General features: G+C 62.4%; 51 protein-coding genes (1 of these 51 only partly in view). 31 read left to right on the top strand and 20 right to left on the bottom strand.

Features of this window, described 5'->3' with window-relative positions; translation table 11 throughout:
* Positions 1-168: 168 nt before the first annotated feature.
* Positions 169-1389, bottom strand: a complete 1221-nt coding sequence (locus tag APH25_RS16410; protein ID WP_060482634.1) for a CaiB/BaiF CoA-transferase family protein — start codon at positions 1387-1389, stop codon at positions 169-171.
* 22 nt (positions 1390-1411) lie between these two features.
* Positions 1412-2593 carry an acyl-CoA dehydrogenase gene (locus APH25_RS16405; RefSeq protein WP_060482633.1) on the bottom strand — a complete coding sequence of 394 codons (1182 nt, stop codon included), beginning with the start codon at positions 2591-2593 and terminating at the stop codon, positions 1412-1414.
* A 158-nt stretch (positions 2594-2751) separates the two neighbouring features.
* On the opposite strand from APH25_RS16405, the gene APH25_RS16400 reads away from it, so the two are divergent.
* The 5 genes from APH25_RS16400 to APH25_RS16380 all read left to right on the top strand — a co-directional run bounded on the left by APH25_RS16400 (position 2752) and on the right by APH25_RS16380 (position 8638).
* Positions 2752-3660, top strand: coding sequence for a LysR substrate-binding domain-containing protein (locus APH25_RS16400; RefSeq protein WP_060482632.1), 909 nt, complete (start codon positions 2752-2754; stop codon positions 3658-3660).
* 415 nt (positions 3661-4075) lie between these two features.
* Entirely contained in the window at positions 4076-5197 is a 1122-nt protein-coding gene (locus tag APH25_RS16395) for a Re/Si-specific NAD(P)(+) transhydrogenase subunit alpha (protein ID WP_060482631.1), read from the top strand.
* Positions 5198-5208: 11 nt separating this feature from the next.
* A complete protein-coding gene (locus APH25_RS16390; protein WP_028633089.1) occupies positions 5209-5529 on the top strand; it encodes an NAD(P) transhydrogenase subunit alpha in 321 nt (106 codons plus the stop codon).
* Entirely contained in the window at positions 5526-6962 is a 1437-nt protein-coding gene (locus APH25_RS16385; RefSeq protein WP_028633090.1) for an NAD(P)(+) transhydrogenase (Re/Si-specific) subunit beta, read from the top strand. Before APH25_RS16390 ends, APH25_RS16385 begins: the two co-directional genes overlap by 4 nt.
* Before the next feature lie 182 nt (positions 6963-7144).
* Positions 7145-8638: an acetyl-CoA hydrolase/transferase family protein gene (locus tag APH25_RS16380; protein ID WP_028633091.1), complete on the top strand. Its 1494-nt coding sequence runs from the start codon at positions 7145-7147 to the stop codon at positions 8636-8638.
* Between the two features lie 185 nt (positions 8639-8823).
* On the opposite strand, the gene APH25_RS25495 is transcribed toward APH25_RS16380, so the two are convergent.
* Entirely contained in the window at positions 8824-8979 is a 156-nt protein-coding gene (locus APH25_RS25495; RefSeq protein ID WP_156333207.1) for a hypothetical protein, read from the bottom strand.
* Here APH25_RS25495 and APH25_RS16375 point away from each other — a divergent pair.
* From APH25_RS16375 to APH25_RS16355, 5 genes are all read left to right on the top strand, one after another.
* Complete coding sequence (locus tag APH25_RS16375) at positions 8978-9193, top strand: DUF1127 domain-containing protein (RefSeq protein WP_028633092.1); 216 nt, start codon at positions 8978-8980, stop codon at positions 9191-9193. The two genes, APH25_RS25495 and APH25_RS16375, sit on opposite strands and share 2 nt — an antisense overlap.
* A 291-nt stretch (positions 9194-9484) precedes the next feature.
* Entirely contained in the window at positions 9485-9802 is a 318-nt protein-coding gene (locus tag APH25_RS16370; protein WP_028633093.1) for a DUF2388 domain-containing protein, read from the top strand.
* Between the two features lie 29 nt (positions 9803-9831).
* Positions 9832-10125, top strand: a complete 294-nt coding sequence (locus tag APH25_RS16365) for a DUF2388 domain-containing protein (protein WP_060482630.1) — start codon at positions 9832-9834, stop codon at positions 10123-10125.
* 35 nt (positions 10126-10160) lie between these two features.
* Positions 10161-10481: a DUF2388 domain-containing protein gene (locus APH25_RS16360; RefSeq protein WP_060482629.1), complete on the top strand. Its 321-nt coding sequence runs from the start codon at positions 10161-10163 to the stop codon at positions 10479-10481.
* Positions 10478-12433, top strand: coding sequence for a DUF4105 domain-containing protein (locus tag APH25_RS16355; RefSeq protein WP_156333205.1), 1956 nt, complete (start codon positions 10478-10480; stop codon positions 12431-12433). Before APH25_RS16360 ends, APH25_RS16355 begins: the two co-directional genes overlap by 4 nt.
* Before the next feature lie 19 nt (positions 12434-12452).
* On the opposite strand, the gene APH25_RS16350 is transcribed toward APH25_RS16355, so the two are convergent.
* The gene (locus APH25_RS16350; RefSeq protein ID WP_060482628.1) at positions 12453-12854 is read right to left on the bottom strand and encodes a GFA family protein; all 402 of its coding nucleotides are present in this window, start codon (positions 12852-12854) and stop codon (positions 12453-12455) included.
* 260 nt (positions 12855-13114) lie between these two features.
* Here APH25_RS16350 and APH25_RS16345 point away from each other — a divergent pair, with 260 nt between their 5' ends.
* From APH25_RS16345 to APH25_RS16305, 9 genes are all read left to right on the top strand, one after another.
* Entirely contained in the window at positions 13115-14422 is a 1308-nt protein-coding gene (locus APH25_RS16345) for a CitMHS family transporter (protein WP_028633098.1), read from the top strand.
* Between the two features lie 62 nt (positions 14423-14484).
* Positions 14485-15255 carry a TerC family protein gene (locus tag APH25_RS16340; RefSeq protein WP_028633099.1) on the top strand — a complete coding sequence of 257 codons (771 nt, stop codon included), beginning with the start codon at positions 14485-14487 and terminating at the stop codon, positions 15253-15255.
* Between the two features lie 215 nt (positions 15256-15470).
* Entirely contained in the window at positions 15471-17129 is a 1659-nt protein-coding gene (locus APH25_RS16335; protein WP_060482627.1) for a Na/Pi cotransporter family protein, read from the top strand.
* 30 nt (positions 17130-17159) lie between these two features.
* A complete protein-coding gene (locus APH25_RS16330; RefSeq protein WP_060482626.1) occupies positions 17160-18566 on the top strand; it encodes a pitrilysin family protein in 1407 nt (468 codons plus the stop codon).
* 92 nt (positions 18567-18658) lie between these two features.
* Positions 18659-19681, top strand: coding sequence for a DUF5924 family protein (locus tag APH25_RS16325; protein ID WP_060482625.1), 1023 nt, complete (start codon positions 18659-18661; stop codon positions 19679-19681).
* 71 nt (positions 19682-19752) lie between these two features.
* Positions 19753-20886, top strand: coding sequence for an ABC transporter permease (locus tag APH25_RS16320; protein ID WP_060482624.1), 1134 nt, complete (start codon positions 19753-19755; stop codon positions 20884-20886).
* Positions 20883-21674 (top strand): ABC transporter ATP-binding protein, encoded by a 792-nt coding sequence (locus APH25_RS16315; RefSeq protein WP_060482623.1) that lies wholly within the window; start codon positions 20883-20885, stop codon positions 21672-21674. Before APH25_RS16320 ends, APH25_RS16315 begins: the two co-directional genes overlap by 4 nt.
* Before the next feature lie 3 nt (positions 21675-21677).
* Complete coding sequence (locus tag APH25_RS16310) at positions 21678-22616, top strand: MlaD family protein (protein ID WP_060482622.1); 939 nt, start codon at positions 21678-21680, stop codon at positions 22614-22616.
* On the top strand, positions 22613-23239 hold the full coding sequence (locus APH25_RS16305; RefSeq protein ID WP_060482621.1) for an ABC-type transport auxiliary lipoprotein family protein: 627 nt from the start codon (positions 22613-22615) through the stop codon (positions 23237-23239). The genes APH25_RS16310 and APH25_RS16305 overlap by 4 nt, the downstream gene beginning before the upstream one ends.
* Here the strand turns inward: APH25_RS16305 and APH25_RS16300 are convergent.
* The 6 genes from APH25_RS16300 to APH25_RS16275 all read right to left on the bottom strand — a co-directional run bounded on the left by APH25_RS16300 (position 23221) and on the right by APH25_RS16275 (position 28636).
* A complete protein-coding gene (locus APH25_RS16300) occupies positions 23221-24450 on the bottom strand; it encodes a nucleoside recognition domain-containing protein (RefSeq protein ID WP_060482620.1) in 1230 nt (409 codons plus the stop codon). The two genes, APH25_RS16305 and APH25_RS16300, sit on opposite strands and share 19 nt — an antisense overlap.
* Before the next feature lie 168 nt (positions 24451-24618).
* On the bottom strand, positions 24619-25947 hold the full coding sequence (gene gltP / locus APH25_RS16295) for a glutamate/aspartate:proton symporter GltP (protein ID WP_060482619.1): 1329 nt from the start codon (positions 25945-25947) through the stop codon (positions 24619-24621).
* A 736-nt stretch (positions 25948-26683) separates the two neighbouring features.
* Positions 26684-27154 (bottom strand): inhibitor of vertebrate lysozyme family protein, encoded by a 471-nt coding sequence (locus APH25_RS16285; RefSeq protein ID WP_060482617.1) that lies wholly within the window; start codon positions 27152-27154, stop codon positions 26684-26686.
* The gene (locus APH25_RS25040; RefSeq protein WP_023532363.1) at positions 27154-27315 is read right to left on the bottom strand and encodes a DUF1328 domain-containing protein; all 162 of its coding nucleotides are present in this window, start codon (positions 27313-27315) and stop codon (positions 27154-27156) included. Before APH25_RS25040 ends, APH25_RS16285 begins: the two co-directional genes overlap by 1 nt.
* Positions 27316-27349: 34 nt before the next feature.
* The gene (locus APH25_RS16280) at positions 27350-27640 is read right to left on the bottom strand and encodes a hypothetical protein (RefSeq protein WP_028633111.1); all 291 of its coding nucleotides are present in this window, start codon (positions 27638-27640) and stop codon (positions 27350-27352) included.
* Between the two features lie 174 nt (positions 27641-27814).
* Positions 27815-28636 carry a BON domain-containing protein gene (locus tag APH25_RS16275; protein ID WP_060482616.1) on the bottom strand — a complete coding sequence of 274 codons (822 nt, stop codon included), beginning with the start codon at positions 28634-28636 and terminating at the stop codon, positions 27815-27817.
* Between the two features lie 211 nt (positions 28637-28847).
* Here APH25_RS16275 and algB point away from each other — a divergent pair, with 211 nt between their 5' ends.
* On the top strand, positions 28848-30194 hold the full coding sequence (gene algB, locus APH25_RS16270; protein WP_028633113.1) for a sigma-54-dependent response regulator transcription factor AlgB: 1347 nt from the start codon (positions 28848-28850) through the stop codon (positions 30192-30194).
* A gap of 11 nt (positions 30195-30205) precedes the next feature.
* Positions 30206-31972: a KinB sensor domain-containing domain gene (locus APH25_RS16265; protein ID WP_060482644.1), complete on the top strand. Its 1767-nt coding sequence runs from the start codon at positions 30206-30208 to the stop codon at positions 31970-31972.
* Positions 31973-31981: 9 nt separating this feature from the next.
* On the opposite strand, the gene APH25_RS16260 is transcribed toward APH25_RS16265, so the two are convergent.
* The 7 genes from APH25_RS16260 to APH25_RS16230 form a co-directional block, all read right to left on the bottom strand.
* Positions 31982-33586 carry an EAL domain-containing protein gene (locus tag APH25_RS16260; RefSeq protein ID WP_060482615.1) on the bottom strand — a complete coding sequence of 535 codons (1605 nt, stop codon included), beginning with the start codon at positions 33584-33586 and terminating at the stop codon, positions 31982-31984.
* Between the two features lie 104 nt (positions 33587-33690).
* Complete coding sequence (locus APH25_RS16255; protein ID WP_060482614.1) at positions 33691-34479, bottom strand: N-acetylmuramoyl-L-alanine amidase; 789 nt, start codon at positions 34477-34479, stop codon at positions 33691-33693.
* 77 nt (positions 34480-34556) lie between these two features.
* Positions 34557-36485, bottom strand: coding sequence for a GGDEF domain-containing protein (locus APH25_RS16250; RefSeq protein WP_060482613.1), 1929 nt, complete (start codon positions 36483-36485; stop codon positions 34557-34559).
* Between the two features lie 95 nt (positions 36486-36580).
* Positions 36581-37435: an endonuclease/exonuclease/phosphatase family protein gene (locus APH25_RS16245; RefSeq protein WP_060482612.1), complete on the bottom strand. Its 855-nt coding sequence runs from the start codon at positions 37433-37435 to the stop codon at positions 36581-36583.
* A gap of 11 nt (positions 37436-37446) precedes the next feature.
* Positions 37447-38079, bottom strand: coding sequence for a thiol:disulfide interchange protein DsbA (gene dsbA / locus APH25_RS16240; protein ID WP_060482611.1), 633 nt, complete (start codon positions 38077-38079; stop codon positions 37447-37449).
* A 151-nt stretch (positions 38080-38230) separates the two neighbouring features.
* A complete protein-coding gene (locus tag APH25_RS16235) occupies positions 38231-38848 on the bottom strand; it encodes a cytochrome c (RefSeq protein WP_028633120.1) in 618 nt (205 codons plus the stop codon).
* Positions 38849-38879: 31 nt separating this feature from the next.
* On the bottom strand, positions 38880-39182 hold the full coding sequence (locus tag APH25_RS16230; protein WP_060482610.1) for a cytochrome c5 family protein: 303 nt from the start codon (positions 39180-39182) through the stop codon (positions 38880-38882).
* Positions 39183-39383: 201 nt separating this feature from the next.
* Here APH25_RS16230 and yihA point away from each other — a divergent pair, with 201 nt between their 5' ends.
* On the top strand, positions 39384-40016 hold the full coding sequence (gene yihA / locus APH25_RS16225; protein ID WP_028633122.1) for a ribosome biogenesis GTP-binding protein YihA/YsxC: 633 nt from the start codon (positions 39384-39386) through the stop codon (positions 40014-40016).
* Positions 40017-40315: 299 nt separating this feature from the next.
* On the opposite strand, the gene polA is transcribed toward yihA, so the two are convergent.
* On the bottom strand, positions 40316-43063 hold the full coding sequence (polA, locus tag APH25_RS16220; RefSeq protein WP_060482609.1) for a DNA polymerase I: 2748 nt from the start codon (positions 43061-43063) through the stop codon (positions 40316-40318).
* Between the two features lie 75 nt (positions 43064-43138).
* Between polA and APH25_RS16215 the strand changes: the two genes are divergently transcribed.
* Together APH25_RS16215 and APH25_RS16210 are read left to right on the top strand one after the other, a co-directional pair.
* Positions 43139-43426 carry a DUF2782 domain-containing protein gene (locus APH25_RS16215; protein ID WP_028633124.1) on the top strand — a complete coding sequence of 96 codons (288 nt, stop codon included), beginning with the start codon at positions 43139-43141 and terminating at the stop codon, positions 43424-43426.
* A gap of 69 nt (positions 43427-43495) precedes the next feature.
* Positions 43496-44446: a homoserine kinase gene (locus APH25_RS16210; RefSeq protein WP_028633125.1), complete on the top strand. Its 951-nt coding sequence runs from the start codon at positions 43496-43498 to the stop codon at positions 44444-44446.
* A 54-nt stretch (positions 44447-44500) separates the two neighbouring features.
* On the opposite strand, the gene APH25_RS16205 is transcribed toward APH25_RS16210, so the two are convergent.
* Entirely contained in the window at positions 44501-45406 is a 906-nt protein-coding gene (locus tag APH25_RS16205; protein WP_060482608.1) for a zinc ABC transporter substrate-binding protein, read from the bottom strand.
* Between the two features lie 66 nt (positions 45407-45472).
* Between APH25_RS16205 and zur the strand changes: the two genes are divergently transcribed.
* From zur to APH25_RS16185, 4 genes are all read left to right on the top strand, one after another.
* Positions 45473-45958, top strand: a complete 486-nt coding sequence (gene zur / locus APH25_RS16200; RefSeq protein WP_028633127.1) for a zinc uptake transcriptional repressor Zur — start codon at positions 45473-45475, stop codon at positions 45956-45958.
* Positions 45955-46728 (top strand): zinc ABC transporter ATP-binding protein ZnuC, encoded by a 774-nt coding sequence (gene znuC, locus APH25_RS16195; protein ID WP_028633128.1) that lies wholly within the window; start codon positions 45955-45957, stop codon positions 46726-46728. Before zur ends, znuC begins: the two co-directional genes overlap by 4 nt.
* A complete protein-coding gene (gene znuB, locus APH25_RS16190) occupies positions 46721-47503 on the top strand; it encodes a zinc ABC transporter permease subunit ZnuB (RefSeq protein ID WP_028633129.1) in 783 nt (260 codons plus the stop codon). Before znuC ends, znuB begins: the two co-directional genes overlap by 8 nt.
* Positions 47504-47629: 126 nt before the next feature.
* Positions 47630-48337: a PA5502 family lipoprotein gene (locus tag APH25_RS16185; protein ID WP_060482607.1), complete on the top strand. Its 708-nt coding sequence runs from the start codon at positions 47630-47632 to the stop codon at positions 48335-48337.
* Between the two features lie 57 nt (positions 48338-48394).
* On the opposite strand, the gene katE is transcribed toward APH25_RS16185, so the two are convergent.
* Complete coding sequence (katE, locus tag APH25_RS16180) at positions 48395-50530, bottom strand: catalase HPII (RefSeq protein ID WP_060482606.1); 2136 nt, start codon at positions 50528-50530, stop codon at positions 48395-48397.
* Between the two features lie 224 nt (positions 50531-50754).
* Here katE and APH25_RS16175 point away from each other — a divergent pair, with 224 nt between their 5' ends.
* The 3 genes in view from APH25_RS16175 to APH25_RS16165 are tightly spaced (at most 55 nt apart) and all read left to right on the top strand, a layout consistent with a single transcriptional unit that may run on beyond the window.
* On the top strand, positions 50755-51762 hold the full coding sequence (locus tag APH25_RS16175; RefSeq protein WP_028633132.1) for a methionine ABC transporter ATP-binding protein: 1008 nt from the start codon (positions 50755-50757) through the stop codon (positions 51760-51762).
* Positions 51762-52433: a methionine ABC transporter permease gene (locus APH25_RS16170; RefSeq protein WP_028633133.1), complete on the top strand. Its 672-nt coding sequence runs from the start codon at positions 51762-51764 to the stop codon at positions 52431-52433. Before APH25_RS16175 ends, APH25_RS16170 begins: the two co-directional genes overlap by 1 nt.
* A 55-nt stretch (positions 52434-52488) precedes the next feature.
* Positions 52489-53153, top strand: the 5' portion of a protein-coding gene (locus tag APH25_RS16165; RefSeq protein WP_060482605.1) for a MetQ/NlpA family ABC transporter substrate-binding protein. The gene runs 106 nt beyond the window's last position; 665 of the gene's 771 nt are visible here — the first part of the coding sequence; the start codon lies at positions 52489-52491; its stop codon lies off the right edge, out of view.

Raw genomic sequence — 53153 nt, 5'->3', positions numbered from 1 at the left:
TTTGATCAGGTGATCGTAGCGCCTCCAGAAACCGGTTAATCGCTTAACTCATTGAATTTCAAGGAGTTTTGCGTTCCGTTGTCGCTGGAAGTGGGGCGCATTATAAGGGGATTCGAGAGGGCGTCAACCGTTTATTTCAATAAGTTGAAATAGGGCATGTACCGGCCATCATATGACCCCTGTATCTCTCAGCCGCTTCAATTGAGCCGCGTCCAGTTCCAGCACGTCAGTCAATACCGCGTCGGTATGCTCACCCAGCAACGGCGGCGCACGCCGATACTCAACCGGGGTTTGCGACAGCCGTATGGGGCTTGCCACTTGCGGTACGCTGCCCCCCAGTGGATGCGGCATGCTGACGGCCAGGCCTCGAGCCAGTACCTGCGGGTCCTGGAACACCTGGGCCAGGTCGTTGATCGGCCCGCATGGCACACCCGCAGCCTCCAGCTGGCTCACCCACTGGGCCGTGGTCTTGAACACGGTGGCCTGCCTGATCAACGGGATCAGTTGCGCCCTGTTGGCCACGCGAAGCTTGTTGGTGGCGAACCGCGCATCGTCCGCCCACTCCGGCTGCCCGGCCACCTCAGCGAACTTGCGGAACTGGCTGTCGTTACCCACCGTCAGGATGAAGTCACCATCTGCAGTGGGGAAATCCTGGTACGGCACTATATTAGGGTGCGCATTGCCCAAACGCCGCGGTGGGTTACCCGTGGTCAGGTAGTTCATGGCCTGGTTCGCCAAGCAGGCTACCTGCACGTCCAGCAGTGCCATATCTATGTGCTGGCCGATACCTGTCTGCTCCCGGTGCGACAAGGCGGCAAGCATGGCAACGGTCGAGTACAGCCCGGTAAGGATATCGGTAAGCGCTACGCCCACCTTCACCGGCCCTTCACCGGCTTCCCCCTCCGGGCGACCCGTGAGGCTCATGAGGCCACCCAGGCCCTGAATCATGAAGTCATAACCAGCACGCTTGGCATAAGGGCCTGTCTGGCCAAACCCGGTAATCGAGCAATAGATAAGCCTGGGGTTGACCGCCTTCAGGCCCTCATAGTCCAGCCCATAGGCCGCCAGGCCACCGACCTTGAAGTTCTCGATGACAATATCGCAGGTAGCCGCCAGCTCACGTACTAGGCGCTGGCCCTCTGGCTGGGTGAAGTCGATGGTTACCGACCGCTTGTTACGGTTAGCCGACAGGTAGTAGGCCGCCTCACGGGTATTCTCGCCCTCAGCGTTCTTGAAGAAAGGCGGCCCCCAGGCGCGGGTATCGTCCCCAGACCCGGGGCGCTCCACCTTGATCACGTCGGCCCCCAGGTCGGCGAGGATCTGCCCGGACCAAGGCCCGGCCAGCACGCGCGAAAGGTCCAGCACCCGCAGATGTGATAGCGCGCCCATGGGCCGATTCCTTATAAGCAGATCAATAGAAGGCCTGGATACCCGTCTGGGCACGCCCCAGAATCAACGCATGCACGTCGTGGGTACCCTCATAGGTGTTGACCACTTCCAGGTTCACCAGATGACGCGCTACACCAAACTCATCGGAAATGCCGTTACCCCCCAGCATGTCCCGCGCCATACGGGCGATGTCCAATGCCTTGCCACACGAATTACGCTTCATGATGGAAGTAATCTCTATCGCCGCCGTACCCTCATCCTTCATACGCCCCAAGCGCAGGCAGCCTTGAAGGGCCAGCGTGATTTCGGTCTGCATGTCGGCCAGCTTCTTCTGGATAAGCTGGTTGGCGGCGAGCGGGCGGCCGAACTGCTGACGGTCCAGGGTGTACTGACGTGCCGTGTGCCAGCAGGCCTCCGCAGCACCCAGCGCACCCCAGGAGATGCCATACCGGGCTGAGTTCAGGCACGTGAAGGGCCCTTTGAGGCCGCGCACTTCGGGGAAGATGTTGTCCTCGGGGACGAACACGTTGTCCATGACGATTTCGCCAGTGATCGACGCACGCAGCCCCACCTTGCCATGGATCGCTGGCGCGCTCAGGCCCTCCCAGCCCTTCTCTAGCACAAAGCCCCGGATGTCACCCGCATCGTCCTTGGCCCATACCACGAACACATCAGCGATAGGGCTGTTGGTAATCCACATCTTGCTGCCGGTAAGGCGATAACCGCCTTCTACCTTACGGGCACGGGTGATCATCGAACCTGGGTCGGAACCGTGATTGGGTTCGGTGAGGCCGAAGCAGCCAATCCACTCGCCACTGGCCAGCTTCGGCAGGTACTTCTGCTTCTGCCCCTCGGTACCAAACTCATTGATCGGCACCATGACCAGCGAGGACTGCACACTCATCATCGAGCGGTAGCCGGAGTCGATGCGCTCCACCTCACGGGCGATAAGGCCGTAGCACACATAATTCAGGCCACTGCCGCCGTACTGCTCGGGAATGGTCGCCCCCAGCAGCCCAACCTCACCCATCTCGCGGAAGATCGCCGGGTCAGTCTTCTCATGGCGGAAGGCCTCGAGCACCCGCGGCGCGAGCTTGTCCTGGGCAAACTGATAAGCGCTGTCACGCACCATGCGCTCTTCTTCAGTGAGCTGCTGGTCCAGCAGCAGTGGGTCGATCCAGTTGAAGCTTGCCTTGGGGGCCATGAGCGAATTCCTCGAATGCGGCAACAGTGCGGTATGCATTGATCCTAGGCCGCAACGCCTCGCACCACAAACGACGATTACGCACCAATCAGTGATATTTTCTCACTTCGTATACCTGTTGAAGCCCAGCTTCAACGCCCAACAAGTGAGGGATAAGCATGCGGCGCAAAATACCCAGTACCACAGCCCTGATCTGCTTCGAGGCATCGGCCCGCCACGAAAGCTTCACCAAGGCAGCCCAGGAGCTTTCCCTGACCCAGGGCGCAGTCTGTCGCCAGGTAGGCGGGCTGGAAGTGTTCCTTAATGTGGAACTGTTCAGGCGATCACGCCGAGGCGTAAAGCTGACTGAAGCAGGGCTTTCTTATAGCCGGCAGGTTGCAGCCCAGCTGGACGCGGTAGAGCGCGACACGCTGTCGGTAATGCGCCAGCAGGGCGCCAACGTCATCGAGCTGGCGGTAGTGCCCACCTTCGGCACGCAATGGCTATTACCCCGGCTGAAGGATTTCCAGCAACGCCACCCCGACGTCACCGTCAACCTCACCAACCGCACCCGGCCGTTTCTGTTCGCTGATACGCCCTTCGACGCTGCCGTGTATTTCGGCGATGGCGACTGGTCGGGTACCCAGGCCCACAGGCTGATGGGAGAGAACCCGGTACCCGTGTGCAGCCCTGCGCTGCTGCACGGGTTGCCGGCCCTGGAGGCACAGCGTATCGCCGAACTGCCACTGCTGCAGCAGAGCACACGCCCGTACGCCTGGCGCCAATGGTTCGCCAGCGCAGGGCTAAGCGTGGAGGGGGACATGACCGGGCCTCGCTACGAACTGTTTTCAATGCTCTCGCAGGCGGCCATCCACCAGATGGGCATCGCCTTGATCCCTCCGTTCCTGATCCAGCGGGAGTTGGAGGAGGGTAGGTTGGTGGTCGCTAACAGGCATGTTCTGAGCAGCCACAAGGCCTACTATCTGATGATTCCGGAGCGCAAGGTACAGTCGGCATCCCTGGTTGCCTTTCGTGACTGGCTCACCGAGCAGTCACACGCGTACATAAAGGCAGCTAGCGCTAATTGACCCCGTAGTCAGCTTTATTTAAAGCCTACAGATATAAATATATGTCGCACTTGATTAATTTTTCTGAGCCGCACCAAAATGGTCACTAGCCCCTTAATGGCACGTTTTGAAGCGTCATTTTGCGACATTCACCTTTCCAAACACGAATTAGGCAGAATTTATTCTGTTTTTTAGCCTAATCTGCCGAAAGCCCGAATTTTCAGGGCTGCGTGAGACGCACTGCGACATGCAGTCACAGGGTGACTTGTAGTTTTACAATGGTTTCGCTCCAGAATGGCTTGTAGGGCCTGAGGTTCGTCTGCAAAATGCTTCGCCCGCCCAGGATTCGGCGGGTTGGGGCTCGATAGCCGCCCCAGCACACCACCCGAAGTGTGCTGGCATTTACAAAGACAAAGGTCACCGCAGGAGAAATGTCGTGCACATAGGTGTTCCTCTCGAAACGCAGGCCGGTGAGGCAAGGGTCGCTGCGACCCCGGAAACCATCAAGAAACTCATTGGCCAAGGCCATCAGGTCACGGTGCAGCGGGGGGCAGGGCTCAATGCCAGCATTCCCGACAGTGCCTTCGAAGCGGTGGGTGCGGCCCTGGGCAGTGCAGCTGATGCCTACGGCGCGCAACTGGTGCTCAAGGTGGTCGCGCCAAACGACCAGGAGCTGGCGCTGGTCAAGCCTGGCACCTTGCTGGTGGGCATGCTCAACCCGTTCAACAGCGAGCTGATCGCCAGAATGGCCGAGCGCGGCGTTACTGCCTTCGCCCTTGAAGCAGCGCCACGTACCTCACGCGCTCAAAGCCTGGACGTACTGTCGTCCCAGGCCAACATCGCAGGCTATAAGGCCGTGCTGCTGGCAGCGCAGCATTACCCGCGCTTCATGCCGATGCTCATGACCGCAGCCGGCACCGTCAAGGCCGCGCGCGTGCTGATTCTGGGTGCCGGTGTTGCCGGCTTGCAGGCCATTGCTACAGCCAAGCGGCTGGGTGCCGTGATCGAAGCCTCCGACGTGCGCCCTGCGGTAAAGGAGCAGATTGAATCGCTGGGTGGCAAATTCATCGACGTGCCCTATGAGACCGACGAAGAGCGCGAGTGCGCCGAAGGGGTAGGCGGCTACGCACGCCCAATGCCGGCCAGCTGGATGCAACGCCAGGCACAGGCTGTGCACGAGCGCGCCAAGCAGGCAGATATCGTGATTACCACGGCGCTCATTCCGGGCCGCAAGGCGCCTACCTTGCTCAGTGCCGAGACCGTTGCCCAAATGAAACCTGGCTCGGTGGTGATCGACCTGGCAGCCGCGCAGGGCGGCAACTGCCCACTGACCGTCGCCGATCAGGTGGTGCAGGCGCACGGCGTAACCATCGTCGGGCCGACCAACCTCCCCGCGCAGGTAGCCGCCGACGCCTCGGCACTGTATGCCCGCAACCTGCTGGACTTCATGAAGCTGCTGTTCGACAAGGACGGCGCCCTGACCATCAACCTGGAAGACGACATCGTCGCGGCCTGCCTCATGTGCCGCGACGGGCAGATCGTCCGCAAGAACGGCTGAGGAGCACGACAATGGAAGACATGCTGATTTCCCATGGCATCTACAACCTCATCATTTTCGTGCTGGCCATCTACGTGGGCTACCACGTGGTGTGGAACGTTACCCCGGCGCTGCACACCCCCCTGATGGCGGTTACCAACGCCATTTCTGCCATCGTCATCGTCGGCGCGATGCTGGCTGCGGCACTGACCGTAACCCCCGCCGGCAAGGTGATGGGCACCCTGGCCGTTGCCCTTGCGGCAGTCAACGTCTTCGGTGGCTTTCTGGTCACCCGGCGCATGCTTGAGATGTTCAAGAAAAAAACCAAGAACGAGGGGCAGAAGTCAGCATGAGCATGAATCTGGTAACGCTTCTGTACCTGGTTGCCTCGGTGTGCTTCATCCAGGCACTCAAAGGCCTGTCGCACCCCACCACGTCACGGCGCGGCAACCTGTTCGGCATGATCGGCATGGGGATCGCCATCCTCACCACGGTTGGCCTCATCTATAAGCTGGGTGCCGAGCTCGCTACTGCCGGCATCGGCTACGTGCTTGTCGGCCTGCTGGTCGGTGGTACGGCCGGTTCGATCATGGCCAAGCGCGTCGAGATGACCAAGATGCCGGAGCTGGTCGCCTTCATGCACAGCATGATCGGCCTTGCGGCAGTGTTCATCGCCATTGCTGCGGTACTCGAACCCCAGTCCATGGGCATTGTCGCCGCCATCAGCGACCCGATCCCCACGGGCAACCGACTGGAACTGTTCCTCGGCGCAGCCATTGGTGCCATTACCTTCTCCGGTTCGGTGATCGCGTTTGGCAAGCTGTCGGGCAAGTACAAGTTCCGCCTGTTCCAGGGTGCGCCGGTGCAGTTTGCCGGGCAGCACAAGCTGAACCTGATCCTGGGCCTGACCACCATCGCCCTGGGCCTGCTGTTCACGTTCACCGGCCACTACAGCGCCTTCACCCTCATGCTGGCCCTGGCTTTCGTGATGGGCGTGCTGATCATCATTCCGATCGGCGGGGCAGACATGCCGGTGGTGGTATCAATGCTCAACAGCTACTCGGGCTGGGCGGCTGCCGGTATCGGCTTCTCGCTGAACAACTCGATGCTGATCATTGCGGGCTCACTGGTCGGTTCGTCGGGTGCGATTCTGTCGTACATCATGTGCAAAGCCATGAACCGCTCGTTCTTCAACGTGATCCTCGGCGGCTTTGGTGGGGATACAGACGCGGGTGCGGCACAAGGCTCGAAGGAGCAGCGCCCGGTAAAGTCGGGTTCTGCCGATGACGCCACCTTCCTGCTCAGCAACGCCGACAGCGTGATCATCGTGCCAGGTTACGGCCTGGCAGTGGCCCGCGCCCAGCATGCATTGAAGGAGCTGACCGAGAAGCTGACCCACAACGGGGTGACGGTGAAGTATGCGATTCACCCGGTAGCAGGGCGTATGCCCGGGCACATGAACGTGCTGCTGGCCGAGGCAGAGGTACCCTACGACCAGGTGTTCGAAATGGAAGACATCAACGCCGAGTTCGGCCAGGCCGACGTGGTGCTGGTGTTGGGCGCCAACGACGTGGTCAACCCGGCTGCCAAGAACGACCCCAAGTCACCGATCGCCGGCATGCCCATCCTCGAAGCCTTCAAGGCCAAGACCATCATCGTCAACAAGCGCTCCATGGCCAGCGGCTATGCGGGGCTGGATAACGAACTGTTCTACCTGGACAAGACCATGATGGTGTTTGGTGACGCCAAGAAGGTCATCGAGGACATGGTCAAGGCTGTGGAGTAACCACTGCTGCTGCATCGGCCTATATAAGCAGAGCCCCGGTCTGATCCACCGGGGCTCTGCTTTTTATGATCCGGATCAACGGCAGCGAACGCTGCAGGGGCATACGACCATGGTCGCGGGACGGCAACGGGCGAAAACACTAGACTGCGCTGCAGTAGCTTAGTAGCCCGAGATAACAATCCATGTACCGTGATCGTATCCGCTTGTCCTCCCTGCACAGCAAGGTAATGAGTGCGGCTGATGCCGCTGGCCTGATCGAGGACGGCATGACCGTCGGCATGAGCGGCTTCACCCGCGCCGGTGAAGCCAAGGCCGTTCCCCACGCACTGGCCGAGCGCGCCAAGCTGACCCCGCTGAAAATCAGCCTGATGACCGGCGCCAGCCTGGGCAACGACCTGGACAAGCAGTTGACCGAGGCCGGCGTGCTCGCGCGCCGTATGCCGTTCCAGGTGGACAGCACACTGCGCAAGGCCATCAACGACGGCAAGGTGATGTTCATTGACCAGCACCTGTCCGAAACGGTGGAGCAACTGCGCAACCAGCAGCTCAAGCTGCCCGACATCGCGGTCATCGAGGCGGTGGCGATCACTGAACAAGGCCACATCGTACCCACCACGTCGGTGGGCAACTCGGCCAGCTTCGCGATTTTCGCCAAGCAGGTGATCATCGAGATCAACCTGTCGCACAACCCCAACCTTGAGGGTTTGCACGACATCTATATCCCAACCTACCGCCCCACCCGTACGCCGATCCCACTGGTGAAGGTGGACGACCGTATTGGTAGCACCGCCATTCCCATCGACCCGGCCAAGATCGTTGGTATCGTCATCAGCGACCAGCCGGACTCGCCTTCCACCGTGTTGCCGCCCGATGGCGAAACCCAGGGCATCGCCGACCACCTGATCAACTTCTTCAAGAAAGAAGTGGCGGCGGGGCGCCTGACCAACCGGCTGGGCCCGTTGCAGGCCGGTATCGGCAGCATCGCCAACGCAGTGATGTGCGGCCTGATCGAGTCGCCATTCGAAGAACTGACCATGTATTCCGAAGTGCTGCAGGACTCCACCTTCGACCTGATCGATGCGGGCAAGCTGCGTTTCGCCTCTGGCAGTTCGATCACCTTGTCCTCGCGCCGCAACGCTGACGTGTTCGGCAACCTGGAGCAATACAAGGACAAGCTGGTACTGCGCCCGCAGGAAATCTCCAACCACCCGGAAGTGGTGCGCCGCCTGGGCATCATCGGGATCAACACCGCGCTGGAGTTCGACATCTACGGTAACGTCAACTCCACCCACGTGTGCGGTACGCGCATGATGAACGGCATTGGTGGCTCGGGCGATTTCGCGCGAAATGCGCATTTGTCGGTATTCGTGACCAAATCGATTGCCAAAGGGGGTGCTATCTCCAGCGTCGTACCCATGGTCAGCCACGTGGACCACACCGAGCACGATGTCGACATCCTGGTCACTGAACAAGGCCTGGCCGACTTGCGAGGCCTGGCGCCGCGGGAGCGGGCGCGGGTGATCATCGATAACTGTGTGCACCCAGACTACCGCGCCGCGCTGAACGACTACTTTGACAGGGCCTGCGAGCGAGGTGGGCATACCCCGCATATCCTGCGCGAGGCACTCAGCTGGCACGAAAACCTGGAAGAGACGGGGCGCATGTTGGCCAGCTGACCGGCAACCCGCCTGCGTATGCAACACAATTGAGGGCCGCGATGCGGCCCTTTTTCTTTGCCTGCTACAAACTGCCAGGCATCACCATAATAAACTGTACTACTGTACTGGTTAAGCCTTCTTCTCTCAGCCTGACCATCCGAAAAAAGCGCCAAGATGCACCAACATGAGGCAGACCAGTACAGTTAGGCTGCTTTCGGGTGCAACAGTACCGTTACACAGTTAACTGGCCCATCATCTTTTGAAGGAACTGTATCTACTGTTATGGACAAGAGGGGAGGATCATTGGCATCAGTTAAATCACTATCTAATGCCGCCATAAGCGGAAGGATGATCATCATGGAACGTACCCTAAGTTCCGGTCTGGTTTTTGAAAGCGAAGCTCAGCAATCCCACGCCTCTCTGCCTCTGCGTGTAGCCTCCACCCTGCTGTTGTGGCAGCGCCGCATGGCCAGCCGTCGTCAACTGGCTCGCCTGGACGCCCGCCTGCTGGCGGATGCCGGTATCAGTGAGTCGCAGCGTTACGAAGAGCTCAGCAAGCCTTTCTGGCGCTAAGCGCTGGGTTGCCAGCCAGGCTGGCACCACGAATTTCCTGAACCCGCCGCAGACAACTGCGGCGGGTTTTTTGTTGGTGTGAATAGCGACGCCAGTCTCGTACCAGTACAATTTCCCCTTGCATTGCATAAGACAGGTACAGTTGTTGCCAGCGGCCGTGTTTAACATTCTGATACACCTACGCGTGATACGCTTCGGCCAACAGTCTGGTAGAACCCACCTTTAGGGGTGTCTAACACCGCCACCTTAACGTCCCAGTAGCATTACGACCCAAGCCAGGAGTTTCCCTACATGCCCCGTAACTATCTGATTGGCGCTGCCTTGATGCTGAGCCTGGCCGGCACTGCACAGGCCAGCAGCTTCATCGTGACCACCGACAGTGTGGTCGGCGCGGTAGCGGCCTCCACCGATGCCACCTCCGACGCCACCTCGTCGCTGCGCGACGACAAAGTGGTGCAAGCGGCGCGTGACGACGCCGCCAGCTTCGTCGCCAGCCAGGGTGATATCCGTGGCGCCAAGCTGGAAAGCGCGTTGCTGCACATCCGCTCACAAATGCCAGCCCTGCAAGCCAGTGACGCACAACTGGCCCAGGCTATCCTCGCACTCTGAGCAAGCCCCGGCTGCCTCGTTCAACCACCATGCGCTATTTGTTGCTGCCGTTGTTGTGGCTCGCCAGTATCGCGGCAGCCCACGCCATGGATACCACCACCCAGGGGTTGGTGATTTCCGGCTATGTCACCAGCCAGGTCACCAGCGCGCCCTTCGACCGCAAACTGGTGTTAGAGGCGCGCGATGACGCTGCAGCCTTCGTGGCCAGTGGAGGGCAGCTGCGGGGTGCATGGCTGGAAGCCGCGTTGGCATCATTAAGGCGCGATTGTACGTGCCGTGGCGTCAGTGACCTGGAACTGGCGCAGGCTATCCTCGTCCAATAACTACCCCTCACTCCCTGTATTTTCGGAGATGCTCCATGCGCAAACCGCTGATTGCCGCGACCCTCGGCATGCTGTTGCTGGCCGACCTGGCTCAGGCACAGACCCTGGTGGCCACCAGCAACATCATCGTGCGTGCCTTTGGCCGCTCGATTGACTTCACGTCCGATACCACCACCTCCATCCGCGACTCGAAAGTGGTGCGTGAAGCCCATGACGACGCCGCCAGCTTTGTCGCCAGCAACGGCGACATCCGCGGGGCCCAGCTTGAAGCCGCCTTCGACACATTGCGCGACCGCGTGCCGCAGGCACGTGACGCCAGCGACCAGGTGCTGGCCGAAGCCATTCTCGCGCTGTGAACAACGTGCGTGCCTGGTTGCTCGGCTGCGCCCTGACGCTGACCGGCACGCCCGCACTGGCAGACCTGCAGCTCCAGCTGCAGGTGGCCGGCCTCGACGCACAACAGGTAGAGGCCAGCCAGAGGCTGCTGGACGAGGCCATGGCCAAACTGCCACCTCTGTTCAAGCAGCGGCTTGACCGCACTGTTCAGGTCGGCTGGAGCGACCACATGCCGGCCAATGCCTACGGCCAGGCTTCCCCGGTGTCCACCCTCGAACTCAACCGGCGCCTGCTACCCAGCCTTGCCGACGGCAGCGCGGCAACTGAGCCTACGCAGCGCCCTCATGGCACCGTGCGCGCAGAGCTGCTGGCCACCGTGCTGCATGAACTCACCCATATCTACGACCGCGCCCGGCTGTGGCCCAGCCAGGAGCAGTCGCTGATCGCGCGCTGCAAGCGCCAGCAAGGCACGCTGGGCAAAGTGGGCTTGCCCGGCCAGTGCCGCGGCCAGGCCGAGCGCCGCTTCACCCTCAGCGACGACCCGCGCCTGCTCGACCTGGCCGGCTGGCAGCAATACGTAGGCCGGCGCGGCGAGCGTGAGCAGCACAATGGCCAGTTCGTGCGCAGCCCCGACAGTTACGAACTGAGCACCCCGAAGGAATACATAGCGGTCAACATGGAGTACTTCCTCCTCGACCCGAGCTACGGGTGCCGCCGCCCGGCGCTCAATCAGTACCTGCGCGAGCATTTCGGCTGGGCGCCCCCTCAGGACACCTGCGCCAAAACCCTGCCGTTCATCAACGCCGGCAGCGACTTCGCCCGCCAGCCACTGGGTGAAGTGGACCCCGAGCGTGTGTACGAAGTGGACTTCCTGCTGGCCGAAGCCAATCAGAACCTGGTCAGCCGCTGGGGGCACAGCATGTTGCGCCTGGTCATCTGCAAGCCAGGCCGCCCACGGGGCCCGGACTGCCGGCTGGACCTGGACCAGAGCCTGGTACTCTCGTACCGCGCATTCGTCAATGACGTGCAGTTGTCCAGCTGGGATGGCCTGGTGGGGGTGTATCCGTCACGGCTGTTCGTATTGCCCCTGGGCCAGGTGATCGACGAGTACACCAAGACCGAACTGCGCAGCCTGGCTTCCGTACCGCTCAAGCTCAACCGGGAAGAAATCGAAAACCTGGTGCGCCAGGCGGCGGAAATGCACTGGAGCTACGACGGCAATTACTGGTTCCTGTCGAACAACTGTGCGGTGGAGTCGTTGAAGCTGTTACGCAGCGGCACTGCCAACCCCAAGCTCAACGACCTCGACAGCATCATGCCGAACGGCCTGCTGGCCGTGCTCAGCGGCCGCGGCCTGGCAGATACCCATGTGCTCGACAACCCCCGCGAAGCGCTGCGGCTGGGTTACCGCTTCGATTCTTACCGGGACCGCTACCAGGCCATGTTCGAGGTGCTGAAGAAGCAGCTGCCGGTCGAGCAGAAAGCAGTGGAAGACTGGCTGGCGCTGGATGCCGAGCAACGCCGCAGCTGGTTCGCCAAGGCTGACCTGCGCACCAGCGCCGCGTTGCTGCTGCTGGAACAGGCTGGCCTGCGGCGGCAATTGCTGCTGGCCCAGGATGAAGTCAAGCAACGCTACCTCAATGCCGCGGCGCTCAAGGACGGTAGCATCGACAAGGCTGACGCCACCCTCAAGCAGATGCTCGCCAACAGTGGCTTCCTGAGCCGGCCGGCCGAACTGCTGGATTCAACCGGCTACGGGCTGCCTCAACCTGAAGAGCGCAAGCACCTGGAAACAGTCAGCCGCGAACGCCAGGCGCAGCTGCTGCGGCTGAGCACCAGCCTTGACCAGGAGGTGAGGGCGCTACTGGAGCCGTCGAGGGCCAAGCAGATTGCTGCAGTGGAAGCCAACGTTAAACAGATCGGCGAGCACCTGCGGGCGCTGCACAAGGCAGCGGGTGGCCTGCAGTTGTGATTGTGCTGGCCACACAACCCTATAACTTTTCGCCAAACTCCGCAGGCAAATGCTCATCCAGGTGCAACCAAGTCACCCGGCTACCCACCCAGATATGCCGATTGGCCCGCACCTGTTCCGGCTGGTCCAGCGTCGCGACCGTTACATCCACCGTGTCAGGGCTGTGCGAAGTCACCAGCGCCAGATGAGCGCCGCAGCGCCCGCAAAAATAGCGGCTGCAACTGGCCGGTGCCACATAGCAGCTCGGCTCCCCCAGCAGCCAGCTGAAGCCTGAGCGGGGCAGCGTGACCCAGGTCACCACCAGCCCGCCACTGACCCGTCGGCAAATGGAGCAATGGCAGTGGGCGACATCTGACAAATCGCCCTCCAGCCGGTAGCGCAAGGCGCCGCAATGGCAGCCCCCTTCCGTCATATCACCCATGCATAACCTCCTGTCGACTTTGTTGCAGCGAAAGCTGGCTGAAAGCTTGCCCACCTAGGATAGCCCCCATTGCCGGCACAGACCGGTCAGCCAGGGCACGGAATACCGCGCCCGGCGCAATCCAACAACAACAATGGTGACCCCGATGCCTTTCCGTGCCCGACTCGTCGTAGCCCACATCCTGCAGCTCCATGCACAGCGCCCTACGCGCTGACCCGCCCGAATCGCCTTAACTTTCGCGCCTCGCCTGGAGTACTGCCATGCTGACTTTCCTTGGCTTTGCCATGGTCATCACCTTCATGTACCTGATCATGACCAAGCGCCTATCGGCCTTGATCGCACTGATTCTGGTACCCATCCTGTTCGCCATGTTCGGCGGTTTTGCCAGCAAGATCGGCCCCATGATGCTGGAAGGCATCAGCAAACTCGCGCCCACCGGTGTGATGCTGATGTTCGCCATCTTGTATTTCGCCCTGATGATCGACTCCGGCCTGTTCGACCCGGCCGTGCGCAAGATCCTCAAACTGGTCAAGGGCGACCCGCTGAAAGTGTCGGTGGGTACCGCCGTGCTGGCCCTGGTGGTTTCGCTGGACGGTGACGGCGCTACCACCTACATGATCTGCTGCGCGGCCATGCTGCCCATGTACAGCCGCCTGGGCATGAGCCCGCGGATCATGGCCGGCCTGACCATCCTGGCCGGCGGCGTAATGAACATGACCCCATGGGGCGGGCCGACTGCGCGTGCAGCCAGTGCGCTTCACGTCGACCCTTCGGACATCTTCGTCCCGATGATCCCCGCCATGTTGTTCGGTGTGGTGGCCATCCTCGGTATCGCCTACCTCTACGGCAAGCGCGAGCGTGCTCGCCTGGGCGAGCTGCACCTGCCCACTGACGATATCGACCACAGCGAAATCAGCGTGTCGCAGTACCCGGAGGCCCGGCGCCCCAAGCTGCTGTACTTCAACGGCGCCCTGACCGCCGCCCTGATGGTGGCACTGATTGCCGGCGTACTGCCGTTGCCCGTGCTGTTCATGATCGCCTTCAGCATCGCCATGATCGTCAACTACCCGTGCCTGCAGCAGCAGAAGGACCGCATCGCCGCCCACGCCGGCAGCGTACTGGCCGTGACCGGGCTGATCTTCGCAGCCGGCATTTTCACCGGCATCCTGTCAGGCACCGGCATGGTCGATGCCATGTCCAAGAGCCTGCTGGCGGTCATCCCCGAAGCGCTCGGCCCCTACCTTGCGGTCATCACAGCCATCGTCAGCATGCCGTTCACCTTCTTCATGTCAAACGATGCGTTCTACTACGGCGTGCTGCCCGTGCTGGCCGAAGCCGCCAGCCATTACGGCATCACCCCGGTCGAAATGGCCCGGGCGTCAATCGTCGGCCAGCCCGTGCACTTGCTTAGCCCACTGGTACCCTCCACCTACCTGCTGGTGGCCCTGGCCGGCATCGAGTTCGGCGACCATCAGCGCTTTACGCTCAAGTGGGCGGTGCTGGTATGCCTGTGCATAATGTTTGCCGCGCTCTTGATGGGCATCTTTCCGCTGTTCAGTAGTCTTTAATACACTCGCATTCTCCCTTGCCGCACGCCTGCGTGCGGCCTTTACCGCTTGAAGGAAAACACATGGAATGGCTGACCAGCCCGGAAATCTGGGTTGCCTTTTTCACCCTGACCGCACTTGAAATCGTGCTGGGGATCGACAACATCATCATGATCTCGATCCTGGTCAGCCGCATGCCCAAGCACATGCAGCCGCGCACCCGGATCTTCGGCCTGGCCTTGGCCATGGTCACCCGCATCATGCTGCTGCTGTCCATCACCTGGGTGATGCGCCTCACCAACGACCTGTTCGTGGTCTTGGGCCAGGGCATTTCCGGGCGTGACCTTATCCTGTTCTTCGGTGGCCTGTTCCTGCTGTGGAAAAGCTCCCAGGAGATCTACCACGGCCTGGAAGGCGAAGATGAAAACGCCGAGGAGCCCAAGGGCTCGGGCGGCAAGTTCTTCTACACCATCATCCAGATCGCGATCATCGACATCGTCTTCTCGCTGGACTCGGTCATCACCGCAGTGGGCATGGTTTCGCACGTACCGGTCATGATCGCCGCCATCGTGGTCGCCGTACTGGTAATGATGGCCTGCGCCGGCGCCATTAGCGACTTCATCGACAAGCACCCTTCGTTGAAGATGCTCGCCCTGTCGTTCCTGATCGTGGTGGGCACCGTGCTGATCGCCGAGGCATTCGACGTGCATGTACCCAAGGGCTATGTGTACTTCGCCATGGCGTTCTCGCTGGCGGTGGAAGCCATCAACATCCGCATGCGCACCGCCGTTGCCCGCAAAGCCGGCAAGGATCACGACCCGGTGAAACTGCGCAAGGACATCCCGGGTCAATAAACCCAGGAAGCTGCAAACCCTAAAGGGCCTTTCCAAGGCCCTTTTCTTTTTTGGGCAGCCCGGCCCATGGCATAAATGTTTCAAAATGATGACTGCCATGCGAAGCTGGCGATCGCTGCACAAAACAACTAAAGCTTTGAGTGGGCAACGGAAATTTCCACGTGCCCGCGCTTCGTCTTCTGGCCCAATGGCCAGTGCAACAGGGGGTTCCCGCCATGCTGACCCTGCTCAACCTGCTCTCGGCAGTCACACTTCTGGTGTGGGGCACGCACATCGTGCGCACCGGCATCCTTCGGGTGTTCGGTTCCGACTTGCGGCGCATCATCGGCCAGAACATGGACAAGCGCCCGCTGGCGTTCATTGCCGGCATTCTGGTGACGGCCATGGTGCAAAGCAGCAACGCCACTGCCATGCTGGTGACCTCGTTCGTGGGCCAAGGCCTGATGGCCATGACCCCGGCACTGGCGATCATGCTCGGGGCAGACGTGGGCACGGCGCTGATGGCCCGGGTGCTCACCTTCGACCTGTCGTGGCTGTCGCCGCTGCTCATCTTCCTGGGCGTGATCTTTTTCCTGTCGCGCAAGCAGACCCGCGCCGGCCAGCTTGGCCGGGTGGGCATCGGCCTGGGCCTGATCATTCTTGCGCTGCAACTGATTGTGCAAGCCGCCGCGCCCATTACCCACGCCCAAGGGGTGAAGGTGCTGTTCGCCTCGCTCACCGGGGATATCCTGCTCGATGCCCTGGTAGGTGCCATGTTTGCCATGGTGTCCTACTCAAGCCTGGCGGCGGTGCTGCTCACCGCCACCCTGGCCGGTGCCGAGGTGATCAGCCTGCCGGTGGCGATCGGCCTAGTGGTCGGGGCCAACATCGGCAGCGGCCTGCTGGCCTTTATCAGCACCAGCATGCAGAACGCGGCCGGGCGCCGGGTAGCACTGGGCAGCCTGCTGTACAAACTCATTGGCCTGGTGCTGATCATCCCGGTGCTGCACCCGCTGGTAGCCTGGATGGACTCGCTGAGCTTCAGCCCCCAGGAGCTGGTCATCGGCTTCCACCTGCTCTACAACACCCTGCGCTGCTTGATCATGCTGCCTACCGTCAAGCCCATGGGCCGGCTGTGCAACAGCTTGTTGCCAGAACGCGAAGCCAGCAATGGCCAGATACGCCCACGCCACCTCGACGCCTCGGCGCTGGAAACCCCTAGCCTGGCCTTGGCCAATGCCGCACGCGAAACCCTGCGCCTGGGCGATATCGTCGATAACCTGCTCGAAGCCATGCTGGGTGCACTGCGCGGTACCCAGGCCGCCTTGCCGCAACAGGTGCGGGCGTTAGGCGAAGACGCAGAAGCCCTGTACAGCGCCATCAAGCTGTACCTGGCGCAGATGGCCCGCGAAGACCTCAGCGAGCATGACAACCGCCGCTGGGCCGAGATCATCGAGCTGGCGATCAACCTGAAACTGGCCTGCGACCTGGTCGAACGCATGTTGCGCAAGGTGCAGCAGCAGAAGACCAGCCAGCGCCGCGCCTTCTCGCAAACAGGCCTGGAAGAGCTTACCGGCCTGCAGGAACAGCTGCTGGCCAACCTGCGCCTGGGCCTCTCGGTGTTCCTCAGCGCAGACCCGGAAAGCGCCCGCCTGCTGCTGCGGGAAAAGCGCCGTTTTCGCGCCCAGGAACGTCGCCTGGCTCACGCCCATGTCAGCCGCCTGCAACGCAAGGTGGTGCAAAGTATCGAAACCAGCTCACTGCACCTGGAACTGATTGCGGACATGAAGCGTTTGAACTCTTTGTTCTGTAGCAGTGCCTATGTGGTACTGGGCGGCTCGGACACGGGCGGGCTGATGCTCGACAGCGTGCCGGACGAAGCCCCTCTGCCATGATTGTGCCGACCCGAGGACCCTAGCTCGCCCATGCGTTGCCTGATGTTCATCTGCCTGCTGATCTGCAGCCTGCCTTCGTTTGCCCTGGACCGTTCGCGTGTGGAAGGTTATCTGTTGCCCAACGGCCTGCAGGTCATCCTGAAAGACGGCTACGAACGGGATCATGTATCGATTCGCCTGGTGGTAGGCGTAGGCCTGGACGACTTCGGCTGCGAGCAGAAAGAACTGCCGCACCTGCTTGAACACCTGCTGTTCAGCGGTATCGACGAAGCAGGCGAGGGTGGCCTGGAGCGGCGCCTGCAGGCGCTGGGTGGTGAGTGGAATGCCTACACCAGCAATGCCGACACGACCTTCGTGATCGAAGCCCCGGCGCGCAACCAGCGCAAGGTGCTGGACCTGTTGCTGGCGATCCTGCAAGACACGCACATCGATGCCAAGGCACTGGCTACCGCCAAACGCATCATCGAGCGCGAAGACGGTGGCCACTACGGCCATCTGCAGCGCTGGCTGGACCGCCAGGACATCGGCCACCCTGCCAGCCAGCAACTGGCCACCGAACTGGGCCTGAAGTGCCCGGAGCGTTCCAACCTGGATGACATGACCCTGGAACAGGTGCAAGGGCTGCGCGAACGCTGGTACGCGGCCAACAACATGACGCTGATCATGGTAGGTGGCCTCGATCGCCTGCTGCCCGCCTACCTGGAGCGCACCTTCGGTGAACTGCCGGCTACCGAGCCCGAAGAACGCCGCGACCTGGAAACCATCAGCCACAAGGCAGACCAGCGCCGCGACCTGATGCACGGCTGGCTGGGTGATAGCGCCAAACTTCACTGGCTGTTCATCGAGCCGGTGCTGGACAACGATCACCAAGCCACCCTCGACCTGCTGTCGCGCTACCTGGACTGGGCGTTGTACGACCAACTGCGTTTGCGCAACGGCCTGTCCTACGGCCCCTCAGTACAACGTGAAAGCTATGGCGACACCGGGCTGATCAGCCTCAATGCAGACCTTGAGCGTGACGACATCGGCCGCGCCGTCGACGTGATGCAGTCGCTGTTCGAGCGCCTGCGCAAGGACGGCCTGGATGCAGACACCTTCGCCCGCATCAAGCAGGCCAGCATTGCCAGGGAAAGCTGGAGCACCCAGGGCAACAGCGCGCTGGCCGATTATTACTGGGGGGCGCTGAACGACTACACCGATGGCCGCTTCGCAAGCCCCACCCGCCAGTTGCGCCATGTCACGCTCGAGCAAGCCAACCAGGCCCTCAGGCAGCTGCTCAAGGGCGACGGGTATATCCGCATCGAAAAACCGCTGCTCGGCTACGACGAGCTGTATGGCCTGGTGTTTCTGGTGCTCGGGCTGATACTGGCGGCTGGCCTGCTGCGCTGGCGCCGGCAGGCGCCGCACAAGCCCAGTGGTGCTACACGGCAGCGGTGAATCGGCGGTATTCTCTCGCCAGTATCGGGCTTGCGGTCGCTTGCGCGTCATGGCCCTGGTACAGCCACTTCACTCTTGCGTCGTAGCCCTCAATGCCCCCAATACCCCAGATCGTCCAGCGCATCATCGAACTGCTCAAACGCTACCCGGGCGTCATTGCCCTGGGCGGTTTTCTGTCGGGTATCGGCAGCTTCATCCTGGTCGATCGGCAGGCTGGCCTGGCCAGCTGGGTAGCGGTGCTGTTGCTGGTCAGCTGGGTGTGGCTGATGTTGGAAAACACCCTGACCGGCCTGTTCGCCCGTACCTTCAAGCGTGAAATACCCCAGCCGCTGCTGCGTTACGCCACGCAGATGATCCACCAGGAATCGCTGTTCTTCGTCCTCCCGTTCTTCTTCATCACCACCACCTGGAACAGCGGCCAGCTGGTGTTCACCGGCCTGCTGGGTGTGGCGGGGCTGATCTCCATCATCGACCCGCTGTACTACCGGTGGCTCGCGCCCCGGCGCTGGCTGTTCATGGCGCTGCACACCTTCACCCTGTTCGCGGCACTGCTCACCGCGCTGCCAATCATCATGCACCTCACCACCGCGCAGAGCTTCAAGCTGGCGCTGATCGCTGCCATGGTGCTCTCGTTCCCGAGCCTGGCCAGCAGTTTCCCGATCAACAGCTGGCGGCGTGGCCTGGCCCTAGTGGTCATGACCCTGGTGGTGGGCGGCGGGGGCTGGTTGCTGCGCTCATGGGTACCCCCGGCCACCCTGTGGATGACCGAGGTTGCGGTCAGTACCGAGGTGATCAACCGCCAGCCCGGCGAACCGCTGGATGAAATCGCCGCCAGCCGTATCCGCAGCAGCGGCTTGTATGCCTATACCGCCATCAACGCGCCCCGCGGCCTGAACGAGCGCATTTATCACGTGTGGCAAAAGGACGGGCAGGAAGTGGACCGCATTGCCCTGGACATTCATGGCGGGCGCAAGGAAGGCTATCGGGCCTGGACGCACAAGCAGAACTTCCCGCCCAACCCGGTGGGAAGGTGGCAGGTAAGGGTGTTGACCGAGGATGGTCAGGTGATAGGGGTGTTGCGCTTCAAGGTAGTGGACGACGCGCAGGCGGGATAAGGCAATGGCGGGTGATCCGGCGCCCACATGCGCTATGATCAGCCCCTGAGCCCTAGCGCAGAGCCTGTAGCATGGAGCCGTTTTCACCCCCCAGCGCCACCCTCGATACATCCAGCCACCCGGCCTGCCTGCGCATCGCCGGTGACTGGACGCTGGCGCACTATGCCACCCTCAGGCGCCAGAGCCAGAGCTTGCGCACCCAGTACGGCGACGATGCCGTCGCCGACCTTAGCCAGCTGGGCCGCCTGGACACTGCCGGCGCCTCGCTGCTGGCCGAACTGCTGGGGGCGCAACGCCTGGCCCGCTGTACGGCTCAGTTGCCAGAGGCAAACCGCGCACTGCTGAACACCGTCTATACCTCGGTCGAAAACTACTGCATCCCGGTGAGGGAGCCTGAGCGCAATGCGCTGCTGATGCTGCTGGAACGCATCGGCTGCGCGGTGGGCACTTTGTGGCGGGATACCCTGCAGCTGCTTGGCTTCGCTGGTGTAATCCTGCAAACCCTGATGCGCCGGGCCCTGCAACCCCACCGCTGGCGCTGGACCCCCGTCGTTGCGCACATCGAGCAGACTGGCCTGGACGCTGCCCCCATCGTGGCCCTGCTCACGTTTCTGGTGGGGGCGGTGGTGGCCTTCCTCGGGGCCACGGTATTGGCAGACTTCGGCGCCACTATTTTCACCGTCGACCTGGTGGCTTTTTCATTCCTGCGCGAGTTTGCCGTGCTGCTTACCGCCATCCTGATGGCCGGCCGCACGGCCAGCGCCTTCACAGCGCAAATCGGCTCGATGAAAGCCAACGAGGAAATCGACGCCATCCGCACCCTGGGGCTCAACCCCATCGAATTGCTGGTGCTGCCCAGGGTGCTGGCGCTGCTGATCTCATTACCCCTGCTGACCTTCGTCGCCATGCTGTGCGGCATGGTCGGTGGCGCCGTGGTGTGCGCGTTGTCCCTGGATATTCCGCCGGCCATGTTCCTGTCGCTGCTGCAAACCGACATTGGCGTGCAGCACCTACTGGTAGGTTTGGTGAAAGCACCGTTCTTCGCGTTCCTGATTGCTGCCATCGGCTGCCTGGAAGGCTTCAAGGTCAGCGGCAGTGCCGAATCGGTAGGCGCGCACACCACTTCCGCGGTGGTGCAGTCGATTTTCGTGGTGATCGTACTGGATGCCGTTGCAGCACTGTATTTCATGGAGATGGGCTGGTGAGCACAGACAACACCGTCATCCAGGCCCGGGGTATCTGCAACCGTTTCGGGCAACAGGTGGTGCACGAAAACCTTGATCTCGACCTCTATCGGGGTGAAATTCTGGGGGTGGTGGGTGGCTCGGGCAGCGGCAAGTCGGTGCTGCTGCGCAGTATCGTCGGCCTGCGCCGCCCCGATGCAGGGCAGGTCAGGGTGTTTGGCCAGGACCTCGCCAGCCTGGGTGAAGAACAGCGCTCGGCCGTTGAAAGGCGTTTTGGCGTGCTGTTCCAGAAAGGCGCGCTGTTCTCTTCGCTGACCTTGACCGAGAACGTGGCATTGCCGCTGATCGAGCACGCCGGCCTGTCCCGTACCGACGCCGAACACCTGGCCGGGGTCAAGCTGGCCCTGGCCGGGCTGCCGATCTCGGCCGCCGACAAGTACCCGGCATCGCTGTCTGGGGGGATGATCAAGCGGGCGGCGCTGGCCCGTGCCCTGGCGCTGGACCCTGACATCCTGTTTCTTGACGAACCCACCGCAGGCCTGGACCCGATCGGTGCAGCCGCCTTCGACCAACTCATCCTGACCCTGCGTGACGCGCTGGGCCTTTCGGTGTTTCTGATTACCCACGACCTGGACACCCTCTACACCATTACTGACCGCATCGCGGTGTTGTCACAGAAGAAGGTGCTGGTGGCGGGCCCACTGGCAGAGGTTGCGCAACACCCCGACAGCTGGATCCAAGCGTACTTTCATGGCCCCCGCGGGCGCGCAGCCGAGCAGGCCGCCCTCCGTACCGGGCAGGAGCACTGAGCAATGGAAACCCGAGCCCATCACGTTCTCATCGGCCTGGTCACCGTCCTGGTGGTGGCCGGCGCCATGCTGTTCGGCCTGTGGCTGGCCAAATCCAGCGTGGACGATGCTTTCAAGGACTACGAGGTCGTGTTCAACGAAGCTGTGTCCGGGCTGTCCCGGGGCAGCGCCGTGCAGTACAACGGCATCAAGGTGGGCGATGTGTCCAGCCTGCGCCTGGACCCGAAAGACCCTCGCAGGGTCCTGGCGCGCGTACGCCTGAGTGCCGACACCCCCGTGAAGGAAGACACCCAGGCCAAGCTGACCCTGGCCGGGGTAACCGGTAACTCGTTCATCCAGCTGAGCGGTGGCACGCCCCAGAGCCCGGAGCTGAAGGGAAGGGACGGCCAGTTGCCGGTGATCATCGCCTCGCCGTCGCCCATTGCACGCCTGCTCACCGACGGCAGCGACCTGGTCACCAACATTAACCTGCTGCTGCACAATGCCAACCAGATGTTCTCCGAGGACAACATCGGCCATTTTGGCAACACCCTGGCCAACCTCGACAAGACCACAGGCGCATTGGCCGGGCAGCACGGCAGCATCACACAGGCCATCGAGCAGCTGGTACAGGCGGGCAAACAAGCCAGCGCCACCCTGGCCGAAACCCAGGCGCTTATGCGTAACGCCAATGGCCTGCTCAACAGTGAAGGGCGCCAGGCCATCGGCAGCGCCGAGCAGGCCATGCAGTCGCTGGCCCAGAGCACGGCCACCATCAACCGCCTGCTGCAGGACAACCGCGAAGCGCTCGACAACGGCGCCCAAGGCCTCGACCAGCTGACGCCGGCCATTCGTGAACTGCGTGAGACGCTGAATGCGCTCAAGGGCATTTCCCGGCAGCTGGAAGCCGACCCCAGCGGCTACCTGCTGGGCCGCGACAACCACAAGGAGTTTCAGCCATGAGCGCCACAATGCGCCTGCTGGGCGCGGCCGTGGCGATGAGCCTGGCCAGCGCCTGCTCGATCCTGCCGCACAGCGAGCCTGTCGACCTCTACCGCCTGCCAGTCGACCAGCCAAGCCGGGCGGTGCCAGCGGTGGAGTGGTCATTGCGCCTGAACAAGCCCCTGGCCAGCGAGGCGCTCGCCGGGCCACGAATTGCCGTCGTCCCCCACGGGAATGTAATCAGCAGCTACAAAGGGGCACGTTGGGCTGATGCCACCCCCATTCTGGTACGCAACCGCCTGCTCGATGGCTTCCAGCGGGACGGCCGCGTGCAGCGCCTGAGCGCTGACGACAGCAACCTGCAGGGCGACTTCGAGCTGGTGGGTGAATTGCTGGCCTTCCAGACCGAATACCGCCCGGGCGGGGCCGTGGAAGTGGTGGTTCGCTATGACGCGCGCCTGGTGCAAGGGCGCACCCAGCGCATCCTTGCCAGCAAGCGGTTCGAGGTGCACCAGCCGCTGGCTGACACGCAATTGCCAGCCGTCGTCGCCGGCTTCGGCCAGGCCAGCGACCAGCTGACCGGGCAAGTGGTGGGCTGGACCATCACCCAGGCCGGGGCCTGGCTTCAGGCAAAGAACCAGTAGCAGACGAAGATCGCCGCCACCACGCCGGAGAACTCGGCCAGCAACGCGCAACCGACCGCATGCCGGACGCGCTGGATACCCACCGCGCCAAAGTACACCGCCAGCACGTAGAAGGTGGTTTCGGTACTGCCCTGAATGGTCGCGGCCACCAGCGCCGGGAAACTGTCCACGCCCTGCGCCTGCATGGTCTCGATCAGCATGGCCCGCGCCGCGCTCCCCGAGAACGGTTTGACCAGCGCGGTGGGCAAGCCATCGACGAATCGCGTATCCAGGCCCAACCAAGTCACCAGGTGGCGGATACCGTCCAGGGCGATCTCTAGGGCGCCTGAGGCGCGCAGCACGCCAACCGCCACCAGCATTGCCACCAGATAAGGCAGCAGGTTCCTGGCCACGTCGAAGCCTTCCTTGGCGCCCTCGACGAAGGCTTCGTACACCTTCACCCGCTTCAGCGCACCGATGACCAGAAACAGCATGATGACCCCGAACAGGGTGAGGTTGCCCAGTATGGACGACAGGCTGGCCAGCGCAGCCGCCGACAAGGTGCCCAGAAACGCCATGAAGCCGCCCAGCAGCAAGGCACCGGGGATCAGATAGGCCAGCACCACCGGGTCCCACAGCCGCAGGCGCTGCATCACCGCCACGGACAACAGGCCCACCAGGGTCGAGACGCTGGTGGCCAGCAGAATGGGCAGGAACACCATGGTCGGGTCAGGTGCCCCTTGCTGGGCCCGGTACATGAAGATGGTCACGGGCAACAGGGTGAGCGAAGAGGCGTTCAGTACCAGGAACAGAATCTGTGCATTGCTCGCGGTAGTGCTGCTGGGGTTCAGCGCTTGCAGGGCCCGCATCGCCTTCAGGCCGATGGGTGTGGCAGCGTTGTCCAGGCCCAGGCCGTTGGCGGCGAAGTTCATGGTGATCAACCCCAGCGCCGGGTGCCCGGGGGGTACTTCAGGCATCAGCCGGGCGAACAGCGGGCCCAGCACCTTGGCCAGCCACTCGACGATACCGGCCTGCTCGGCAATTTTCAGAAAGCCCAGCCACAGGGTGAGGGTGCCGAACAGCAACACCATCACCTCGACCGACAGTTTGGCCATGGCGAAGATACTCTCGACCATCGCCGCGAAGATGCCAGCGTTGCCACCTACCAGCCATTGGGCCATGGCAGACACTGCTGCCACCAGGAAAAAGCCGAGCCAAAGGCCGTTGAGCATCCGCGTGTACCCCCTGAAAAATGCCCGAATGATAGCGGAAGTTGCCCCTAACGGCTTCACCCCTGGTAGGGCCGGCTTGCCGGCCATAGCGCCAACTGCACCCTACAGCCCTTACAGACAGCAAAAAGCCCCGACAAGTCGGGGCTTCTGTTCAAGCAACCATCACGCTCAGCGCTTGACGGGCTCGCCAACCACCGCAGCCTGCTGTTTTTCGGCAACCAGCGAGGCGTAGTACTGCTCGCCCTTGGCCGCATCGTACATGCCTTCCCAACGGGAGATCACCAGCGCCGCCAGGGCGTTGCCGATCACGTTCAGCGCAGTACGGGCCATGTCCATGATGCGGTCGACACCGGCAATGAAGGCCAGGCCTTCCAGCGGGATGCCCACGCTGCCCAGGGTAGCCAGCAGCACCACGAACGACACGCCCGGCACGCCCGCGATACCCTTGGAGGTCACCATCAGGGTCAGCACCAGCAGCAGCTGCTGGCTCCACGACAGGTCGATACCGTACAGCTGGGCGATGAAGATGGCCGCAATGCTCTGGTACAGGGTCGAGCCATCGAGGTTGAAGGAATAGCCGGTTGGCACCACGAACGAGCAGATCGACTTCGGCGCGCCGTACTTCTCCATCTTCTCGATCACCCGCGGCAGCACGGTTTCCGAGCTGGAGGTGGAGTAGGCCAGGATCAGCTCATCTTTCATGATGCGCATGATCTTGATCACCGAGAAACCAAACAGCCGCGCCACCAGGCCCAGCACCATGAAGGCGAAGAAGGCGATGGCGAAGTACACCAGCAGCACCAGCTTGGCCAGCGGCAGCAGCGAGCTGAAGCCGAAGTTGGCCACGGTCACGGCAATCAGGGCAAACACACCGATCGGGGCGTAGTTCATGATCATGTGAGTGACCTTGAACATGGTTTCCGAAACGGCCTGGAAGGTGCGCACCAACGGGTCGCGCAGCTCTGCCTGCAGGCTGGAGAGGCCCAGGCCGAACATCACCGAGAAGAAGATGATCGGCAGCATTTCGCCACGCATCAGCGCTGCAAAGATATTCGACGGGATCAGGTTGAGCAGGGTTTCGATGAAGGCATGCTCATGCTGCACCTCAGCCGCGGTTGCCTGGTACTTGGAAATGTCCACGGTACCCAAGGTACTCATGTCGATACCGGCACCTGGGTGGAACAGGTTGGCCAGCACCAGGCCCACGACGATGGCAATGGTGGTGACGACTTCGAAATACAGAATGGTCTTGAGGCCGATACTGCCCAGCTTTTTCGCATCGCCAACCCCGGCGATACCCACGATCAACGACGAAATCACGATCGGGACGACGATCATCTTGATCAGGCGAATGAAGATGTCACCAGCTGGCTGGAGGACGTTGCTGATCCACCATGCCTTTTCCGCACTGAAGTGATTCAGTAGCGCACCGACTGCAACGCCCAGCAGCAGACCGATGACGATCTGCCAGGCGAGGCTCAGTTTTGCCTTCTTCATGTCTTTACCCTTTGTTCTAGTGGTCATGCCACCTCACGGAAACCCGCAGACCCTGCCATCGGCAAACTCCGGCGGTAACGCCCTCCGCAAGGCAACGTGTTGTAAGGACAGCGCAGGCGGGCGTGAGGGCGCCCTGGCCGGCGAAAAAGGCGGCAACTATTGCGATGGCAAAAGGGGAAATCTAATGCCTGAAATGCATAGCCCATACCGATAAGGCATAAGGATTTCAGCGTTATTGAGCGCTGCAATGAGCCTGGATGGTCCGCGTTCGGGATACCGAACAAGGCCATAGCGCCAAATCAAGGCAGAAATGACAGTAGCGGAAGGTAGGAAGATTCGGCTTGTTCGACAATCCGAATGGCAAAAATGCCACCCGAATGAATGAAGGACAGGGCGAAAAAAAACTGATGTACGGTTGAGACAAAATGTGTCTTCAAACAATAAACGTGCAAGCCCAGCGCGACGGGCTCCTCGGAAGCCAGGCCTGCCATGAGCCTTTCCATGGCACCCAGCCTGACGCTTCCGATTCCGCCTTTTCCTGACCCGGCCCACTGAGTGGAGGCACTCCCTGTACCCCTAGGCCGCTCCGACCCTGCAACAGCCAGAACAGCCCGGCCCCATGGTCATGTGCTGCTCCTCCTCGGAGCGGCGCATCATGGAAGGCTGACACTATAGGGCCGTTCAGCTTCCATTTCGTGACAGTGCAGGGCGTTTTGCCCGCACCGTCAGCAAACAATCAATACCAGTTCGGGTCACGCTTGAGCTGGTCCTGCAACAACGCCTTCATGCCGTCATCCGGCTTGCCGAACCAGGTGTACTTGGCGTGACGGGTCGGCGACTTGTCGCTTGGCAGGCCCTCAGGCACTTCCACCAACATGCCGTAGGCATCATCCTTGTCCCAGCTCACTGCCACGATCAGGCGCTTGTAAGTGCAGTTGTTGTCTGACTCGCACAGCGGGCCGACCAGGTACTTGTCGCCATCTTTGGTCAACGCCGACATTTGCTGAGACGAACTGCCCGACAGGTTGATTACCCATTCCGGCAGGTTTTCCTTGCCCTTGATCGCGTCGTGCCAGGCTTCCCTGTAATTGGCGTCGGTCCCCAGCAGCTGGTTCACACGCAGTTGGCCATCATTGGCCGCCACCGCCGCGCCAGTGGCGCTCAACAGCAGAGCGCCAGCCAGAACGTTACGCAACAGGCTGCCCATTACCGTCGACCACGTCCAAAGAAGAAGGAAGCGACGAACAGAACCAGGAAGACGATGAACAGGATCTTGGCAATCCCTGTAGCAGCGCCCGCGATGCCACCAAAGCCCAGAACTGCAGCGACGATAGCGATGATGAGGAAAGTGATAGCCCAGCTCAGCATGGTGATTCTCCTTTCTTTTTGACGGCAGTGTGGGTCAGAACACCCAACGATCCTGAGGTACGACGTGTTCAACGGTGGCCGGTGAAGCGGCTTTGCCTTGCGAAGGCAGCTGTTCCGCTGCCTTTACCAGGTTACTGGCCCGCGTCGATTGGATCTGGGACAGCAAGGCGGTTTGCGCCGCCACCTGATCCGCAAGGCGGGCTGTTTGAACGCTGTAGTAGAAGAGGCCGGCTGCCAAAGTCAGCACCACCGCAACCCCCAGCGACAAGATTTGGCGCAGAGGCAGTGCAGCGACTTGCGAGTGGTTGACGGGTTGGCGGCTCATGCTGGCTCTCCTGCTGTAATTTTTTGTCCAGACCTGAACAAGTAATTGCAGCCTGCGTGCCAGCTTTTAAATCACTAGAAAAACCTTATAAATCAATAACTTAAAATATTGAACCAATCAACACCGGGACGTATCCTGCACGATGCCCGATTTACCTCCGTGCGAAATGCACGATCAGCCTTCCACCTTCGTCGCGACCTTGAGCATGTCTGCATCCACGCCACGCACGCCGATGATCTGCCGGGCGATCTCAGAGGCGATGGTTTTTTGCTCAGGGCTGACCACCTCACCCGACAAGCGCACCATCCCTTCCTCGCTCACGACCTTGAGGTTGAGGCCATCCAGGTTGCGGCTGAAGCGGTAACTGCTCTGGATCTTGTCGACGATCCAGCCATCACTGGGTTGCGGCCCGCTGGGCAGGCCTACCGGTGCAGTCCTGGCCTTGGCCATGGCTGCAGTGTCCAGGCTGACCAGGTTGTTGACCAGGTAAACGCCGTCGGTAGTGCGCGCCACTACCCCCGCCAGCTCCTTGGCCTCGGTGCTGTCCACCCGGCCACGCAGCGTTACCACGCCGTTGTCGCTGTTCACCTCGATAGGCGCTTTTTCGGTGACGCGGCTCCAGGATAAACGCGCCCTGATCACAGCTGCCAAGGTGGCGTCCTCCACACGCCGGGCGTAGGCACGCAGCTCAAGCGGGCGTTCGACCAGGCTCGCGTTCACCTGCAACTGGTTCTGCACCTTGTCGATGCCGGAGGTGGCCAAGGCGACATCCTCGGCCAACCGACGCTCGACAGCATTTTCCACCTCACCCGACAGCTGCGCCTGAGCACCGTCCACCTCGACCTTGATGCGGTACGGGTTCAGCACCGGGTTAAGCGACAGTGCAGTTTGCAACGCCCCCTGCAGGCGGGCATCGTGCACGGCGTCAGCGGCTGCAGGGTGCGCAATTGCCAGCAAGCTGACACCCAAGGCCAAGGCGCGGAAAGGAAATGGCATGGCTTTCTCCCTTTTTGTAGGCAAAATCTGTAATTCATCGCAACCAATGTGCCAAGCGCTGCCTCTAAGCAAATCACCGGCAGATTGCGGCTTTCAGGCATCATTCGGCCATTTGCTAGCATGCAAAGGGCAGAATCCTTCAGAATTGACCATGCAACTTGCCCGATTTTTCCCACACTAAACAAAGATATTTCCCTAAGGAGCGCAGGTAATGGAATCAGCCCAGGACAAACAAGGCCGGATTCTGCTGGTGGATGACGAGTCCGCGATCCTGCGCACGTTCCGTTATTGCCTGGAGGACGAGGGCTACAGTGTCGCCACCGCCAACAGCGCATCCCAGGCAGATACCCTGTTGCAACGCCAGGTGTTCGACCTGTGCTTCCTCGACTTGCGCCTGGGTGAAGACAATGGCCTGGACGTGCTGGCACAGATGCGCATCCAGGCCCCGTGGATGCGCGTGGTCATCGTGACCGCACATTCCGCCATCGACACGGCAGTGGATGCGATCCAGGCCGGCGCTGCCGACTACCTGGTCAAACCCTGCAGCCCGGACCAACTGCGCCTGGCCACCGCCAAGCAATTGGAGGTGCGACAACTCTCGGCACGCCTGGAAGCCCTGGAAGGCGAGGTGCGCAAGCCCAAGGACGGCCTGGACTCGCACAGCCCGGCCATGATGGTGGTACTCGAAACTGCCCGGCAGGTGGCCACCACCGATGCCAACATCCTGATCCTCGGTGAATCGGGTACCGGTAAAGGTGAACTGGCCCGCGCCATCCACGGCTGGAGCAAACGTGCCCGCAAGGCCTGCGTCACCATCAACTGCCCATCGCTGAACGCCGAGCTGATGGAGAGCGAGTTGTTCGGCCACACCCGCGGTGCGTTCACCGGTGCCAGCGAAAGCACCCTGGGCCGGGTCAGCCAGGCGGACGGCGGCACCCTGTTCCTCGACGAGATCGGTGACTTCCCGCTGACCCTGCAACCCAAGCTGTTGCGCTTTATCCAGGACAAGGAATACGAACGCGTCGGTGACCCGGTTACCCGCCGCGCCGACGTGCGCATCCTTGCCGCCACCAACCTCAACCTTGAAGAAATGGTGCGGGACGGGCGTTTCCGAGAAGACTTGCTGTACCGCCTCAACGTAATCACCCTGCACCTGCCGCCGCTGCGCGAGCGCAGCGAAGACATCCTGACCCTGGCAGATCGGTTCCTGGCCCGCTTCGTGAAGGAGTATTCGCGCCCAGGCCGCGGCTTCAGTGACGAAGCACGGGCGGCCCTGCTGAACTACCGTTGGCCAGGCAACATCCGTGAATTGCGCAACGTGGTGGAGCGGGCGAGCATCATCTGCCCACAGGAAAAAGTTGAAATCAGTCACCTGGGCATGGGCGAGCAACCTGCGGGCAATGCACCGCGGGTAGGGGCCGCCCTGAGCCTGGACGAGCTTGAGCGCGCCCACATCGGCGCCGTGCTGGCGGCCAGCGATACCCTCGACCAGGCAGCCAAGACCCTGGGCATCGATGCATCGACCCTGTACCGCAAGCGCAAGCAGTACAACCTGTGAAATGGCCAACCATGAAGCTGCGCACGCGGCTGTTCCTCAGCATATCGGCGCTGGTCACCGTGGCGTTGCTTGGGTTGCTGCTGGGGCTGGTCAGTGTGCTGCAGATGGCCTCGGTGCAACAGCAACTGGTGCGCGACACTACCCACTCGCTGGAGGTAGGCCTCAAGCTGCGCCAGAACCTGGGTAACCAGTTGATTCAGATCCTCGATGAAAAGCCTGCCGGTGAGAACCTTCAGGTGCTGCAGGAGGACTTCCAGCAGCTACTCGGCCAAGGGGTAGCCCAGGGCAGCGAGCGCGAAGGCTTCATCAAAGCCAGCGCGCATTATCAGGACTTCCTCAAGGCCTACCGCGAGAGCGCTACGCCTTCGCGCAGCATGGGCGTGGACCAACCGTTGGGCGCTGCTTTCAACCAGGTCCGCACCGACCTCATCGACGCCCACAAGCAGGCCTTGCAATACATCAGCCGCAGTGAAGAGCAATCCCGTGACCGGGCGCTCCTGGTCAGTGGCACCCTCGGCCTGATGGGCCTGGTGGTGCTGGTGCTGGGCTTCATCACCGCGCACAACATTGCCCGGCGCTTTGGCCAGCCCATCGAGGCCCTGGCCAAGGCAGCAGACCAGCTGGGCAAAGGCAATTTCGATGTCACGCTGCCGGTAACCCAGGCCAGCGAGCTCAACCAGCTCACCCGCCGGTTCGGGCTGATGGCCGATGCCCTGCGCAAACACCAGGCGACCAATGTGGACGAGTTGCTGGCAGGCCAGCAACGCCTGCAGGCCGTACTCGACAGCATCGACGACGGGCTGCTGATCATCGACCGGCAAGGCCTGCTGGAACACCTCAACCCCGTCGCCCAGCGCCAGCTGGGCTGGACCGACAGCCGGGTCGGCAGCAGCCTGGCCGAAGCCCTGCAACGCCCGGAGCTGGAGCAACAGTTGCGCCAGGTACTGCGCGGCGGCAGCCTGGACCGGCCACCCGACGACCTGAACATGGAGGTGGACGAGGAGACACGCCTGCTCACCTACAGCCTCACCCCTGTCAGCCACCCGCAAGGGCCTATTCTGGGCGCGGTGATGGTGCTGCACGATGTTACCGAGCAGCGCGCCTTCGAGCGGGTGCGCAGCGAATTCGTGCTGCGCGCCTCCCATGAGCTACGCACCCCGGTCACGGGCATGCACATGGCCTTCGGGCTGCTGCGCGAGCGGGTGTCGTTTCCACCCGAAGCTCGCGAGAACGACCTGCTGGACACCATCGGCGAAGAAATGCAGCGCCTGACCCAGCTGATCAACGACCTGCTCAACTTCAGCCGCTACCAGAGCGGCTTGCAAAAGCTGGAGCTTGCGCCCTGCACCGTCGACGAACTGCTGGAGCGTGCCCAGGCGCGCTTCGCCGAACAGGCGGGGCAGAAAGACATCGAACTGGTGCTGGCCCTGGAGCCCCCGCTGCCGCGTATACAGGCCGACCTCGCCCAACTCGACCGGGTGCTGGACAACTTGCTGCACAATGCCATCCGCCATACCCCGCAGGGCGGGCGTATCCGCCTGCACGCCCGCCGGCATGCAGAGCGGGTCATCGTCAGTGTCGAGGATAATGGCGAAGGCATCGCCTATGGGCAGCAGGGCCGCATCTTCGAACCCTTCGTGCAGGTGGGGCGCAAGAAAGGCGGCGCCGGCCTGGGCCTGGCGCTGTGCAAGGAAATCGTGCAATTGCACGGGGGCCGCATGGGCGTGTTTTCCCGGCCGGGGCAGGGCACGCAGTTCTATATGGCCTTGCCGGTGTAATCCACAGGGTTAACGCTGCCGCCCATGCGGCAGCTTCCCCCGCGTTACCAGCTCGGCGAACTGCCGGGCAGTGAGGGCCTTGGCGAACAACCAGCCTTGGCCGTAGTTCACCCCTTCACTGAGCAGCAGCAACGCCTGGTCCTCGCGCTCGATCCCTTCGGCGATCACTCGCAGGTGAAGGTCATGGGCCATGCGGATAATGTGCGGCGCAACCCCACTGCTCGCGGCATCGTGCCCGAGGGCACCAATGAATGCCTTGTCGATCTTCAGGCAATCAACCGGCAGGGTTTGAAGGTACGCCAGGCTGCAGTAGCCAGTGCCGAAGTCGTCGATCAGCACCTGGTGCCCCTCCGCACGCAGCGTCTGCAGGTTGTCGCGTGCCACTACCACGTCGATCAGGCCGCGCTCGGTGACCTCGAAGGCAATCTGGCTGGCATCAACCCGGTGCAACGCCAGCAGCCGCGCCGCCACCTCGCCGATACGCGGCACCATGACGTCACACGCCGCCAAGTTTACCGAGATGTACAACTTTGGGTGCGACCTCAGCAGCGCGCCCAGTTGCTCCAGCACGCGCTGCAAGACGAAATCGGTGATCTGGCGGATCTGGCCGGTATTTTCGGCCAGCGGTATGAACAGGTCGGGGCTGGTAAGGGTGCCATCAGGCCGGCGCCAGCGCACCAACGCCTCGGCCCCCACACAGCGCCGGGTGTCGAGCTGGAAGATGGGCTGGTACAGCACCTGCAACTGGCCACGGCGCAGGGCATGTTGCAGCTCCGAGCTCATCGAACGGCGTTGCTGTATCAGCTGCAGCACCAGCCAGCCAATGCAACAGGCCCCCAGCACACTGCCCGGGAACAGCAACCACAAGGTGCCGTTCATTCTCAGCGGCAGGCTGGCGCGTGGGGCGATCAGTACAAGCTGATAATCGGGCGACTTGGTCGGCATGCGATAGATCAGGCGATCGCTGAACTCCAGCAGCGTCTTGTGGCTGCTGGACCACACCGACGGCGGCGGCCATACCTGGGCCGGGCCAAGCACGGGTATCGCCCGCGCACCGTTGTCCAGCACCACCAACAGGCTGCCCCCCGGGGGCAAGTCCACCACATCGGTCAGGTGCCCCCGCGAGGTGGACACCAGAAACTTGCCACGGCCCAGCATCAACGCCGCCAGGTTTTCGTCAGGCTCGGTGGTTGTATTAAGCCAGTAGCTGTAGACCGGGCCCTTGATGTCCGGCGCACGCAGCGGTACGAATGCACGCTCGTCTCCCCGGTTGGAGCAGGCCGAATTGCCGTCCACGTAAGCCGCTTCGTAGATGAACCGTGAACTCAGGCCAACCCGTTGCAGGGCAGCCAGCATGGCTGGGCTGCAGCCGCGCACGGATTGCGCCTGCAGTAAATCGACGCCTTCACGCAACTGGCCGAACACCTGCTCCAGGCGTTCGAGAAAGCGCTCGCCCTGGGCGTTCATCTGCTCGGTTTCGCTCTGCTTCATCTGTTGCAAGGCAACACCGATGCTGGCGGTAAGCAGCAGGGCAGCACTGGCCAACGCTGCCAATGTGGCCAGCATCCAGGGATGGTTGAAAATTTGGCGCAGCGTAGCGGTGGTGTCCGGCATCGAAGGCATCCAGTTGATTACCAAGGTATAGCAACTGGATCAGGATTTACCTTCGCCGTTTGGCGCTTCGCCCGAGCACGGCCTGGCCGCCTGGGCAGTGGGCCTTAGCGGGTACGGTTCAACACCTGCAATATCGCCGCCGTCTGGGCGTCCGGCAGGCCGTCGAAGCGCTGCGGCCGGAACCGCATCTGGAAGGCCGCAAGCACATGCCGGGTGGCCACATCCAACACGCCGGTCTGCTCGATGGCGTAACCAAAGCGCGCCAGTTCCTGCTGGTACCAGCCGACACCAGGCGGGTTGACGTCGAAGTAGGCTTGCTGGCGTGCAACCGCGTTTGCATCGGGCCAGATACCCAGGCCCTCGTCGGCCAGGCGCTTCCACGGGAACATCGGGCCTGGGTCGAGCTTACGCAACGGGGCGATGTCGCTATGGCCGATGATGTGCTTTGGCTCGATGTTGTTGCGCTTGACGATGTCCTTCAACAGCGCGATCAGTGACTGGATCTGCGCTTCGCTGTAAGGGTGCCACACCCGGCCTGCGGGCGTGTCGGTGAAGCCCGGGTTGACGATTTCGATCCCGATCGAGGATGAGTTCAGCCAGGTACGGCCCTGCCACTGGCTGTCGCCCGCGTGCCAGGCGCGGCGGTTTTCGTCTACCAGTTGATAAACCGTACCTGGCCCGTCGCCGATCAGGTAGTGGCTGCTGACCTCGCCATGGGTGAGCAACGCCAATGAGCGCTCCAGCGATGCATTGGTGTAATGCAGCACCACGAACTGGATACGGTTGTCCTGGTTGGCTGAGGGGTGGCTGCGGTCGATACGCAGGCCCGTCGAGCATCCGGCCAGGGTGAACAGCAGCAAAGTGATCAGCGTTGTTTTCAGCGTGGAAAGCACATCGGTGGCCTCAGCAAATGAGCGCTACAGTATAACGTGCTCCATGACCGCGCGCTCGCGGGTCTAGGAGCCTCTGATCAGCCTTGCTCGATGCGGTTTCGCCCCTGTTCCTTGGCCCGGTAGAGCGCTGCATCGGCACGCTTGAGCACTTGGTCGCCGTGCTCGCCGGCCCGGAACGCACTCAGGCCGATGGAGGTGGTAATGACCACCCGCTCCCCCTTGAAATGGAACGGGCAGGCCTGCACGGCGGCGCGCATGGCCTCGGTGACCTCCAGTGCCTGCGCGGGTGTGGTCTGCGGCAGCAGCAGGACAAACTCCTCGCCGCCGAAGCGGGCAATGAAATGCCGGCCGCGCAAGCGCTTGCGCAGTTGATCGGCAACGATCTTCAACACCTTGTCACCGGCCAGGTGCCCATAGCTGTCGTTGATCCGCTTGAAATGATCCAGGTCGAGAATGGCCATGGCCAGGTGACCACCGTGCGCCTGCCACGCCTGCACTTCGGCATCGAGCTGCTCGCTCCACGCGGCGCGGTTGGGCAGGCCGGTCAGCGGGTCCAGCAGGGCCTTCTGGCGCTGTTCTTCCAGGTGCTCGCGATAGCCAAGGGCTTCCTGTTCCATGCTGGCCACCCGCTCGGACAACCCGTGCAGGCGGCCCGCCAGCTCCTGCTCGCGGCGGTCGCGTTCATGCTTGTGCTGGTCCATGGTGACCAGCAGGCTTTCGAGTCGGCTGTCCAGTGCCTGCTTGAGGCTCACCACATCGGCGGCGCACTGAACATCGCTCTGCAGGCCGCCCACATGTTCACGCAACTGGTTATCCAGCTCCTGCGCTGCGCTGCTGTTGTCGGCATGGCCGGCGCTGGCCTGATGCAAATAGTCGTGAAAACCTTCCAGGCGCTCGTTGAGCAGTTGCAGGTAGGTTTCGAATTCGTGCTGCCCGCTGTCGGTGATGGCCAGCAACAGAACGGCAAGGTCATCGAGCACCGGTATCAGCTCGTACCAGTTAAGCCCGCGCGCTACCCGGTCGCGCATGGCCTGCGCCTGAGCCTTGTGTCGCTCCGGCAGGCTGAGGTCATCCAGCAGGCCGATCAGGGTCTGCTCGATGTGCGCGGCCACTTGGCTGTAGGGCGGTTCTACCGCGTAGGGCAGGGCGTAGGCCTCATCGGCGGATTCTCCGCTTTCCAGCGGGTGGGGCTCAGGCGTTGGAGCGGTTGGCGGTGGGGTGGCGGCTACGGGACGTTCTGGCAACGGGTCGTTGGCAGGTTGGACTGCGGGCTGGGCAGCAGTATCGACCTCAGGGGCATGCGCGACATCGAATGCATCGATGCTGTGCGGCGCCGGGGCCTGGGCAAGCGCCGATGGCGGCTCGATGAGCGGCGCTGGTGATGCTGGCGCTTCCGGTGCGGGTGCTGGAGATGGGGCTGGGGCTGGGGCTGGGGCTGGGGCTGGATCAGCCTCAGGCACCGGGGCCACAGGCACCTCGTCATCACGGCCCTTGAACAGGCGCTGCAGGAACCCCCCACGCGGCTCACCAGCCGACTTGCCCAACGCTGAAAGCGCACGCTCCTGCAAACCGCTCAACTCGCCCAACAGCGGCGGCAGGTCACGCGATTGGCTCACCCCTGCTTCCAGGCGCTTAGCCAGCTTTTTCAACGGCCGGGACACATCGCTGGAAAGGGGCAGGCCTTGCAGTTGCCCTACCAGCGAGGTCAGTGCATCACCCACTTGGTTCATGCGTGTTTCGCGGCGCTGCTCAGAGTCCAGCACCGCCTTCTCCAGCCGCGGAATGAGCCCGGCCAGCCCGGCGTCCATATTGTCGCCACGGATCACCTCGCGCATTTCCTTCATGCACTGGTCCACGATCTTGTCGCTGCCTTCAGCGGCCAGGGTACTGCGCACCAGGCCACGGCGCAGCAAGTCGAGGCGAGCCTCCCAACGCCGCTCGAGCTTCTCCTGCTGCTCGATGCTCTTGAGGTATTTTTCTTTCCAGCGCTCGGCTTCTTCGGTCATGCCTGTGTCCGCACGGGTGATACAACTGGGGCTGTCTGATACACACTGTCGGCGCACACCCCGGGCACTTTAGGGCATGCACAGCTTCAGTTGATTCAGCTCAAGGCCGGCAGCGTATCCACAGTCAATGCATCAGGCAATCGGATCTCGACAGCGACCGGAAGGTGGTCGGAGATCGGTTGGGGCAGCACCTCCACGCGCTCCAGCGTCAGGCTGGGGCTGAGCAGAATGTGGTCCAGGCAACGCTGGGGGCGCCAGCTGGGGAACGTGGCCTCCACCTGCGGGGCAATCAGGCCAAGGTCGCGCAACGGCGAATGCTCGAGCAGGTCCGTGGCATGGGTGTTCATGTCCCCCATCAACACCTGGTGGCGATAACCGCCAATCAGCTCGCGGATATAGGCAAGCTGCAGGGCCCGGGTCTTGGCACCCAACGCCAGGTGCATCATGACCACGATCAACGCATCCTCACCCTCACCGAAGCGCACCAGAATGGCACCCCGCCCGGCGGGGCCGGGCAGTGGATGGTCTTCGAGCTGGTGCGGTTTAAGGCGGCTTAGCACGCCATTGCTGTGTTGGGCAAAGCGGCCAAGGTTGCGATTGAGTTGCTGGTACCAGTAGGGGAAAGCGCCCAACTGCGCCAGGTGCTCGACCTGGTTGATGTAGCCGGAACGCATGCTGCCGCCGTCGGCTTCCTGCAAGGCCACCAGGTCGAAGTCGCTGAGCAGTTGGCCAATCTTCTGCAGGTTACCGGCGCGCCCGGTGTGTGGCAGCAGATGTTGCCAACTGCGGGTCAGGTAGTGCCGGTAGCGTTCGGTGCTGATGCCCACCTGAATATTGAAGCTGAGCAGCCGCAGGCGACCATCCTCGGGCAGGCCAGGGGCCTGCAGGTGATGCTCGTTGACCTGCGGCTGGTGCAGGCCAATGCCACGCGTTGACCGGAAGCGGGGCATGGTAGCGCCGCCTACTTGGCGGCGCGCTCCTTGTCGATCAGCTGGTCGGCAACGTTCAGTACGGCCTCGGCGCCGCCGGCGGTACCCAGGTCGAAGCGATACTTGCCGTTGACGATCATGCTCGGTACGCCAGTGATTTCGTACTTCTTCGCCAGCTCTTTGGCCTGGTTGACCTGGCCTTTGATGGCGAACGAGTTGAAGGTGGCCAGGAACTTGTCCTTGTCCACGCCTTGGGTCGCCAGGAAGTCCGCCATGTCCTGTGGATCGGTCAGGCGCTTGCGCTGGTTCTGGATAGCATCGAAGACGGCAGCATGCACTTTATGCTCGACACCCATGGCTTCGAGGGTGAGGAACATCTGGCCATGGGCATCCCACGGGCCGCCGAACATAGCGGGGATACGCTTGAAGTTGACATCCTTGGGCAATTTTTCCACCCAAGGGTTGATCACCGGCTCGAAGCTATAGCAGTGCGGGCAGCCATACCAGAACAGCTCGACCACTTCGATCTTGCCAGGGACGGAAACCGGAACAGGGTTGCTCAGCACCAAATATTCCTTTCCGGCAACAGGCTCTGCGGCCTGGACGGCAGTCATACCGAATACGCTGGCAGCGACCAGCGCAGCGCTGAGAATCAGTTTACGCATGCTTTACTCCTGAGCAGTCATGGGTCGCCGCGACGCGACCTGCACTGAGACAGGCCGGGAAGGGCTCAAGTTCTGTAGTGTAACGGCTGCGGGCGAAAAAAAGGGCGGCCGCACCGCCCTTTCATCATTGGCTGGCAACATTAACCGAATGTTAATGCAGGCCCTGGATATAGCTGGCCAGGGCTTCGATGTCATGGTTGCTCAGCTTGCCGGCGATGGTGCGCATGGTCATGGCATCGCCGTCGTTGGTGCGGTTGCCTTCGCGGAAGTCGGTGAGCTGCTTGCTCACGTACTGCGCGTGCTGGCCGCTCAGGTGCGGGAAGCCGGCAAGCGCAATACCGGCGCCGTTGGGGGAGTGGCAGCCGGTGCAGGCAGGCATGCCCTTGTCGAGGTCACCGCCATTGAACAGTGCGCGGCCGCGTTCGACCAGCGCCGGGTCAGCAGCCCCCACGCTGCCTTTCTGGCTGGCGAAGTACGCGGCGATATCGGCCAGGTCCTGGTCACTGAAAGCGGCCAGCATGCCGGTCATCTCCAGCACGGTACGCTTGCCGGACTTGATATCGTGCAGTTGTTTTTCGAGGTAGCGCTGGCCTTGGCCAGCCAGTTTCGGGAAGTTCGGTGCCAGGCTATTGCCGTCGGGGTTGTGGCAGGCGCCACAGACGGCGGTCTTGGCCTGGCCCGCGGCAGCATCGCCCATGACAGGTTGTGCAGCAGTGGCCGCACCTGCGACACCCAGGGTCAACAGCAGACTCACGACTAGTTTGTTCATCAGCTAATCCAACACGGCTAAGGGTGAAATGTTATGTATCGGGACTGCCACTCATCCAAAGGATGACCAAACGGTAGTCCTCGGCACTGCAGTCCATGCACAATCCACGCGGCGGCATAGCCTTGAAACCCTGGGTCACGTGCCTTACCAGTACCTCCATGCCCTGCGCCAGCCTTGGCTCCCACGCTACCCGGTCGCCCTGCCTGGGCGCCTGTAGCAACTGCCCGGCGTGACAGGCCGCACACGTGCGGTTGTACAACACCTCGGGATCCTGTGTAGCCTGTGCGCTGAAAACCGGCAGAAACATACCGACAGCAAGCAGCCATTTCGCCATGCGGAACGACCTTCAGGGTTGGGGGCCGCGCTGCGTTCTGTTGCGCGAGCTATTGATCGACACCCCATGCCCGTTCCCCTACGTTGGGAGAATGAGCACACAAAAACTGGGGCATTATATACTTCCGCCGTCCAAACGGAAACGACACCGCTTGCCAGGCTCGGGCCAATCGAGCCAGGCAACACCCACATCGGATATCCCATGCAAGTCAAGAACCCCATCCTCGGCCTGTGCCAGAAAGCCCAATTCGCCCTCAGCGCCGCCAAGGTCGAACAATGCCCCGACGACCAGGGTTACGAGGTGGCTTTCGCCGGCCGGTCCAATGCCGGCAAGTCCAGCGCCCTCAACACCCTGACCCACGCCAGCCTGGCACGCACCTCGAAAACCCCGGGCCGCACTCAGTTGCTGAACTTTTTCAGTCTGGACGATGAACGGCGTTTGGTCGACTTGCCGGGCTATGGCTATGCCAAGGTGCCGATCCCGCTCAAGCAGCACTGGCAAAAGCACCTGGAGGCCTACCTGGGCAGCCGCGAATGCCTGCGCGGCATCATCCTGATGATGGACGTGCGCCACCCGATGACCGACTTCGACAAGATGATGCTCGACTGGTCCAAGGCCAGCAGGATGCCCATGCACATCCTGCTGACCAAGGCCGACAAGCTGACCCACGGCGCGGCCAAGAACACCCTGCTGAAAGTGCAGTCGGAAATCAGGAAAGGCTGGGGCGATGGCGTGACCATCCAGCTGTTCTCGGCGCCCAAGCGCCTGGGCGTAGAAGACGCCTACCGCGTGCTGGCCGGCTGGATGGAGCTGGAAGACAAGCCTGCGGTGTAACGCTTTGCCAAATCGCAGGCAAAAAAAACCCCGGACTTCGTATGGGGAGGGGGAAGTTCGGGGTTCAAGTCCGGACCGCTAGGGCGGGGTCCAGGTATCTGCCAACACTTAACACAACATAGGAGCATCGAAAGGCTTCACCAGCCATTCAGCACCTCTGAGTCGCAGTTCACCCTTTAAGTTCCTGACCGCTGCTCCAATTTGTGCGCTGTTTCATGAAATGCCATCGGCCACCGAGGTGGCCGGCATCCAGGCATGCGGCGATAAGTCGCAGAGGCTCGTGAGTTTTAACCGCTCGATCAGTGCGCTTCGTCCCAGTTCGCGCCCACACCCGCTTCAACCAGAAGGGGTACGTCGAGTTTCGCGGCGTTGCTCATGTGCAGGCGAATTTCATCTTTGACCTGTTCAACCAGGTCCTCGCGCACCTCCAGCACCAGTTCGTCGTGGACCTGCAGGATCACCCGGGCGTCCAGCCCACTCTCGCTCAGCCAGCTGTCCACATTGACCATCGCCCGCTTGATGATGTCTGCGGCAGTGCCCTGCATGGGGGCGTTGATCGCCGTCCGTTCGGCGCCTTTGCGCAGGGCGGGGTTTTTGGCGTTGATGTCGGGCAAGTACAGCCGGCGGCCGAACAGGGTTTCGACGAAGCCCTGCTCCGCCGCCTGGGCGCGGGTGCGCTCCATGTAGGCCAGCACGCCAGGGTAGCGGGTGAAATAGCGATCGATGTAGTCCTGGGACTGCTTGCGGTCCACGCCGATCTGCTTGGCCAGGCCAAACGCGCTCATGCCGTAGATCAGCCCGAAGTTGATCGCCTTGGCGCTGCGGCGCTGGTCGTTGGTCACCTGTTCGAGCGCCACGCCAAACACCTCTGCCGCCGTGGCCCGGTGCACGTCCAGGTCATTCTGGAAGGCATGCAGCAAGCCCTCATCCTTGGCCAGGTGGGCCATGATGCGCAGCTCGATCTGCGAATAGTCGGCAGCCAGCAGCTTGTAGCCGGGGCTGGCGATGAACGCCTGGCGGATGCGCCGTCCCTCGGCAGTACGAATGGGGATGTTCTGCAGGTTCGGGTCGCTGGACGACAACCGGCCGGTGGCCGCCACTGCCTGCTGGTAGGAGGTGTGAATGCGCCCGGTGCGCGGGTTGATCTGCCCTGGCAGCTTGTCGGTGTAGGTGCTCTTGAGCTTGCTCAGGCTGCGGTACTGCATCAGCACCTCAGGCAAGGGGTAGCCTTGCATCGCCAGGTCGTCGAGCACCGCCTCGGCGGTGGACGGCTGGCCCTTGGCGGTTTTGCTCAATACCGGCATGCCCAGCTTGTCGTACAGAATCGCCCCCAGCTGTTTGGGCGAGCCGAGGTTGAACTGCTCGCCGGCCAGCTCGAAGGCGCGTTGCTCCAGCTCGGCCATCTTCACGCCCAGCTCACCGCTTTGTACCTGCAACAAGGCCGCGTCCACCAGGGCGCCCTGGCGCTCGATCTTGGCCAGCACCGGTACCAGCGGCATTTCGATGTCCATCAGCACCGGTTGTACACCGGGGGTTTGCCCCAGCCGTGCCTGCAACGCCTGGTGCAGGCGCAGGGTGATATCGGCATCTTCGGCCGCATAGGGGCCCGCCTTGTCCAGGTGGATCTGGTTGAAGGTGAGCTGCTTCGCGCCCTTGCCGGCGATGTCCTCGAAGGCAGTGGTGGTGTGGCCCAGGTACTTCTGCGCCAGGCTGTCCATGTCGTGCCGGGTAGCGGTGGAATTGAACACGTACGACTCAAGCATGGTGTCGTAGGCAACACCCTGCATGTGGATGGCGGGCGAGCCGTTGGCCAGGATGTTGATATCGTATTTGGCGTTCTGCCCTACCTTGGCCTTGGTTGGGTCTTCCAGCAGGGGTTTCAGTGCCAGCAGCACGGCCTCGCGCTCCAGCTGGGCGGGCGCCCCCTCGTAGTCGTGCATCAAGGGCACATAAGCGGCTTCGTGGGGTTCCACGGCAAACGAGATGCCCACCAGCTGCGCCCGCTGGGCATCCACGCTGGTGGTTTCGGTGTCGAACGCGATCAGTGGCGCGTTGCGCAGTTTTTCCAGCCAGGCATCGAAGCGGGCCTGATCGAGGATGGTTTCGTACTTTGCCTCGACGACCGCCGCCGGCGCTTGCACGGGGGCTACTTCATCACCTGCGCGGGCGGCGTCGCGCTGCACATCGGCCACCCAGCTCTTGAATTCCATCTCGGTGTACAGCGCCAGCAGCGCCTCGCGGTCCGGCTCGCCGCACACCAGGGCGTCCACTTCGATGTCCAGCGGCACGTCGATCTTGATGGTGGCCAGTTCATACGACAGGAACGCCGCGTCGCGGTGTTCCTCAAGCTTGGCGGGCAGGCTCTTGGCGCCACGGATGGCCAGGGTGGGTACCTTGTCCAGGTTGGCGTACAACTCGCTGAGCCCGCCACCGATACCGGTCAGCAGGCCGGCGGCGGTCTTTTCACCTACGCCCGGTACGCCTGGAATGTTGTCGACCTTGTCGCCCATCAGGGCCAGGAAGTCGATGATGTGCTCGGGCCCGACGCCAAACTTCTCATGCACGCCAGCTACGTCCAGCACACTACCGGTCATGGTGTTGACCAGGGTAATGTGCCCGTCCACCAGCTGCGCCATGTCCTTGTCGCCCGTGGAGATGATGACCGGCCGACCAAGCGCGGCACTGCTGCGGGCTAGGGTACCGATCACGTCGTCAGCCTCCACCCCCTCGACGCACAACAGGGGGTAGCCCAAGGCCTTGACGCTGGCGTGCAAGGGCTCGATCTGCACCCGCAGGTCGTCAGGCATGCTCGGGCGGTTGGCCTTGTAATCGGCATACAAGGTGTCGCGGAAGGTGCCGCCCTTGGCGTCGAACACCACGGCGAAGAGGCTTTCGGGGTACTGCCTGCGCAGGCTCTTGAGCATGTTCAGCACACCCTTCACCGCGCCAGTCGGCATGCCCTTGGACGTGGTCAGGGGCGGCAGCGCATGAAAGGCACGGTACAGGTAGGAGGAACCGTCCACCAGGACGAGGGGCGCTTGGCTCATGTGCAGAATCAACCTTTTCGACGGGTCCGGCGCTAGAATAGCCAGAATCATTGACGACAAAGGGACTAGGTTATCATGCGTACACTCAATCGCCTGTTACTGCTCGGCCTGTTGGCAACCACGCCTGTCGTAGCCCTGGCGGCGGACGACGCGCCCTCGGCCGATCCCGAGGTGACCATTCGCACGGAAGGCGACAAGACCATCCAGGAATATCGCCAGAACGGCTTCCTGTATGCGATCAAGATCACACCGAAACATGGCAAGCCTTACTTTCTGGTACGCGCCGATGGCTCCGATGGCAATTTCATTCGTTCCGACCAACCGGACATGCTGATTCCGGGCTGGAAGATCTTCGAGTGGTAATCTGACGCGCACCGTTCACATCAACCCGGCACTTCCCGGCGGAAGTGCCTGCATGGGCAATCTTTCATCATGTCAGTCTTCACCCCCGTGACCCGGCCTGAGCTGGAAACCTTTCTGGCGCCCTACCAGCTGGGCCGCCTGCTCGACTTCCAGGGCATCGCCGCCGGTACCGAGAACAGCAACTTCTTCGTCAGCCTCGAACAGGGGGAGTTCGTGCTGACGCTGATCGAGCGTGGGCCCAGCGAAGACATGCCGTTCTTCATCGAGCTGCTCGACACCCTGCACGCCGCGGACATGCCCGTGCCCTATGCCGTGCGTGACCGTGACGGCAACGGCCTGCGTGAGCTGTGCGGCAAGCCGGCACTGCTGCAGCCAAGGTTGTCGGGCAAGCACATCAAGGCACCCAACGCCCAACACTGCGCCCAGGTCGGTGAATTGCTGGCACACATTCACCTGGCTACCCGCGAGCGCATCATCGAACGCCGCACCGACCGCGGGCTGGACTGGATGCAGGCCGCCGGGGCCGAGCTGCTACCGCGCCTCACCGCGGAGCAGGCTGCGCTGCTGAGGCCGGCACTGGCCGAGATGGCCTTGCACAAGGCACAGATCCTGGCGTTGCCCCGGGCCAATCTGCACGCCGACCTGTTCCGCGACAACGTGATGTTCGAGGGCACCCACCTGACGGGTGTGATCGATTTCTACAATGCCTGCTCAGGGCCGATGCTTTACGACCTGGCCATTACGGTGAACGACTGGTGCCTGAACGAGCAGGGCGGCGTCGATGCACCGCGCGCTCAGGCACTGCTGGCGGCCTACGCTGCACTGCGACCGTTTACGGCAGCTGAGGCCGAGCTGTGGCCAGAGATGCTGCGGGTAGGCTGCGTGCGGTTCTGGTTGTCGCGGCTGATTGCCGCTGAATCGTTCGCCGGCATGGACGTGATGATCCATGACCCGCGTGAGTTCGAGGTGCGCCTGGCGCAGCGTCAGCAGGTCAGCCTGCACTTGCCGTTCGCGCTGTAAACACGCGGTCGCGCGCGCCTGCGCCCCTCCGGCGCATGGCGCGTTATGGCACGGTTACAACTGCTCCAGGCACCCGGCCAGGTCATTGCCCAGCTTCTCCAGCAGGCGCTCATACCCTTTGCCATCTACCGGGTCTGTACCGCCCAGCGCGTCCAGCTCGGCCAAGCGCACCGGCAACCCTGCGGTCAGGGTCTCGGCCAGGCGTGGGCGCAGGGGCGGTTCGCTGAAGACACAGGTTTTGCCCACCTCCTGCAACCGCGTGCGCATGGCCGCCACATGCTGCGCACCGGGCTGTACCTCCGAAGCCACGCTGAACACGCCTGTGTGCTTCAGGCCGTACTCCGCCTCGAAGTAGTCGAACGCCTCGTGGAAAACAAAGTACGGTTTGCCTGCTACGCCCGCCACCCGGGCCTTGATCCGGCCATCCAGGGCATCCAGGCGCCCATCAAAGGCCTTCAGGTTGCTCTGGTAACGGGCAGCATTGGCAGGGTCCACCTGGGCAAGGTCAGCGGCCATCTTCGCGGCAATCACCCGTGCGTTGACCGACGATAACCACAAATGCGCATCCAGGCTGCCTGGGCGGTGATCATGGTCATGATCGTCCTGGGCCTCGTCATGGGAGTGGCTGTCCTCGCCAAAGTGGCGCAACTTCATGTTCGCCAGCGACTGCACCGCCACTGTGGGTTTGCTGCGGCTGCCCAGCACCCGGGGCAAGAAGCCCTCCATGTCCGGGCCGATCCAGTACAGCAGGTCGGCATCACCCACACGCCGCACATCCGAAGGGCGCAGCGCGTAATGGTGCGGCGAGGCACCGGGCGGCAACAGCACCTCAGGGCTGCCAACCCCGTCCTGAACGGCTGCGGCAATCTGCTGCAGGGGCTTGATACTGGTCAGCACACGCACGTCGGCGTGGGCTGAAAATGCGATGAAAGCGACAAACAGGGCCAGGAATCGGGACACGGTAGGTACTCGAATCGTCTAAAACAGGTAACATAATAACGTCTCTGTCCAGAACCGTCGCTGCCCATGTCCATCACGCCGCTGGCCAACCGCCCTCATGATCATTCCCATTGCGTACACAGCGCCCTGGCCGAAGCCGACGCGCTGTGCGCGCGCCAGGGCCTGCGCCTGACCGCACTGCGCCGCCGCGTGCTGGAGCTGGTATGGCAAAGCCATAAACCGCTGGGTGCCTACGACATCCTGGCGGTGCTCAGCGAACAGGACGGTCGCCGGGCGGCGCCCCCCACCGTGTACCGTGCGCTGGACTTCCTGCTGGAAAACGGCCTGGTGCACCGCATCGCCTCACTCAACGCCTTCATGGGCTGCAGCCACCCGGAACACGCCCACCAAAGCCAGTTCCTGATCTGCCGCGTCTGCCATGTGGCCATCGAGCTGGAGCAGGACAGCATCAGCGACGCCATCATCGGCAGCGCCAGGCACGTCGGCTTTACCGTCGAGAACCAGACCGTGGAAGTGGTGGGCCTGTGCAGCAATTGCCGGAGCGCAGCATGACCGACGCGCTCATCCGCCTGGAGCAGGTCGGCGTCACCTTCGGCGGGGAGAACGTGCTGGACAGCATCGACCTGTCGGTGGCACCCGGCCAGATCGTGACCCTGATCGGCCCCAATGGCGCAGGCAAGACCACCCTGGTACGCGCCGTGCTGGGGCTGCTCAAGCCACACCGCGGTTCAGTATGGCGCCGGCCCAAGCTGCGCATCGGCTACATGCCACAGAAAATCCAAGTGGATGCCACGCTGCCGCTCTCCGTGCTGCGCTTTCTGCGCCTGGTGCCGGGTGTTGACCGGGCAGCCGCCTTGGCAGCGTTGCACGAAGTGGGTGCCCAGCACGTGATCGACAGCCCGATCCAGACCGTGTCCGGTGGCGAGATGCAGCGCGTGCTGCTGGCCCGTGCCCTGCTGCGCGAGCCACAGCTGCTGGTGCTGGACGAGCCGGTACAGGGCGTAGACGTGGTCGGCCAGACCGAGTTGTACAACCTCATCACCCGGCTGCGCGATCGCCTCGGCTGCGGTGTGCTGATGGTGTCCCACGACCTGCACCTGGTGATGAGCGCCACCGACCAGGTGGTGTGCCTGAACCGCCATGTCTGCTGTTCGGGCCACCCGGAACAGGTCAGCGGCGACCCGGCGTTCGTCGAACTGTTCGGCCAGACCGCGCCAAGCCTTGCCATCTACCACCACCATCACGACCACAGCCATGACCTGCACGGCTCCGTGGTCGCCCCTGGCAACCCTGTTCATGGAGCGCACTGCAAGCATGGCTGATTTTCTTCTCTACGCCCTGCTTGCCGGCTTGTCCCTGGCACTGGTGGCCGGGCCGCTGGGCTCGTTCGTGGTCTGGCGGCGCATGGCCTATTTCGGGGACACCCTGTCACACGCAGCGCTGCTCGGCGTGGCCATGGGCTTTGCCCTGGATGTAAGCCCGGCGCTGGCAGTGACCGTGGGCTGCCTGCTGTTGGCCATTGTGTTGGTCACCTTGCAGCAGCGTCAGCCACTGGCCTCCGACACCTTGCTGGGCATTCTGGCACCCAGCACGCTGTCGTTGGGGCTGGTGGTGCTGAGCTTCATGCATGACGTGCGCATCGACCTGATGGGTTATCTGTTCGGCGACCTGCTGGCCATCAGCCCCACCGACCTGGCCTGGATCCTGGGCGGCAGCGCCCTGGTGCTGGTGCTGCTCGCGGTGCTGTGGCGGCCATTGCTGGCCGTGACTGTGCATGAAGAGCTGGCCATGGTCGAAGGCCTGCCCGTCGCCGGTCTGCGCATGGCGCTGATGCTGCTGATTGCCGTGGTCATCGCCGTGGCCATGAAGATCGTCGGGGTGCTGCTGATCACCTCATTGCTGATCATTCCGGCAGCTGCGGCGCAGCGTCACGCCCGCTCCCCCGAGCAGATGGCGCTAGGGGCCAGCCTGCTGGGCGTCACCGCGGTTTGCGGCGGCCTGGCGCTGTCTTGGTTCAAGGATACCCCTGCCGGCCCCTCCATCGTGGTGTGCGCTGCAATGCTATTCTTGCTGAGCCTGGCACTGCCAAAACGGTGAAAAACCGGCGTGCCGGGGCTGCCTCTGCAACCTTGGGCGAAGTAAAGGGTCTGTAAGACCTGTTTTCGAGCGTGCGCACCTGGGTGTAGACTTGCTCGCTTTTTGCGCAAATAGAGAGTCGCAGGAATGAAGCCGTTTGCCTCCCGTTGTCTGCTTGTTGCCGCGTTTTCCCTGTTTCTGGCCGCCTGTTCCCATGCCCCAGTAGAACAGGCCACCGCACCTGCCCAAGCCGATGCCTGGCAGCAGTTGCAACAAAATATTGCCAGCAATGAGCTGGCCACCGCCGAAGACCAGTTGGCCGCGCTGCAAGCGCAGGCGCCAGGTGACGCGCGTATCGAGCAATTCCAGCGCCAGCTGGCCGAAGCCTATCTGCAACGCAGCCAGATCGTGCTGCAGAAAGGTGACGTGAACGCAGCTGCCACAGCACTGGCCAGGGCCCGCGCATTGATGCCCCAGGCACCTGCCGTGATCGGTGGGGACCCGTTGACGCAAGCGCGTAAAGCCGAGTTGGCCAAGGCCGAGGCTGCGCTGCAGGCGGCCGAAGCCAAGCCAAAGGCACGGCTGATCGACCCGACAGCGCCCAGCACGGTCGTTGCGTTGAAAACCACGGATATTGGCGCTATGCGTCACCAGCTGGACGATATCGCCCAGGACGTCGTCAACTACCGATGCGAAGTGGTGTTCCAGGTGCCCCGCAGCGCTGATGCACCGTGGCTCAAGCGCCTGCTTGAGAAGCGTGTGCACAAGCTGGACAGCGGGTACAACCTGAAGCTCAAGCATGAGATTCAGCGTGCATTGCCGGCGCAGGTGGTTCTGGTCCCACACCAGCAATAACGCTGTAGGCCCCGCCAGCAGGCCGGCGAGAAAGGTCGCCGGCCACGGGCTGGGCGGTCAGGCTGGCACAGCCTCGGCTGCCGCTTCACGCTCCCAGACGCGGTGCCCTTCAACCGCCTTGACGAACGCGTCCACGGTTTTCTGGTCATCGCCTGTCAGCAGCCCCTTGTCCTCTTTGAGGCCAAGCGTTGCCAGCAGCTCCTTGGTCAGCACCATGGCCTTCAGGTGCTTGTAACCTTCAAGCAGGAAGTGCTTGGCCACGCCGCTGCCAGCCAGCGCATCACCAGAGGCTTTGCCCGCCGGTACGATAATGCCGTCGAACATCACCGACGGCATGCCCTCCATCGACGCATCCACCGGCAACTGCTTGCCGTCTGCGGCTTTCACCGGCGCCGACGTCGGCCCCAGCAGCATTGGGCGGGCACTCTGGGCTTCCAGTGCCTTGACCAGCTTGTCGACACTGGCCGCATCTACGCCATTGGCCACCAGAATGGCAATCTTGCGCCCCTTGATGCCCACCTTGCCCGGCAGGTTCATCTGGCTAAGCGTAGGCGACGTCGCCTGCTTGCTGCCCTTGACCTGGACCGTGCCGGCCGTGGGGGCGGGCAGGCCGAGATTCTCGGCAACTGCTGCCGCCAATTTCAGGTCGATGTTGGCCAGGATCTCATTCACCTGACGTGCGCGAATGGCCTCGCGCTCGACCTTGCCCAATTCAAAGCTGTAAGCCTTGATGATGTGCTGCTGCTCGGTCGGGCTCATGCTCTGGAAGAACAGACGCGCCTGGGAGAAGTGATCGCTGAACGAGTCGCTGCGCTGGCGAATCTTGTGCGCATCGATGCGTTCCTGGTAGCTCTCAAAGCCACCGTCACGGGCGCCCGGTGGGGTTTCCTTCGGCCAGCCCCCATCGATGGAATTAGGCTCGTAGGACGCTTGGCCCTTGTGCACGATGTGCTGGTGAATGGCATCGCGCTGGTTGTTGTGGAACGGCGCAACCGGGCGGTTGATCGGGATCTGGTGGAAGTTCGGCCCACCCAGGCGGCTGAGCTGGGTATCGGTGTAGGAGAACAGGCGCCCCTGCAGCAGCGGGTCATTGGTGAAGTCGATGCCCGGCACAATGTGGCCTGGGCAGAACGCAACCTGCTCGACCTCGGCAAAGAAGTTGTCCGGGTTGCGGTTGAGCACCATCTTGCCCAGCGGTGTAACCGGCACCAGCTCTTCGGGGATGAGCTTGGTCGGGTCCAGCAGGTCGAAGTCGAACTTGTGCTCATCGGCCTCCGGCACGATCTGCACGCCCAGCTCCCACTCAGGGTAGTGCCCGGTTTCGATGGCTTCGCGCAGGTCGCGGCGGTGGTAGTCGGTATCCTTGCCCGCCAGCTTTTGCGCCTCGTCCCACAGCACCGAATGCACGCCTTCGCTCGGCTTCCAGTGGAACTTCACGAAGCTGGCCACGCCCTCGGCGTTGACCAGGCGGAAGGTGTGCACGCCGAAGCCTTCCATCATGCGCAGGCTGCGCGGGATGGCCCGGTCGGACATGGCCCAGATGACCATGTGCGCCGATTCTGGCACCAGCGATACGAAGTCCCAGAAGGTATCGTGGGCCGAGCCGCCGGTCGGCATTTCGTTGTGCGGCTCGGGCTTAACCGCGTGCACGAAATCAGGGAACTTGATGGCGTCCTGGATGAAGAACACCGGCATGTTGTTGCCCACCAGGTCGAAGTTGCCTTCGTCGGTGTAGAACTTCACGGCAAAGCCGCGAACGTCGCGCACTGTGTCGCCCGAGCCGCGTGGGCCCTGCACGGTAGAGAAGCGCACAAACACCGGGGTGATCTTCTCAGGGTCCTGCAGGAAACCCGCCTTGGTCAGTTCGGCATGGCAGCCATAGCTCTGGAAATAACCATGGGCGCCCGTGCCGCGGGCATGAACGATACGCTCAGGGATGCGTTCGTGGTCAAAGTGGGTGATCTTCTCGCGCATGATGAAGTCTTCAAGCAGCGAGGGCCCACGGGGGCCAGCCTTGAGCGTGTTCTGGTTATCGGAGATGCGCACACCCTGGTTGGTGCGCAGCGCCTGCCCAGTGGCGTCACTGCGGTCGGCCTCCAGGCTCTGCAGCTTGGCGTTGGTGTTGGCCTTGTCTGGGCTCTGGTTGCCCGCAGCCTCGCTGTGCTTGGGGGCGTCCGTCTTCTTGCTGGGCATGTTCGGCTCTCCTCATCAGTCTTCAGGCGTGCCCGTTCGGGCTATGTTCTGGTAGTGACTGGAGGGGTTCGGTGAGCGTTCAATCAGGTTTACCAGTTGTCGACATATGCCCGTTAGCTTGGTCCAAAGCGAAATAAATGCTAAGAACAGCGGGTGGAAAAGGCTAAAATGCGCCACCCAGCCAACCGCTGACCCAAATTCATGCGCCCCACAAGGTTCGCTACGTGATCGAGTTCCAACAGGTACACAAGACCTACCGCGTCGCCGGTAGGGAAATCCCCGCCCTTAACCCGACTACCCTCACCATCGAGAATGGCCAGGTGTTCGGCCTGATCGGCCATTCCGGTGCCGGCAAAAGCACCATGCTGCGCCTGATCAACCGCCTGGAAGAGCCTTCCGGCGGCACGATCATCGTCGATGGCGAAGACGTCACCGCGTTCAACGCCACCCAGTTGCGCGGCTTCCGCCAGCAGGTCGGGATGATTTTCCAGCACTTCAACCTGCTGGCATCCAAAACCGTCGCCGACAACGTCGCCCTGCCACTCACCCTGGCCGGCGAACTGTCGCGCAGCGAGATCGACAAACGCGTCACCGAACTGCTCGCCCGCGTCGGCCTGTCGGACCACGCTCGCAAGTATCCGGCACAGCTCTCGGGTGGCCAGAAGCAACGCGTGGGTATCGCCCGGGCGTTGTCGACCAACCCCAAGATTCTACTGTGCGACGAGGCGACCAGCGCCCTCGACCCGCAGACAACCGCCTCGGTGCTGCAATTGCTGGCCGAGATCAACCGCGAGCTGAAGCTCACCATCGTGCTCATCACCCACGAGATGGATGTGATTCGGCGGGTCTGCGACCGTGTTGCGGTAATGGACGCCGGCCATATCGTCGAGCAGGGCTCGGTGGCCGATGTTTTCCTGCACCCGCAGCACGCCACCACCAAGCGCTTCGTTCAGGAAGACGAGCAGGTGGACGAAGGCGAGCAGCGTGACGACTTCACCCATGTGCCGGGCCGCATCGTGCGCCTGACCTTCCAGGGTGATGCCACTTATGCCCCGTTGCTGGGCACCGTGGCACGTGAAACCGGCGTGGATTACAGCATCCTCGCCGGGCGTATCGACCGCATCAAAGACGTCCCCTATGGCCAGCTCACCCTCGCCTTGATTGGCGGTGACATGGAAGCGGCCTTCGCCCGCTTCAAGGCAGCTGACGTTCATATGGAGGTACTGCGTTGATGGACGCCCTTAATTTCTTCGCCAACGTCGACTGGGCCGAAATCTGGCTGGCCACCGTCGACACCATGATCATGCTGTTCGGTTCGCTGTTGTTCACCGTGCTGCTGGGCCTCCCCCTGGGCGTACTGCTGTTTTTGTGCGGCCCCAAGCAGATGTTCGAACAGAAAGGCGTTTACGCGCTGCTGTCGTTGGTGGTCAACATCCTGCGCTCGCTGCCGTTCATCATTCTGCTGATCGTGATGATCCCGATCACCGTACTGATCACCGGCACCTCGCTGGGCGTCGCTGGCGCCATTCCGCCGCTGGTGGTGGGTGCCACGCCGTTCTTTGCCCGCCTGGTGGAAACCGCCCTGCGAGAAGTGGACCGCGGCATTATCGAAGCCACCCAGTCGATGGGCGCCACCACGCGCCAGATCATCACCAGCGCCTTGCTGCCAGAAGCCCGCCCGGGCATCTTCGCCGCCATTACCGTCACCGCCATCACCCTGGTGTCGTACACCGCCATGGCCGGTGTGGTCGGTGCGGGCGGCCTTGGCGACCTGGCCATCCGCTTTGGTTACCAGCGCTTCCAGACTGACGTCATGGTCGTCACGGTGGTGCTGTTGCTGGTGCTGGTGCAAGTGCTGCAAAGCGTCGGCGACAAGCTTGTCGTGCATTTTTCCCGTAAGTAACCCCAATGGGGCAGACCCGTTCGGGGGCCGTCGCGGCCCTCACAAGGAGTGATCAATGAAGAAGCTGCTTGCTGTTGCTGCCGCCGTGGCGGCCTTTTCGGCCCAGGCCGATACCCTGACCGTCGCTGCCTCGCCGGTGCCCCACGCGGAAATTCTCAACGTCGTCAAACCACAGCTGGCGAAGGAAGGTGTAGAGCTCAAGGTGAAAGAATTCACCGACTACATCCAGCCCAACGTGCAGGTTGCGGAGAAGCGCCTGGACGCCAACTTCTTCCAGCATCAGCCGTACCTGGATGAGTTCAACAAGGCCAAGGGCACTGACCTGGTGAGCGTGACCGGCGTGCACATCGAGCCGCTGGGTGTTTACTCGGGCAAGCTGAAGAAGCTGGACGAGCTGCCTTCCGGCGCCACCGTGGTCATCCCCAACGATGCCACCAACGGCGGCCGCGCATTGCTGCTGCTGGACAAGGCCGGGGTGATCAAGCTCAAGGACAACAAGAACATCCTGTCGACCGTGAAGGACATTGCCGAGAACCCGAAGAACATCAAGTTCCGCGAGCTCGAAGCGGCGACCATTCCGCGTGTCCTGACCCAGGTGGATGCCGCCTTGATCAACACCAACTATGCGCTGGAAGCCAAGCTGAACCCGGAGAAAGACGCCCTGGCCATCGAAGGGGCGGATTCGCCGTACGTGAACATTCTGGTTGCCCGGCCGGACAA

This window comes from Pseudomonas sp. NBRC 111119, from assembly GCF_001320125.1.
Classification (GTDB): Bacteria; Pseudomonadota; Gammaproteobacteria; order Pseudomonadales; family Pseudomonadaceae; genus Aquipseudomonas; species Aquipseudomonas parafulva.
This window is presented reverse-complemented; position numbering and strand designations above follow the sequence as displayed.

What these genes read in the sequence shown, in the direction of transcription:
- APH25_RS16325 (WP_060482625.1), top strand. Translation starts at nt 18,659, where the DNA reads ATGCCCCCAATACCCCAGATCGTCCAGCGCATCATCGAACTGCTCAAA.
- APH25_RS16210 (WP_028633125.1), top strand. Translation starts at nt 43,496, where the DNA reads ATGTCAGTCTTCACCCCCGTGACCCGGCCTGAGCTGGAAACCTTTCTG.
- APH25_RS16260 (WP_060482615.1), bottom strand. Translation starts at nt 33,586, where the DNA reads ATGCCGGACACCACCGCTACGCTGCGCCAAATTTTCAACCATCCCTGG.
- APH25_RS16235 (WP_028633120.1), bottom strand. Translation starts at nt 38,848, where the DNA reads ATGAACAAACTAGTCGTGAGTCTGCTGTTGACCCTGGGTGTCGCAGGT.
- zur (WP_028633127.1), top strand. Translation starts at nt 45,473, where the DNA reads ATGTCCATCACGCCGCTGGCCAACCGCCCTCATGATCATTCCCATTGC.
- APH25_RS16185 (WP_060482607.1), top strand. Translation starts at nt 47,630, where the DNA reads ATGAAGCCGTTTGCCTCCCGTTGTCTGCTTGTTGCCGCGTTTTCCCTG.
- APH25_RS16380 (WP_028633091.1), top strand. Translation starts at nt 7,145, where the DNA reads ATGTACCGTGATCGTATCCGCTTGTCCTCCCTGCACAGCAAGGTAATG.
- znuB (WP_028633129.1), top strand. Translation starts at nt 46,721, where the DNA reads ATGGCTGATTTTCTTCTCTACGCCCTGCTTGCCGGCTTGTCCCTGGCA.
- APH25_RS16385 (WP_028633090.1), top strand. Translation starts at nt 5,526, where the DNA reads ATGAGCATGAATCTGGTAACGCTTCTGTACCTGGTTGCCTCGGTGTGC.
- APH25_RS25495 (WP_156333207.1), bottom strand. Translation starts at nt 8,979, where the DNA reads ATGATGATCATCCTTCCGCTTATGGCGGCATTAGATAGTGATTTAACT.
- APH25_RS16285 (WP_060482617.1), bottom strand. Translation starts at nt 27,154, where the DNA reads ATGGGCAGCCTGTTGCGTAACGTTCTGGCTGGCGCTCTGCTGTTGAGC.
- znuC (WP_028633128.1), top strand. Translation starts at nt 45,955, where the DNA reads ATGACCGACGCGCTCATCCGCCTGGAGCAGGTCGGCGTCACCTTCGGC.
- APH25_RS16330 (WP_060482626.1), top strand. Translation starts at nt 17,160, where the DNA reads ATGCGTTGCCTGATGTTCATCTGCCTGCTGATCTGCAGCCTGCCTTCG.
- APH25_RS16300 (WP_060482620.1), bottom strand. Translation starts at nt 24,450, where the DNA reads ATGCTCAACGGCCTTTGGCTCGGCTTTTTCCTGGTGGCAGCAGTGTCT.
- APH25_RS16350 (WP_060482628.1), bottom strand. Translation starts at nt 12,854, where the DNA reads ATGGGTGATATGACGGAAGGGGGCTGCCATTGCGGCGCCTTGCGCTAC.
- APH25_RS16335 (WP_060482627.1), top strand. Translation starts at nt 15,471, where the DNA reads ATGCTGACCCTGCTCAACCTGCTCTCGGCAGTCACACTTCTGGTGTGG.
- APH25_RS16230 (WP_060482610.1), bottom strand. Translation starts at nt 39,182, where the DNA reads ATGGCGAAATGGCTGCTTGCTGTCGGTATGTTTCTGCCGGTTTTCAGC.
- APH25_RS16360 (WP_060482629.1), top strand. Translation starts at nt 10,161, where the DNA reads ATGCGCAAACCGCTGATTGCCGCGACCCTCGGCATGCTGTTGCTGGCC.
- APH25_RS16375 (WP_028633092.1), top strand. Translation starts at nt 8,978, where the DNA reads ATGGAACGTACCCTAAGTTCCGGTCTGGTTTTTGAAAGCGAAGCTCAG.
- APH25_RS16275 (WP_060482616.1), bottom strand. Translation starts at nt 28,636, where the DNA reads ATGCCATTTCCTTTCCGCGCCTTGGCCTTGGGTGTCAGCTTGCTGGCA.
- algB (WP_028633113.1), top strand. Translation starts at nt 28,848, where the DNA reads ATGGAATCAGCCCAGGACAAACAAGGCCGGATTCTGCTGGTGGATGAC.
- APH25_RS16410 (WP_060482634.1), bottom strand. Translation starts at nt 1,389, where the DNA reads ATGGGCGCGCTATCACATCTGCGGGTGCTGGACCTTTCGCGCGTGCTG.
- APH25_RS16310 (WP_060482622.1), top strand. Translation starts at nt 21,678, where the DNA reads ATGGAAACCCGAGCCCATCACGTTCTCATCGGCCTGGTCACCGTCCTG.
- APH25_RS16345 (WP_028633098.1), top strand. Translation starts at nt 13,115, where the DNA reads ATGCTGACTTTCCTTGGCTTTGCCATGGTCATCACCTTCATGTACCTG.
- katE (WP_060482606.1), bottom strand. Translation starts at nt 50,530, where the DNA reads ATGCCCAGCAAGAAGACGGACGCCCCCAAGCACAGCGAGGCTGCGGGC.
- APH25_RS16340 (WP_028633099.1), top strand. Translation starts at nt 14,485, where the DNA reads ATGGAATGGCTGACCAGCCCGGAAATCTGGGTTGCCTTTTTCACCCTG.
- APH25_RS16405 (WP_060482633.1), bottom strand. Translation starts at nt 2,593, where the DNA reads ATGGCCCCCAAGGCAAGCTTCAACTGGATCGACCCACTGCTGCTGGAC.
- APH25_RS16365 (WP_060482630.1), top strand. Translation starts at nt 9,832, where the DNA reads ATGCGCTATTTGTTGCTGCCGTTGTTGTGGCTCGCCAGTATCGCGGCA.
- APH25_RS16280 (WP_028633111.1), bottom strand. Translation starts at nt 27,640, where the DNA reads ATGAGCCGCCAACCCGTCAACCACTCGCAAGTCGCTGCACTGCCTCTG.
- APH25_RS16305 (WP_060482621.1), top strand. Translation starts at nt 22,613, where the DNA reads ATGAGCGCCACAATGCGCCTGCTGGGCGCGGCCGTGGCGATGAGCCTG.
- APH25_RS16390 (WP_028633089.1), top strand. Translation starts at nt 5,209, where the DNA reads ATGGAAGACATGCTGATTTCCCATGGCATCTACAACCTCATCATTTTC.
- gltP (WP_060482619.1), bottom strand. Translation starts at nt 25,947, where the DNA reads ATGAAGAAGGCAAAACTGAGCCTCGCCTGGCAGATCGTCATCGGTCTG.
- APH25_RS16215 (WP_028633124.1), top strand. Translation starts at nt 43,139, where the DNA reads ATGCGTACACTCAATCGCCTGTTACTGCTCGGCCTGTTGGCAACCACG.
- dsbA (WP_060482611.1), bottom strand. Translation starts at nt 38,079, where the DNA reads ATGCGTAAACTGATTCTCAGCGCTGCGCTGGTCGCTGCCAGCGTATTC.
- polA (WP_060482609.1), bottom strand. Translation starts at nt 43,063, where the DNA reads ATGAGCCAAGCGCCCCTCGTCCTGGTGGACGGTTCCTCCTACCTGTAC.
- APH25_RS16250 (WP_060482613.1), bottom strand. Translation starts at nt 36,485, where the DNA reads ATGACCGAAGAAGCCGAGCGCTGGAAAGAAAAATACCTCAAGAGCATC.
- APH25_RS16265 (WP_060482644.1), top strand. Translation starts at nt 30,206, where the DNA reads ATGAAGCTGCGCACGCGGCTGTTCCTCAGCATATCGGCGCTGGTCACC.
- APH25_RS16370 (WP_028633093.1), top strand. Translation starts at nt 9,485, where the DNA reads ATGCCCCGTAACTATCTGATTGGCGCTGCCTTGATGCTGAGCCTGGCC.
- APH25_RS25040 (WP_023532363.1), bottom strand. Translation starts at nt 27,315, where the DNA reads ATGCTGAGCTGGGCTATCACTTTCCTCATCATCGCTATCGTCGCTGCA.
- APH25_RS16320 (WP_060482624.1), top strand. Translation starts at nt 19,753, where the DNA reads ATGGAGCCGTTTTCACCCCCCAGCGCCACCCTCGATACATCCAGCCAC.
- APH25_RS16400 (WP_060482632.1), top strand. Translation starts at nt 2,752, where the DNA reads ATGCGGCGCAAAATACCCAGTACCACAGCCCTGATCTGCTTCGAGGCA.
- yihA (WP_028633122.1), top strand. Translation starts at nt 39,384, where the DNA reads ATGCAAGTCAAGAACCCCATCCTCGGCCTGTGCCAGAAAGCCCAATTC.
- APH25_RS16170 (WP_028633133.1), top strand. Translation starts at nt 51,762, where the DNA reads ATGGACGCCCTTAATTTCTTCGCCAACGTCGACTGGGCCGAAATCTGG.
- APH25_RS16245 (WP_060482612.1), bottom strand. Translation starts at nt 37,435, where the DNA reads ATGCCCCGCTTCCGGTCAACGCGTGGCATTGGCCTGCACCAGCCGCAG.